General features: G+C 47.4%; 39 protein-coding genes. 16 read left to right on the top strand and 23 right to left on the bottom strand.

The genetic code is table 11. From position 1 onward, the window contains the following. Positions 1 to 349 precede the first annotated feature (349 nt). The 3 genes from ACWP87_RS02300 to metE all read right to left on the bottom strand — a co-directional run bounded on the left by ACWP87_RS02300 (position 350) and on the right by metE (position 4,598). Positions 350 to 1,174: a PfkB family carbohydrate kinase gene (locus ACWP87_RS02300; RefSeq protein WP_014569190.1), complete on the bottom strand. Its 825-nt coding sequence runs from the start codon at positions 1,172 to 1,174 to the stop codon at positions 350 to 352. 288 nt (positions 1,175 to 1,462) lie between these two features. Continuing rightward, positions 1,463 to 2,335: a methylenetetrahydrofolate reductase [NAD(P)H] gene (gene metF / locus ACWP87_RS02295; protein ID WP_014569191.1), complete on the bottom strand. Its 873-nt coding sequence runs from the start codon at positions 2,333 to 2,335 to the stop codon at positions 1,463 to 1,465. Further along, positions 2,313 to 4,598 (bottom strand): 5-methyltetrahydropteroyltriglutamate--homocysteine S-methyltransferase, encoded by a 2,286-nt coding sequence (metE, locus tag ACWP87_RS02290; RefSeq protein WP_014569192.1) that lies wholly within the window; start codon positions 4,596 to 4,598, stop codon positions 2,313 to 2,315. Before metE ends, metF begins: the two co-directional genes overlap by 23 nt. A gap of 893 nt (positions 4,599 to 5,491) precedes the next feature. Here metE and ACWP87_RS02285 point away from each other — a divergent pair. The 8 genes from ACWP87_RS02285 (at position 5,492) to ACWP87_RS02250 (ending at position 18,432) form a co-directional block, all read left to right on the top strand. Beyond that, positions 5,492 to 7,210: an ABC transporter ATP-binding protein gene (locus ACWP87_RS02285; protein WP_014569194.1), complete on the top strand. Its 1,719-nt coding sequence runs from the start codon at positions 5,492 to 5,494 to the stop codon at positions 7,208 to 7,210. A 3-nt stretch (positions 7,211 to 7,213) separates the two neighbouring features. Then, positions 7,214 to 8,995 carry an ABC transporter ATP-binding protein gene (locus ACWP87_RS02280; RefSeq protein WP_014569195.1) on the top strand — a complete coding sequence of 594 codons (1,782 nt, stop codon included), beginning with the start codon at positions 7,214 to 7,216 and terminating at the stop codon, positions 8,993 to 8,995. Positions 8,996 to 9,153: 158 nt separating this feature from the next. Continuing rightward, positions 9,154 to 10,377 (top strand): L-lactate MFS transporter, encoded by a 1,224-nt coding sequence (locus tag ACWP87_RS02275; RefSeq protein ID WP_014569196.1) that lies wholly within the window; start codon positions 9,154 to 9,156, stop codon positions 10,375 to 10,377. A 303-nt stretch (positions 10,378 to 10,680) separates the two neighbouring features. Beyond that, positions 10,681 to 11,397 carry a trehalose operon repressor gene (gene treR / locus ACWP87_RS02270; protein ID WP_014569197.1) on the top strand — a complete coding sequence of 239 codons (717 nt, stop codon included), beginning with the start codon at positions 10,681 to 10,683 and terminating at the stop codon, positions 11,395 to 11,397. A 48-nt stretch (positions 11,398 to 11,445) separates the two neighbouring features. Further along, a complete protein-coding gene (gene treC, locus ACWP87_RS02265) occupies positions 11,446 to 13,101 on the top strand; it encodes an alpha,alpha-phosphotrehalase (protein WP_014569198.1) in 1,656 nt (551 codons plus the stop codon). 3 nt (positions 13,102 to 13,104) lie between these two features. Beyond that, positions 13,105 to 15,105, top strand: coding sequence for a glucose PTS transporter subunit IIA (locus ACWP87_RS02260; RefSeq protein WP_014569199.1), 2,001 nt, complete (start codon positions 13,105 to 13,107; stop codon positions 15,103 to 15,105). A gap of 254 nt (positions 15,106 to 15,359) precedes the next feature. Beyond that, positions 15,360 to 16,646, top strand: coding sequence for a serine/threonine transporter SstT (gene sstT / locus ACWP87_RS02255; RefSeq protein WP_014569200.1), 1,287 nt, complete (start codon positions 15,360 to 15,362; stop codon positions 16,644 to 16,646). A 304-nt stretch (positions 16,647 to 16,950) separates the two neighbouring features. Continuing rightward, entirely contained in the window at positions 16,951 to 18,432 is a 1,482-nt protein-coding gene (locus ACWP87_RS02250) for an APC family permease (protein WP_005684195.1), read from the top strand. Between the two features lie 161 nt (positions 18,433 to 18,593). Here ACWP87_RS02250 and ACWP87_RS02245 read toward each other — a convergent pair whose 3' ends face one another. Beyond that, positions 18,594 to 19,532 (bottom strand): L-lactate dehydrogenase, encoded by a 939-nt coding sequence (locus ACWP87_RS02245; protein ID WP_014569201.1) that lies wholly within the window; start codon positions 19,530 to 19,532, stop codon positions 18,594 to 18,596. Positions 19,533 to 20,064: 532 nt separating this feature from the next. On the opposite strand from ACWP87_RS02245, the gene gdhA reads away from it, so the two are divergent. Together gdhA and ACWP87_RS02235 are read left to right on the top strand one after the other, a co-directional pair. Then, positions 20,065 to 21,408 (top strand): NADP-specific glutamate dehydrogenase, encoded by a 1,344-nt coding sequence (gene gdhA / locus ACWP87_RS02240; protein WP_014569209.1) that lies wholly within the window; start codon positions 20,065 to 20,067, stop codon positions 21,406 to 21,408. Positions 21,409 to 21,622: 214 nt separating this feature from the next. After that, positions 21,623 to 21,823 (top strand): cold-shock protein, encoded by a 201-nt coding sequence (locus ACWP87_RS02235; protein ID WP_003563620.1) that lies wholly within the window; start codon positions 21,623 to 21,625, stop codon positions 21,821 to 21,823. Positions 21,824 to 22,117: 294 nt separating this feature from the next. Here the strand turns inward: ACWP87_RS02235 and ACWP87_RS02230 are convergent, their stop codons facing one another. From ACWP87_RS02230 to ACWP87_RS02205, 6 genes are all read right to left on the bottom strand, one after another. Continuing rightward, positions 22,118 to 22,546: a hypothetical protein gene (locus tag ACWP87_RS02230; RefSeq protein ID WP_014569207.1), complete on the bottom strand. Its 429-nt coding sequence runs from the start codon at positions 22,544 to 22,546 to the stop codon at positions 22,118 to 22,120. Between the two features lie 202 nt (positions 22,547 to 22,748). After that, complete coding sequence (locus tag ACWP87_RS02225) at positions 22,749 to 23,189, bottom strand: OsmC family protein (RefSeq protein WP_014569206.1); 441 nt, start codon at positions 23,187 to 23,189, stop codon at positions 22,749 to 22,751. A 99-nt stretch (positions 23,190 to 23,288) separates the two neighbouring features. Further along, positions 23,289 to 24,773 carry a ribosomal protection-like ABC-F family protein gene (abc-f, locus tag ACWP87_RS02220; RefSeq protein ID WP_014569205.1) on the bottom strand — a complete coding sequence of 495 codons (1,485 nt, stop codon included), beginning with the start codon at positions 24,771 to 24,773 and terminating at the stop codon, positions 23,289 to 23,291. A gap of 572 nt (positions 24,774 to 25,345) precedes the next feature. Further along, positions 25,346 to 25,969, bottom strand: coding sequence for an SDR family oxidoreductase (locus ACWP87_RS02215; protein ID WP_014569203.1), 624 nt, complete (start codon positions 25,967 to 25,969; stop codon positions 25,346 to 25,348). 115 nt (positions 25,970 to 26,084) lie between these two features. Then, positions 26,085 to 26,930, bottom strand: a complete 846-nt coding sequence (locus ACWP87_RS02210; protein ID WP_005684180.1) for an aldo/keto reductase — start codon at positions 26,928 to 26,930, stop codon at positions 26,085 to 26,087. Between the two features lie 199 nt (positions 26,931 to 27,129). Then, positions 27,130 to 28,521 carry an amino acid permease gene (locus ACWP87_RS02205; RefSeq protein WP_014569202.1) on the bottom strand — a complete coding sequence of 464 codons (1,392 nt, stop codon included), beginning with the start codon at positions 28,519 to 28,521 and terminating at the stop codon, positions 27,130 to 27,132. A 414-nt stretch (positions 28,522 to 28,935) separates the two neighbouring features. On the opposite strand from ACWP87_RS02205, the gene ACWP87_RS02200 reads away from it, so the two are divergent. Next, positions 28,936 to 31,140, top strand: a complete 2,205-nt coding sequence (locus tag ACWP87_RS02200; protein ID WP_014569210.1) for a DUF3800 domain-containing protein — start codon at positions 28,936 to 28,938, stop codon at positions 31,138 to 31,140. Between the two features lie 118 nt (positions 31,141 to 31,258). Here the strand turns inward: ACWP87_RS02200 and ACWP87_RS02195 are convergent, their stop codons facing one another. The 9 genes from ACWP87_RS02195 to ACWP87_RS02155 form a co-directional block, all read right to left on the bottom strand. Beyond that, positions 31,259 to 33,241 carry a cation:proton antiporter gene (locus ACWP87_RS02195; RefSeq protein ID WP_014569211.1) on the bottom strand — a complete coding sequence of 661 codons (1,983 nt, stop codon included), beginning with the start codon at positions 33,239 to 33,241 and terminating at the stop codon, positions 31,259 to 31,261. A gap of 256 nt (positions 33,242 to 33,497) precedes the next feature. Next, positions 33,498 to 33,905, bottom strand: coding sequence for a DUF3021 domain-containing protein (locus tag ACWP87_RS02190; RefSeq protein ID WP_005684175.1), 408 nt, complete (start codon positions 33,903 to 33,905; stop codon positions 33,498 to 33,500). Between the two features lie 8 nt (positions 33,906 to 33,913). Next, positions 33,914 to 34,366: a LytTR family DNA-binding domain-containing protein gene (locus ACWP87_RS02185; protein ID WP_014569212.1), complete on the bottom strand. Its 453-nt coding sequence runs from the start codon at positions 34,364 to 34,366 to the stop codon at positions 33,914 to 33,916. A gap of 97 nt (positions 34,367 to 34,463) precedes the next feature. Further along, positions 34,464 to 35,330 carry an ABC transporter permease gene (locus tag ACWP87_RS02180; RefSeq protein ID WP_005715094.1) on the bottom strand — a complete coding sequence of 289 codons (867 nt, stop codon included), beginning with the start codon at positions 35,328 to 35,330 and terminating at the stop codon, positions 34,464 to 34,466. 1 nt (position 35,331) lies between these two features. Next, the gene (locus ACWP87_RS02175; protein WP_014569213.1) at positions 35,332 to 36,225 is read right to left on the bottom strand and encodes an ABC transporter ATP-binding protein; all 894 of its coding nucleotides are present in this window, start codon (positions 36,223 to 36,225) and stop codon (positions 35,332 to 35,334) included. A 308-nt stretch (positions 36,226 to 36,533) separates the two neighbouring features. Continuing rightward, positions 36,534 to 37,316, bottom strand: coding sequence for an alpha/beta fold hydrolase (locus ACWP87_RS02170; RefSeq protein ID WP_014569214.1), 783 nt, complete (start codon positions 37,314 to 37,316; stop codon positions 36,534 to 36,536). A 71-nt stretch (positions 37,317 to 37,387) separates the two neighbouring features. Further along, a complete protein-coding gene (locus ACWP87_RS02165) occupies positions 37,388 to 38,029 on the bottom strand; it encodes a carbonic anhydrase family protein (RefSeq protein WP_015764864.1) in 642 nt (213 codons plus the stop codon). A gap of 119 nt (positions 38,030 to 38,148) precedes the next feature. Then, positions 38,149 to 38,475 carry a heavy metal-binding domain-containing protein gene (locus ACWP87_RS02160; RefSeq protein WP_005704915.1) on the bottom strand — a complete coding sequence of 109 codons (327 nt, stop codon included), beginning with the start codon at positions 38,473 to 38,475 and terminating at the stop codon, positions 38,149 to 38,151. 231 nt (positions 38,476 to 38,706) lie between these two features. After that, the gene (locus tag ACWP87_RS02155) at positions 38,707 to 39,216 is read right to left on the bottom strand and encodes an NAD(+) diphosphatase (protein WP_014569216.1); all 510 of its coding nucleotides are present in this window, start codon (positions 39,214 to 39,216) and stop codon (positions 38,707 to 38,709) included. 77 nt (positions 39,217 to 39,293) lie between these two features. Between ACWP87_RS02155 and ACWP87_RS02150 the strand changes: the two genes are divergently transcribed. The 4 genes from ACWP87_RS02150 (at position 39,294) to ACWP87_RS02135 (ending at position 42,725) form a co-directional block, all read left to right on the top strand. Then, entirely contained in the window at positions 39,294 to 40,094 is an 801-nt protein-coding gene (locus tag ACWP87_RS02150; RefSeq protein WP_014569217.1) for a response regulator transcription factor, read from the top strand. Between the two features lie 8 nt (positions 40,095 to 40,102). Then, on the top strand, positions 40,103 to 41,005 hold the full coding sequence (locus ACWP87_RS02145) for a sensor histidine kinase (RefSeq protein ID WP_223804841.1): 903 nt from the start codon (positions 40,103 to 40,105) through the stop codon (positions 41,003 to 41,005). A gap of 92 nt (positions 41,006 to 41,097) precedes the next feature. Further along, positions 41,098 to 42,015 (top strand): ABC transporter ATP-binding protein, encoded by a 918-nt coding sequence (locus tag ACWP87_RS02140; protein WP_014569219.1) that lies wholly within the window; start codon positions 41,098 to 41,100, stop codon positions 42,013 to 42,015. A 23-nt stretch (positions 42,016 to 42,038) separates the two neighbouring features. Beyond that, positions 42,039 to 42,725 carry an ABC transporter permease gene (locus tag ACWP87_RS02135; RefSeq protein WP_014569220.1) on the top strand — a complete coding sequence of 229 codons (687 nt, stop codon included), beginning with the start codon at positions 42,039 to 42,041 and terminating at the stop codon, positions 42,723 to 42,725. A 317-nt stretch (positions 42,726 to 43,042) separates the two neighbouring features. Here the strand turns inward: ACWP87_RS02135 and ACWP87_RS02130 are convergent, their stop codons facing one another. The 3 genes from ACWP87_RS02130 to ACWP87_RS02120 all read right to left on the bottom strand — a co-directional run bounded on the left by ACWP87_RS02130 (position 43,043) and on the right by ACWP87_RS02120 (position 46,703). Continuing rightward, positions 43,043 to 43,954 carry a quinone oxidoreductase family protein gene (locus ACWP87_RS02130; protein WP_015764867.1) on the bottom strand — a complete coding sequence of 304 codons (912 nt, stop codon included), beginning with the start codon at positions 43,952 to 43,954 and terminating at the stop codon, positions 43,043 to 43,045. Positions 43,955 to 44,101: 147 nt separating this feature from the next. Then, on the bottom strand, positions 44,102 to 45,418 hold the full coding sequence (locus ACWP87_RS02125) for an ammonium transporter (protein ID WP_014569222.1): 1,317 nt from the start codon (positions 45,416 to 45,418) through the stop codon (positions 44,102 to 44,104). A gap of 343 nt (positions 45,419 to 45,761) precedes the next feature. Continuing rightward, entirely contained in the window at positions 45,762 to 46,703 is a 942-nt protein-coding gene (locus tag ACWP87_RS02120) for a Dyp-type peroxidase (RefSeq protein WP_005715103.1), read from the bottom strand. 290 nt (positions 46,704 to 46,993) lie between these two features. On the opposite strand from ACWP87_RS02120, the gene ACWP87_RS02115 reads away from it, so the two are divergent. Next, positions 46,994 to 47,659: an MgtC/SapB family protein gene (locus ACWP87_RS02115; RefSeq protein WP_014569223.1), complete on the top strand. Its 666-nt coding sequence runs from the start codon at positions 46,994 to 46,996 to the stop codon at positions 47,657 to 47,659. Positions 47,660 to 47,664: 5 nt separating this feature from the next. Here ACWP87_RS02115 and ACWP87_RS02110 read toward each other — a convergent pair whose 3' ends face one another. After that, a complete protein-coding gene (locus ACWP87_RS02110; protein WP_014569224.1) occupies positions 47,665 to 48,486 on the bottom strand; it encodes a DNA/RNA non-specific endonuclease in 822 nt (273 codons plus the stop codon). Positions 48,487 to 49,053 lie beyond the last annotated feature (567 nt).

Here is a 49,053-nt window from a genome sequence, read left to right as displayed (position 1 = left end):
ATAATGGCAGCAAATAAGCCGGTAAAGATAATGTTTTTCAAGGAATGTCGTGAAACTTGCATGGGAAAACCTCCAAAAAAAGTGAGCGCGAGCCGGCGCGGGAGAAACCGGAGTGTAAGTGGCCTCAGGCGTGATGGCCGGTCTTTGGCCATTGCGACCAAGGTCCTTATACGCAGATTCCTGCGCCGGGGAGTGCGTTATAGAAAGCAAAAAGTGTGCCAACGCGTTCAGGAAACGGAACATAGGAGCATAACGGCTAGGGCACTTATTAAATGCAGACTCCTGGCCTAGGCAGCGCGTTATGGTGGGATCTAGTTTATAAAAAATAATGCCACAATAGCCGAAATCTCTACGGCAGTTCTTTACTAATAGCCGAAACGACCCCAGTTAAATTCAAGCCATATTTGGGATTGGTATTCGTAGCCAAAGTGGCTTTAATGGCAATCCGCGCGGCAATCATGGCGATCGCTGCAGCTTGACGTAAAGTTTGTCCTTTTAGCAAGGCACTTGCCAAAGCAGCGGCGAAAAGATCGCCTGTGCCGAAATAATGCCCGGGTTCTTTTGGCTGAGCGAGTGCAAGTGAGCCGCCTTGTGCATCCACCCCGATAACGGCCACTTGGTTATGGTATGGCACGCCGGTGATTACGACGGCACTGTTGAATTGGGTGTAAAGACGTCTGGCCAAGGCGCTCACCGTTTTAGGATCGGTAGGTGCGGTTAAAGGTTCATCCAGCAGTAGTTGTGCTTCGGTCACATTTGGGGTTAAAACAGTGGCTCGCTGCGCTAATTGCTGCATGGTAGCAACATACTGTGAATCAAAGCCTTTATAACGTTTGCCATCATCGCCCATCACCGGATCGATGAGGACGAGGTGAGATTGAAACTTGGGCAGCCAACGTTCCCATTGATCAGCAGCGCCTTGGCCCAAGTAGCCGAGGTAGATCCCGTCAGGATTTAGTTGCAGCTGTTGCCAATGTTTGAGAATACCGGGCATTTCCGAACTAAGATCCAGATAGGTATTCGCGCCGAGTCCGCCAGTGTGGCTGGAAAGCAAGGCAGTGGGTAAGACATACGGCGTTAAACCCAAGCCGGCCACAAGTGGCAAGGCAACCCCCATCGAAACCTGACCGACACCGCAAAGATCCTGACTGATAACGATACTTTTAGTCGACAAATGAATCTCCTTTCTTTTTAACTAGTTGTTAACTTTGAGAATGGCGAAATTATGGCAATTTGTCAAATGAAATTTAATCATTCTTTCTGGTCTCACATCAGCATTCGGCTAACTGGAGAATGGCAAGGTTTGGTCAAAAATCATTTGGACTGTGCATCGATCCTGAGTCATTTTGAAATGAAGGTTGTTTAAACGTTTTCCCGCTTGCGCACAAAACCCGTTTTCTTTGCGTGGATTTAGCTGACCACGGCAAAGAAAACGGGTTGCAGAGTGTGTGCTCTTGGAAGATTAAGCATTACGGATGGTCTGAGTAGCGGTTGCAATGCGTTTAACGACGGTCGGGTTGTCCATCGTGTAAATGTGAATACCATCGACGCCATGGACCAGCAGATCAATGATTTGATCGATGGCATAGGCGATACCGGCATCCCGCATCGCTTCCTTGTTACCGGAAAAATGCTGCATCATGGCGACGAACTTCGGGGGTAAGTGAACACCCGCCATTGTTGCCATGCGCTCAATTTGGTGTTCATTAATCACCGGCATAATCCCGGCTTCAATGGGGACATTAATGCCGGCTAATGCTGCCCGCTCACGGAATTGATAGAAAACCTGATTATCGAAGAAAAGCTGACTAATCAATTGACTCGCTCCGGCATCGACTTTTTCCTTTAGATGGCGAATGTCGCTCACAACGTCTGGTGACTCGGGATGCTTTTCCGGGTAACAGGCGCCGACAACGTCAAAGTCGCCAACTTGGTGAATGTGTTCGATTAAATTGCAGGCATAAGGGAAGTCTTCACTGACGCGTCCGGACTTGGGGATGTCGCCGCGTAAAGCCAAGATGTTGTCAATGCCGGCTTCCTGAAACCCACGCAGCTCAGCATCGACTTGGGCGCGGGTGAGTTGGGCAGCAGGAAGATGGGCAACGGGTTCAAGATTGAATTCATTCTTGATCAACTTAGCCACTTCCAAGGTTCCCATGTGCGGTTTGTTGCCACTAGCACCAAATGTGACGGAAACAAAGTCCGGATCGGCGGCTTTAACCGCGTCCAGAGTGTTGAGGATGGGGCGCATGGCGATGTTCGTCGCATTTTTACGCGGGGGAAACACTTCAAATGAGATGACTTGATGATCTTTAAAGCACTGGCTGATTTTCATGAGTAAGTTCCTTACGCACTTGTTTAGCAGCGGCTACCATGTTGATGAGGCTGGCCTTGGTTTCAGGGACATCGCGAGTCTTGAGGCCGCAATCTGGATTGATCCAAACGTGGTCAGCAGGCAGCCGCTTGAGAATTTCGTGGATAATATGCACAATTTCGTCTTTAGACGGGATTCGTGGAGAGTGGATGTCGTAAACGCCAGGGCCAACATGAGTCTGGAAGTGGGTGGCTTTTAGAATATCCAAAAGGCTAAAGTCGGAGCGGGCCGCTTCAAAGGAGATTACATCGGCATCGAGATCATCGATTGCTTTAATGATGTCGCCAAATTGCGAATAGCACATATGGGTGTGAATCTGGGTTTCCGGTTTTACTTTGCTGGCAACCAGCCGGAATGCCGGAACTGCCCAGTCCAGATATTTCGGATACCAGTCTTTTTTGCGCAGCGGTAAGTTTTCGCGTAAAGCCGGTTCGTCAATCTGGATGATTTTAATGCCATGTTTTTCAAGATCAAGCACTTCATCTTCCAAGGCTAAGGCGATTTGTTCTACACTGGTTTTTTGACTTAAATCTTCACGCGGGAAGGACCAGTTGTAAATGGTGACTGGGCCCGTGAGCATGCCCTTGACGAGATGATCGGTTTGACTTTGGGCAAAGACGGTTTCGGCAACGGTAATCGGTTTGGTGCGGACGACATCGCCCCAGATAATCGGTGGTTTAACGCCCCTGGTGCCATAGCTTTGAACCCAACCATTATCGGTAAAGCGGAACCCGCCAAAGTTTTCGCCAAAATATTCCACCATGTCGTTGCGTTCGAATTCACCGTGCACGAGAACATCCAGGCCAATTTCTTCTTGGAATCTGAGCCATTCGATTTCTTCTTTGTGGTTGAAGGCGGTGTATTCGTCTTCGGTAATTTCGTGGCGGCGGAACTTGGCCCGATTGCGCCGAACTTCAGCTGTTTGGGGGAATGAGCCGATGGTGGTCGTTGGCAGCAGCGGGAGTTTGAATTCTTTTGCTTGGATAGCAAGTCGGGTTTTGCGCTCAGGCGTGCGTTTGTAATCTTCCGGCGTCAAAGCGGCAATCTTGGCATTCAAGGCTTTATTTTCCTGATAACGCGGTTTACTGAAAAGGGCAACGTTGGCTTGATAAGCAGCATGATCCGCGCCGGTGTGGAAAATGGCATCTAACTCATGCAATTCGTTGAGTTTTTCTTCGGCAAAGGCCAAATATTGCTTTTCTTCAGGTTTCAGATGGGCTTCATTGCGAAGTGTATATGGGACATGCAAGAGTGAGGTCGAGGTGCTTAATACCAGCTTGTCCGTAATAGTTGCCAATTGTTTGATCGTTGCCAAGGCATCGGCATAATGTGTCCGCCAAATATTCTTACCATTCACGATTCCGGCAAATAAGGTGGCGTGCGCTGGGAAGCCGTATTGTTTGAGCAGATCAAGATTGGCATATCCTTCGACAAAATCCAAGCCGAAGCCGTCAAATGGCAGTTTCTGAATACGGTCAAACGAATCGGTTAAATCGCCAAAGTAAGTCTGAACCAGGATTTTGGCAGCCTTTTTTTGGGCCAAAATCGGGGTATAAAGCCGCTCGAATAAGGCGAGGTCGGCATCGGTTTGATCATAAACCAGCGCCGGTTCGTCAAGTTGTACCCAGTCAGCTCCAGCTTGATGCAAGCGATCGATGATGGTCGTGTACGCAGAAATCAGGTCGGCTACAAAGTCATCAGGCACAACATCAATGAAGCGAGACAATTTCAGTAACGTATACGGTCCAATCAAAGTCGGGCGCCCGTTAATGCCTAGCGCTTTAGCTTCTTCAAATTGCGCGAAAAGCTGCCAATCCGTTACTTGGATCTTGGTATCGTGATCGAATTCAGGTACCAAGTAATGATAGTTAGTGTTGAACCACTTTTTCATCGCCAACGCTTTAACATCGCCGGCCTCTCCTTGATAGCCACGCGCTTGGGCAAAGTAGGTGTCAAGCGGTGATAAGTTCAGGTCTTGGTAGCGCTTGGGTACAATGTTTAAAAGATTTGCAACGTCCAAAGTGTTATCGAAAAATGAAAAGTCACCGGTTGGAATCTGATCAATTCCAGCAGCTTGAATGGTTTCCCAGTGAGCTTTCCGCAGTGCTTGAGCTTTTTCCTGCAAGTCTTGGGCAGAAATTTGATGCTTGAAATATTTTTGGGTTGCAAATTTCAATTCGCGATGTTCGCCAATGCGTGGGTAGCCGATAATCGTTGTTGTCATAAAAATCCTCCCAGGTAAATGAGCGTGAGCCGGTTTCTGCACCGGTGAACGCGTTAAAAGTCAGTGCTGTGGAAACGAATACTGATCAGCTGTGCAAATTAGCCAACCATGTCAGCTTTTATCAAAAACCTTGCCAAAAGATGCGGTCACTTAGGCGTACGGCACATTTGAAAACAAAAAAGCCGTCCTTAGCCCAGACATAGCTTGTCTGGGCCAAGGACGGCTTACCGTGGTACCACCTTGGTTTGAAAGCTGCTCACACAACTTTCCTCAATCAGTCCGACAGTATTCACTGTGAGACCTAACGCAATAATGGGCGTCCCCATGTGTGCTTTGCCATTGCTCGGCACACCTGCATCACCAAGACCATATTCGCTGGCATTTTTAGATGTCCTTTCACCAAAATGGACACTCTCTAAACAAAAAATGAACAGCTACTCATCTTTCCGCATTTCAATGTTGCGACTAGCATACTGACAATTGTGGTGGTTGTCAAGTTGTTTATTAGTTATGTAAGTGTCAACTTTTCTTGGTTCTACTCTAATTAAGTGATTTCCGATACTCCGAGCTGGCTCCGCGGTGGTGGAGGCTGGCGACCGCGCAGCTAGAGCGGTGGGCACGACTTTGAACCCGCAAAATGCGCGGTTTCAAAGCTCGGCCTTGGTCTAAAGCGGAGAAGATCACTCCGCTTAAGACCAATTTCACAGCTGAGCCCATCGCCGCTCCGCCAGCTCTTGCTTTCTATCGTACTATTCGAACATGGTGACCACTCACATTGCTGTTGGAAGTTCTTAATTGATACTCAAATTGATAACTATATAACCGGGCATTTACCCTGACTTGTCTTCCATTTTGCGGTAAGCTATTAGGACAAGTCATCGGAGGAAAAAGAAATGAAGGTACTATTTCCATATATCAAAAAATATCGTTGGGACGCGATCTGGTCGGTTGTCGCGATTTTTGTCGTGGCTTTTGCGACGCTTTGGCAGCCGCATTTGTTGCAGATTATCATGAATGCCATTATGAAAAATGATAAGCAAACGGTCTGGGTCAATGGCCTGTATTTGATTGGGCTAGCCATTGTCGGCATTGTTGGCGGGATTGTCAACACGATCTATTCGGCACGTGTGGCGTTAGGTGTGGCGACGGATTTACGCGCAGACGAGTATGCCAAAATTCAAAGTCTGGCTTATGCGGATGTGGAGAAGTTTTCACCGTCCAATCTGGTTGTGCGCATGACCAATGATATCAATCAGGTTCAGCAGATTATCATGGGCTTTTTCCAGCAGGTTACCCGGATTCCGATTCTCTTTATTGGGGCGGTTATTCTTGCGATTGTCACTTTGCCGCAATTGTGGTGGGTGATTGCCGTGATGATGGTGCTGTTGTTTGGCGTCAGCTTCTTTTCATTTAGTCATATGGGCAAATACTTTGGCCGTATGCAGCAATTAATTGAGCGGGTCAATACCTTGGCGCGGGAAAACTTAATGGGCATGCGGGTGGTTAAGTCATTTGTGCAAGGGGCTAACCAGACGAAAACATTTGCCGAATCAAGTGACGAAATGCGCGATGTCAGTGTTAAGATCGGTAATCTGTTTGCATTATTGATGCCAGCCTTCTTTCTGGTTGCCAATTTAGCCATGGCGTTGAGTATCTGGCTTATTGGCCAAAATATTACCAGTCAGCCGAGCAATTTAGCGGCCATTACCAGTTTTATCAACTACCTGATGCAGATTTTGTTTGCCATTATCAACGGCGGATTTATGCTGACGTTTGCATCGCGGGCGCTGGTTTCTTTGCGGCGAATTCATGAGGTTATGGATACTAAGCCAAGTATGACGTTTGTCGATGGACCGCAGCGCGATTTAGACGGATCCGTTGAGTTTGACGATGTGACTTTTACGTATCCAGGTGATGAAAAGCCGACGATTCGAGATATCGATTTTGCGGTTAAGCCAGGGGAAATGATTGGCATCGTCGGGGCGACCGGTAGCGGTAAAACGACCTTGGCACAGCTGATTCCGCGGTTGTTTGATCCGGATACCGGAATCGTTAAAGTCGGCGGGCATGATGTTCGTGCCGTCACTGAAACGGATTTGCGCAAGACGGTCGGGTATGTGTTGCAACGCTCGACGCTTTTTTCCGGCACGATTGCCGAAAATCTGCAGCAAGGCAATCCTAATGCTGACTTGGCAGCGATGAAGTGGGCGGCTCGGGTGGCGCAGTCGGCTGAATTTATCGAACGGCTGCCGCAGACATACAACGCGGAAGTTGAAGAACGGTCGTCGAATTTTTCCGGTGGCCAGAAGCAACGCCTTTCGATTACGCGCGGGGTGATCGGTCATCCGAAGATTTTGATTTTGGACGATGCAACATCGGCTCTGGACGCGCGGTCGGAGAAATTGGTTCAAGAGGCCTTGGCGCATGAATTGAAGCATACAACGACGATTATTATTGCTGAAAAAATCAGTTCCATTATTAAAGCCGATCGTATTCTGGTGCTTGATGACGGGCGTTTGGTTGGTAGTGGCACCCATCACGAACTGGTGCAGCATAATCGGGTTTATCGAGAAATTTATGCCACCCAGAAGGCATTGGAAGAGGGGGTGTAGCTCATGAAAGACTTGAAAAACGCAGGTAAATTTTACGCGCATTATTTGCGACCGTATTGGTTAGAATTTTTGATTACGACGATTTTAATCGCGATTTCTACTTGGGCGATTGTTGTCGCGCCGACATATATGGGGCGGGCGATTGAAGAACTGACCGTTTATGTGCAACAGTGGATGAATCCGGCGACTCGCGCCCAGGCATCGTTTGCGGCGTTTAACCACACGTTGGCTATTTTCGTCTTACTGTATGTGATTGATGCGACCTCTATCTTAATTTCGAGCTTACTGTTGTCAAAAATCAGCGGTTATTCCACTGGAACGATGCGGGTTGGATTGTTTCGGAAAATGCAACGGATGAAAGTGCGCTATTTTGACAGTCATAGTGATGGCGACATTCTCTCGCGGTTTACGAGTGACTTGGACAATATTTTCAATGCGATGAATCAGGCGTTGATTGAAATCTTTCTAAGTGGCGCTCAGTTTATCGGGATTATCTGGATGATGTTTACGCAGAACGCGACCCTTGCGTGGATCACGATGGCCTCAACGCCGGTCGCAATCGGGTTATCTGCCTACGTGATGCATCAGGCGAGTGTGTCGGTTGATCGCCAACAAGACGATATTGGCCGACTGAATGGCTATATCAACGAACAAATTACCGGCCAGAAAATGCTGATTACGAATGGGTTGCAGCAAGAAAGTGTGGCGGGCTTCCAACCTTATAACGCGGCGGTGCGCAAGTCGAATTTACGCGGCCAGATCTGGAGCGGCATTTTGAATCCGTTGTTGATGGGTTTGTCGTTGCTGAATACGGCGATTGTGATTTTCGCCGGATCTTGGCTGGCGCTGAATGGCTCCTTGAGTCAAGGGGCTGCGTTGGCAATGGTTGTGGTGTTTGTCAATTATGCCCAGCAATATTATCAGCCAATTGTCCAGTTGACCAGCTTATTCAATATGATCCAGTTGGCCATCACCGGCGCGCGGCGAATTACCGAAGTTCGCGAACAGCCGGATGAAGTCGATCCCAAAAATGGCCGCACCCTTGATGGTCTGAAACATGAACTGCTGATTGATAACGTGCATTTTAGTTACATTCCGGGCAAAGAAATCCTGCACGGGGTCACGATCAAAGTCGAAAAAGGCGAGATGGTGGCGTTAGTCGGTCCGACTGGCAGTGGGAAAACGACGGTTATGAATTTGTTGAATCGGTTCTACGATGTGGATTCTGGCGCGATTACTTTTGATGGCGTGGATGTACGCAATTTTAAATTGGCATCACTGCGGCAAAATGTCGGGATTGTGTTGCAGGATCCGCAGCTGTTTTCCGGGACTATTCGCGATAATATTCGCTTCGGTGATCCGACTGCTGATCAAGCCCGGGTAGAAGCAGCCGCCAAGCAAGCGAATATTCATGACTTCATTATGAGTTTGCCAGATGGTTATGATACGTTTGTGTCGGATGAGCAAAGTGTCTTTTCTGCCGGGCAAAAGCAACTTATGTCGATTGCGCGGACTATTTTGACTGATCCGCGGCTATTAATTCTTGATGAGGCTACCAGCAATGTTGACACGGTGACCGAGGCTAAGATCCAAGCGGCGATGGATAATGTGATTCAGGGTCGAACAAGTTTTGTTATTGCCCATCGACTGAAGACGATTCTAAATGCAGACAAAATCGTCGTGTTGCGGGACGGCCGAATTATTGAGGAAGGCGATCATGAACAATTGTTAGCACAAAATGGCTTTTATGCCGAGTTATATCACAATCAGATGGTCTTTGAATAGCAGCTTTAAGACTCCGAACTTTTTTGGAGTCTTTTTTATTATCATTCGTATATGAAACGGTTACGGTGGCTATCTTAAATTCAAATCTTATGATACGCTTGTTATATCAGAACAATGGTCGGCATTGAACTGATAAAAAAGCATCGTGGAGGTAACCAATGAGCAAGCGTAGATATTTAGTGGCACTTGGCGGTATTTTGTTGCATTTGATGATCGGCTCGGTATATGCGTGGAGTGTTTTCACCGGTCCAATTGCTAAACAAACGGGCTGGGCATTATCAGCAGTTACGATTGCGTTTAGCATTGCCATCTTTTTTCTAGGTATGAGCGCGGCGTTCATGGGCCGACTGGTTGAGCGCTTTGGACCACGGTTGACGGGCACTGTGGCAGCGCTCTTGTATGGCTCGGGGATTTTGCTAACCGGTTTAGCCGTTCAGATTCACTCGTTACCGTTGCTTTATATCGGTTATGGTGTGATTGGCGGTCTGGGCTTAGGTGCCGGTTATGTGACGCCGGTTTCAACGATTATTGCCTGGTTTCCGGATAAGCGCGGATTGGCAACCGGCATGGCGATTATGGGCTTTGGATTTGCGGCGATGCTGACGGGTCCAGTTGCCCAGCAGCTGATTGCAAATCTGGGTGTTGTCGCAACAATGTATGTTTTAGGCGCGGTTTATATGGTAATTATGCTGGGATCTGCACAGGTAATCCGCAAGCCGCATCCTCATGAAGTACCGGCAGCCGATCTTGCCAAAAGTGTGAGTCTGACCGGAAAAGCTATGACGGCGAACGAAGCGGTCAAAACCCGATCTTTTCGGTATCTGTGGCTGATGTTTTTTATTAACATCACCTGTGGCATTGGCTTAGTGGCGGTCGCATCACCCATGGCTCAGCAGCAAACCGGGATGTCGGCAACCACAGCGGCAGTGATGGTCGGTGTTGTCGGCTTATTTAACGGTTTCGGCCGGCTCGCATGGGCTACGTTGTCTGATTTAATCGGGCGCCCACTGACTTACACCCTGATCTTTATCGTTGATGTCGCGATGCTGGCAGGTATCTTAGTCTTGCGTTCACCACTGCTTTTTGGCATCGCACTTTGCTTGATAATGTCGTGTTATGGCGCGGGCTTCTCGGTTATTCCAGCTTATCTTGGCGATGTTTTCGGTACCAAACAACTCGGCGCCATTCATGGCTACGTACTGACTGCCTGGGCAGCGGCAGGGGTTGCCGGACCAACACTGCTGAGCTTTAGCGAGCAGTACTTCCACAATTATAGTGTCAGTTTGATGATCTTTATTGTCCTTGAACTGATTGCCTTGGGATTGTCGATTCGTATTCGGCACCAGTTTGCGGACACCCAAGTTAAGGATGTTACGGAATAAAGTTTGGTAGTCATGACGTACAGGTTAACTTAAGGCATTAAAAGATGGTTAATGGAAAAGGCCTTAAGAGCGTTTTCGATGATGATACTTACCGTATATATAAAATCATATGTATCGAAATAATAAGCAAAATTTGATCCACACACAAATGTGGATCTTTTTTTGGTTTAAAAACGTTGCCATATAAGCATTGTGAAGCTTTTCTACATTTAAATTTAAGCTTTCAAGCGTTTTTTGTTGACATACCTGTACGTACAAGTAGAATAAGCATTGTAAGTGAAAACGGTTACTGGAGGAAAAACAATGCGCAAGTACGATGCTATCTATCAGGATCTGAAGGATAAGATCGAAGCAGAAATATATGCTACCGGCTCATTGCTGCCAAGCGAAAGTGCGCTGCAAGACATGTATCAGGCATCACGTGACACGGTACGTAAAGCGTTGCGGCTGCTTAAGGATGATGGCTTTATTCAATCGCAAAAAGGCAAAGGGTCAACGGTTATCAACCGGCAGGAATACGTGTTTCCGGTTTCCGGCGTGGTCAGTTATGCCGAATTAGCCGCGCAATTTCACTTACAGACGCGAACGGTGGTTTTAACCAATCACTTTGCAACATTGCCAGCCAAGTCGTTCAAAGATGTGGATCCAACGGTAGAAGTCAAACAGATGCGCCTACTGAAGCGGGTGCGGTATTTGGAAAATGAGCCAGACATCATTGATATTGATTACCTCGATCCTAAAGTCGTGCCGCCGATTCCGGAGTCGGTGGCTAAAGACTCACTATATGCTTATCTTGAAGGACCGGTGGGGTTGACCATTGCCTATGCAACCAAGGAGATTACGGTTGAAACGGCAACGGAAGAAGATCAACGGTATCTGAAAATACCACCATCTGCAGTCGTGGTCGTGGTACGCAGTTGCAGCAGTTTGACGGACACCACGAAGTTTCAATATACGGAATCACGTCACCGGGCAGATCGTTTTAAGTTTCATGATTTTGCTCGCCGGATCCGACCGTAAACGCTGGCAGTTCTTACTTTTGTTAAAAGCAAGGACAAGGAGGTTATGATGGCGTTTCATAAGAAAGTTATTTATCAGTTATATCCCAAGTCGTTTTACGATAGCGATGGTGATGGTGTCGGCGACTTACGCGGCATCATTGAAAAGATCGATTATCTCAAGGCACTGCACATCGATATGATCTGGTTCAACCCATTCTTTGTGTCGCCGCAATATGACAACGGCTATGATGTGGCTGATTATCGGCAAATCGATCCGCGGTTTGGAACGATGGCTGATTTTGAAGAGTTGGCGCAAAAACTTAAAGCTGCCGGGATCGACATCATGTTGGACATGGTGCTCAATCATACCAGCACGCAACATGTCTGGTTCCAAAAAGCCTTAGCTGGCGACAAGCACTATCAGGATTATTACTACATTCGACCACCAAAGCCAGATGGCAGCTTGCCGACTAACTGGGAAAGCAAGTTTGGCGGTCCGGCTTGGGCCCCATTTGGCGACACTGGCAATTATTATTTACATTTATACGAACGTCGCCAAGCTGATCTCGATTGGCATAATCCAGCCGTCCGTCAAGAAGCAGCCGCTATTATTAATTTTTGGCGCGCCAAAGGGGTTCACGGTTTCCGCTTTGATGTGCTCAACGTCATTGGCAAGGCAAATCAGCTGGTTGATGCGCCACCGGAAGTCGAAAGCAAAACATTATATACGGATACACCGATTGTTCAGGATTATATCAAGGAGCTAGCCGCCAACAGTTTTGGCCAGGATCCAAATAGCGTCACGGTAGGCGAAATGAGTTCGACCACCATTAAGAACTCAATCGCCTATACCAAGCCGGAAAATCACGAGTTATCAATGGTTTTCCAATTTCACCATCTGAAAACGGATTATAAGAACGGTGAAAAGTGGAGCAAAATGCCGTACGACTTCAAGGCACTGCGCAACATTTTGCACACTTGGGGTCAACAGTTAGATCAAGGCGGCGGCTGGCAAGCGCTTTTCTGGAATAATCACGATCAGCCGCGTGCGCTTAATCGGTTTGGTGATGTTGGCCAATATCGCGTTAAAAGTGCCGAAATGCTAGCTGCCGCGATTCACCTAAGTCGCGGGACACCATACATCTACATGGGCGAGGAAATCGGCATGACCGATCCGCATTATCATTCGATGGCCGATTATGTCGATGTTGAAGCCAAAAATGCTTATCAGGCATTACTGAAAGCGGGTAAGTCCGAACAAGAAGCGTTTGCCATTATTGTGGCCAAGGCGCGGGACAATAGCCGGACGCCAATGCAGTGGGATGACACGGCCAACGCCGGATTTACCACAGGAACACCGTGGTTGCGGCCAACCAATCAGCGCGAAATTAATGTCAAAGCTGAGCTGGCGCATGGTGAAATTTTCCGATTCTATCAAAAATTGATCGCGTTACGCAAGCAGTATCAAGTGATCAGCGATGGCAGTTATGTGCCTTTTGGGACTGAAATTGATCGCTTGTACGCTTACGAACGAGTTGCTGGCGATGTCCACTTGCTGGTACTGAATAATTTCAGTGATAAAGCCATTACGGTACCGCTACCGCCACGTTTCCAGCATGCACGCGTTTTGATAACCAATGAAGCAGATTTAACACCAACTGCAACCATGACGTTGCCACCATACGCAACGATTGCATTGTTGCAGTCAGATAAGGGGGAATAAGCAATGACAAAGAAATTGCACTTAATGGCGCCGGTTTCCGGATTGGCGATGGCCATTACCGATGTTTCCGATCCAGTCTTTTCACAAAAAATGATGGGTGACGGTTTTGGCATTGAGCCAACCGATGGCCAAATTGCGGCACCGGTCGATGGACGGATCATGATGATTGCCGATACCAAGCACGCAATCGGGATCAAAGCCGATGATGGCGCCGAGTTATTAATTCATTTAGGGATTGATACGGTCGAACTCAAAGGCGCGCCGTTTGAAATTGATACGGCGATGGATGCACGGGTTAAAGCCGGTGATGTGATTGGGTCTATGGACTTGGATGCAATCAAAAAAGCTGGCAAGAAGACCACGGTCATTGTCGCGATTACCAACACGAAGGAAGTCGTTGATCAGCTGGACGTGACGCCCGGCGAAGTCAAGCGCGGCGAAGAAGTTGCGGTGATGACACCTAAAGCGGCCGCGGTTGAACAAGCACCGGCAGCACCGAAGAACGAAAGCAAATATGCGGCCACAGCGCGGCAAATCATTGCGGATGTCGGTGGCGCCCAAAACGTCAACAGTTTGATTCACTGTATCACGCGCTTGCGGTTCTATTTAAAAGATGAACAAAAACCGGATGATGACACCGTGCGTAACATTCCGGGCGTTATCGATGTTGCGCGGGCGAATGGTCAGTATCAGGTTGTCATTGGCCAAGCCGTGACGGATGTTTACGATGAAGTGATTAAACAACTCGGCCCCGGTTATTCGAATGCAGAAGGAACTGCCAAGGCCATTCAAGAAACCCAAGCGGAGGCAAAAGATACCAGTGCGCTTGGTACGATCAAACGCTGGGCGCAAGCGTTGATCGGGACGATTACCGGTTCTATGATTCCAGTTATCGGACTCTTAGCCGCAAGCGGGATGTTAAAAGGGATTTTGAACATTTTAACAACATGGGGCGGTCTGAAAACCACAAATCCAACTTATGAAATTATTAATGCGATGGGCGATGCAGCCTTTTACTTCTTACCTGTCATTGTCGGCTTCACCGCTGCCCAGAAACTCGGATCGGATCCGGTTATTGTCGGAATTATCGGAGCGTTCCTGATTTATCCGTCAATTGCTAAAATCGCCACTGCTGGCAAAGTGACCGGCACAGTGTTAGGCATGGGCATCAACGCGAACTTCTTCGGCTTGCCGGTGCACATTGCCAATTACACGTATTCCATTTTCCCGATGATTTTTGCAGCGTGGATGGCGGCAAAAATCGAGCCGTGGATTAAGAGTTGGATGCCGCTGGTACTGCGCATGATTTTCACACCATTAGTCGAAATCTTCTTGGTTGGTATGACAGTTGTCTTGGCGGTTGGGCCACTGATCACGGTTCTGTCTAATGGCATCACAGCTGGTATTCAGGCATTACTCAGCTTAACGCCGATGGTTTCCGATGCCATTATCGCCGGCTTCTATCAAGTTCTGGTTATCTTCGGATTGCACTGGGCCGTCATTCCGGTCATCACCGCGCAATTGTCATCGGCACATCCCGAGTCCGTGCTGAATGGGATCGTATCCATTTCCATGATTGCCCAAGGTGCCGGTGCATTGGCAGTCTGGGTTAAGACCAAGCACAATCCGGCCTTAAAAGGTCTGTCAATTTCCGCCTTTATCAGTGCTTGCTGCGGGATTACCGAACCAGCTATGTACGGGGTTAACTTGAAATATGGCCGTGTCTTCATCTTTTCAAGCATCGGCGCCGCAATTGGTGGCTTGGTCAACGGCTTATTAAATGTCAACATGTACGGTTTTACCGGCAGTTTCCTAGGTGCACCTTCATTCGTAGCACCAGGCTGGGCTCACAATCCGAACAACATCTGGTTTTTCTGGATTGCATCACTTGTCACTTTGGTTGCAGCATTCACACTGGTTTACCTTTTTGGCTACAAAGATGCGGATGCGAATGCCGCAAAAGCAGCACCTAAGAAGAAGCGTTTAGGTAAAACAGTTGAATAATATTTGATAAGGTTAAGCATGTGTTCACTTGAGTAATCATTCGTTTGATGACGAAAACATGGTTTAACTTTGGTCTTAAGTAAAAACACCGATGCCATTTTGACGTCGGTGTTTTTGTTTGGATTGATGAAAGTCGGACTAACAAAAGATTTGCAGTGTTATCGATAAAAATAACTTGCAGTTGGTCAAAGATTCAGGCACACTAAGAAGTGTTCTCATTAAATATTAATTTTTATATGGAGGAGGGGCCAGAAATGTATAAACGGTACAAAGATGTGTCGCTGATTCTGAAAATTGTGATCGGAATCGTGGTTGGGGCAGTGTTAGGGGTATTGGTGCCCTCCTGGTCCTTTATCGATGTTTTAGGCAAGCTGTTTGTTGGCGCGTTGAAGGCAATCGCGCCGTTGCTTGTTTTCTTACTGATTATGTCCGCTATTTCCAAATATCGCTCGGGATCGAAAAACCATTTTGGCACTGTCATTGTCCTTTACTTAAGTGCCACATCACTTTCTTCGGTGGCAGCTGTTGTCGTTTCGTATCTTTTCCCCATCAAGCTGGTGTTACCGGGGGCGATGAAGATTGCCGAAAGTGCGCCTAAGGATTTAGGAACGGTTGTGACCGGGTTATTGACCAATGCTGTGGCGAATCCGATTTCAGCGTTGGTTGAAGGTAATTATCTCGCTATTTTGTTCTGGTCGTTGTTGATCGGCTCCGGTTTACGTTTGACGAGTGCCACGACCAAAAAAGTGGTGACCGAGCTGGCAGAGACCGTCAGCTCAGTAGCGCAAAATGTCATCCAGTTTGCACCGTTTGGGATTGTTGGCTTATTGCATGAATCATTGAGTAAGACCGGCGTTAGAGGGGTCATGGCTTATGGACAACTGCTGATCTTGCTGGTGGCGACTATGGTGTTTGTCTATCTGGTCGTTTATCCGTTCATGGTTTGGTTGCTGACGCGGCAAAATCCTTATCCGCTGACGTTTTGGACGTTAAAAGTCAGTGGGATTCCGGCCTTTTTCACGCGTAGTGGCGCCGTCAACATTCCGATTAACCTCAAAGCTTCGGAAGATTTGGGCTTGAATAAAGATAGTTATGCTATTTCTATTCCACTGGGCGGCTCAGCTAACTCTGGCGGGGCGGCCATTACCGTGTCGATTATGACCTTGGCCACCGCTAATACAATGGGCGTTCATGTCAGCATTTTCCTCGCCTTGTTGCTTTGTTTCCTGTCAGCCATTTCGGCAACCGGCGTATCGGGCATTGCCGGTGGGTCATTGCTCCTGATTCCAATGGCGGCTTCGCTTTTTGGCATTTCAAATGATATTGCCATGCAGGTCGTTGGGATTGGTTTTATCATCGGTGTCGTACAAGACTCAGTTGAAACGGCGGTTAACTCTGCGTCAGATTTACTGTTCACGGCCACGGCGGAATACGCGGATGATCGGCGTGAAGGTCACCCGGTTAACATGCGTGCTGCTGTGAAGGCGGCAGGCAAACAGAAGCTTAAGTCCGTTGCGCCTGTGGCAGAAGATGATAAATGATCAGCAGCTACAAATGTTCATGAATGCTTACCCTGTTGATAGGTGCCATGCATCGTTAATAGGCAAATGGAAACTGGCTAAGTGAGTTCAGACCACGCTTAGGCAGTTTTTGTTTGCTTAAAAAAGCTTAAGATTTGGCGGCTCATCATTCCGGAAACTTGGCTGGCGAGCATTCAATGTTGTGATAACAAATGTCATTAAAAACACAGCGCTTTCCAGTCTTACTGAAATGTGCTAACCTATTTTTCATGGGTTTTTTACCAAAATACGTAAAAAGAGCATAAACAAGTCAACGGAGGTTCCAATGGGGAAAGTATGGCAACGATTATTTCGCAAAGAAGATCCAAGTGTGTATGAAGACAAAGACTCGCATTTGCCGCGGGTCTTGCGCGTGCGTGATTTTCTGGCGCTAGGCGTTGGTACCATTGTCTCCGCATCGATCTTTACATTACCTGGGGTCGTTGCGGCTAAACATGCCGGGCCAGCAGTGTCAATTTCTTTTCTGATTGCGGCGCTGGTTGCCGGACTGGTGGCATTTGCCTACGCTGAAATGTCAGCTGCCATGCCATTTGCCGGGTCGGCTTATTCATGGATTAATGTTGTTTTCGGTGAATTCTTCGGGTGGATTGCCGGCTGGGCGTTGTTAGCTGAGTACTTTATTGCCGTGGCCTTTGTTGCGTCTGGCTTATCGGCTAATTTTCGCGGCTTATTGGCGACGATCGGGGTGAATTTTCCCGCGGCCTTGGCGCATCCTTTTGGTACTAACGGAGGCATTGTTGATTTGGTTGCCGTGGTGGTGATGCTGCTGGTCGGGATTTTGTTGTCGCGCGGCGTGTCCAGTGCTGCGCGAGTCGAAAATATTCTCGTTGTCATGAAAGTGCTGGCGATCCTGCTATTTCTTGTGGTGGGGTTAACCGCGATTCACCCAGAAAACTTCCATCCGTTCTTCCCGGCGTATCATCTTAACGCGGATGGCACACCATTTGGAGGCTGGCAGGGTATTTATGCCGGCGTCTCCATGATTTTCTTGGCTTATATCGGTTTTGATTCGATTGCGGCTAATTCGGCTGAAGCGATTGATCCGGAGAAAACGATGCCGCGGGGAATTTTAGGGTCACTCTTGATTGCCGTTTTCTTATTCGTTTCGGTGGGACTGGTTTTGTTGGGGATGTTTCCATATCAAGATTACGCCAACAATGCAGAACCGGTCGGCTGGGCGTTGCGCCACTCAGGTCATGCAGTGGTCGCAACCGTTGTCGAAAGCATTGCGGTTTTAGGTATGTTCACGGCGCTCATCGGCATGGCGATGGCGGGCTCACGGCTGCTTTACAGTTTTGGGCGTGACGGGATGTTGCCGCATGGTTTAGGAAAATTGAATAGCCGCAAGTTGCCGAATCGGGCTTTGGCGGTGCTCATCACTATTGGCGTTATTATCGGTGCGTTCTTTCCATTTGCGTTTCTTGCCCAGTTAATTTCTGCGGGTACCTTGATCGCATTCATGTTTGTCACGCTTGGCATTTACCGTTTGCGTCCGCGTGAGGGGCAGGACATTGCCAAGCCACGTTTTCGGATGCCATTTTACCCAGTGTTGCCAGCGGTTGCTTTTCTCGGATCGCTGGTCGTCTTTCTCGGATTGGACATTCAGGCAAAGCTGTATTCAGGCGTCTGGTTCCTAATCGGTTGTGCGATCTACTTCCTTTATGGCATGCGACACTCGGCATTAACCAAAGGCTCCGAAGTTGAAAAGGAGACGGAAGCACTGGAGCAAGCAAAGTCGGACGAGTGAAGTTGCATGTGAAGCTACGGCAGGCAACATGAGTGAGCGCGTACAGGAAAGTTCATACGCAAAGTAAAAATCGGCTTGACAGAGACAATTAGCATTCTCTGTCAAGCCGATTTTGATTGTCATGCGTACCTGCTGAAAAAATACTGACGATGGGTTGTGTTCTAGGCTTCCTGTGCCTTCTTTAAATTATCTTTCAAAATGGCAGCAGAGTCAGCCAGGCGTTTGTGGTCTTCCGCGTTTAAATCAAGTTCGATGATACGTTCTAAGCCGTTTGCGCCGAGGATAACCGGTACCCCAATGGAGACACCTGACAAACCATACTCACCGTCAAGATGGACCGACATCGCGAATGCTGCCCGGTCGTCATTCAAAAAGGCACTGGTCAGGCGGGTGAGCGAAGCGGCGATTCCGTAGAAAGTAGCACCTTTCTTTTCAATGATGCCATATGCGGCAGTTTTAACGCGGTGGCTGATTTCAGCTAAATCACTTGCTTGGCGATTTTTGGGAATCCAATCGAGAATCGGTTTGCCGCCAATATTGGTGTAATCCCAAACCGGAAATTCGGAGTCGCCATGTTCGCCCATGATGTAGCCGTGGACAATGCGCGCATCCACATTGTAACGCAAGCCGATTTCCGAACGCAGACGGGCTGAATCCAGCGCTGTACCTGAGCCTAGTACTTGGTTACGCGGCAGCCCCGATTCTTCCAGCACTAATTCCGCGAGCACGTCGACCGGGTTTGAGGCAACGAGAATAAAACCATTAAAACCACTGGCCATGATATTGTGCGTGATTTCTTTTATGATTTTGGCATTGATCGACAACAGTTCCAGTCGGGTCTGACCGGGCTTTTGCGCGATGCCAGCCGTGATCACAATGATATCGGCGTATTTGCAGTCTTCATAACTCGCTGCATAGATATTCTTTTGGGACGTATACGGCAGCGCGTCCGAAAGATCCTCCACATCGCCTTGTACTCGTTTCTCATTGACGTCAATAATGCCCAGGCTTTGACCAACGCCGGTCGTTAAACAGTTAAAAGCAAAGCTCGAACCGATAGCGCCGTCACCAATTAAAATAATATTTCCGCTATGTTGCATCCTAAACCCCTCCTTGACAGGTAGCCGCTTCACGCAACGATTGGACGATAGCAGTGTCCAAACAATCAAATAGGTAACATGTATCCGATTTCATTGTAACAGAGGTGTAGGCTTTCAGCTTGATAAACACTTAATCTGTTATGGTCAACTTTTTCTCGGTTCTACTCTAATTAAGTGATTTCCGATACTCCGAGCTGGCTCCGCGGTGGTGATGGCTGGCGACCGCGCAGCTAGAGTGGTGGGCACGACTTCGAACCCGCAAAGACCGCGGTTTCGAAGCTCGGCCTTGGTCTAAAGCGGAGAAGCCCACTCCGCTTAAGACCAATTTCACCACTGAGCCCGCCACCGCTCCGCCAGCTCTTGCTTTCTATTACTTATAGTTTTATCATCCTTTCCTATCGCTTAACCGAGAGAAATTTTACAATAACAGTTAATCTGGCTGAGGGCACATGAAGAAAATTCTTATCAAACTGCCATTTTTCTGTTAACCTTAAAACAACACTTGTTACCGTTTTTAGAAAGGTGGGTATTTATGACTTCAGCAACAGCTTATGTCGAATCGGTTCTCGCAACGCTCAAACAACGCGATCCGCACCAGCCGGAGTTTTTGGAAGCAGCGACAACCATTTTAAAAACCGTTGTCCCCGTTTTTGAAAAATATCCTGAATATATGAAAGCAAACATTCTTGGACGCTTGGTTGAACCGGAACGGGCCATCCAATTTGCCGTGCCGTGGCAGGATGACCAAGGCCAAATCCAAGTGAACCGCGGCTTTCGGGTGCAATTCAATTCAGCCATCGGTCCATACAAAGGCGGCTTACGGTTACATCCGTCAGTCAATTTAAGTATCGTGAAATTTTTGGGCTTTGAACAGATCTTCAAGAATAGCCTGACGACCTTGCCAATCGGTGGGGCAAAAGGCGGGGCTGATTTTAATCCCAAAGGTAAGTCGGATGCGGAAATCATGCGTTTTTGTCAAAGCTTCATGACCGAGCTGAGCAAATACATCGGGCCGGACCTGGATGTGCCAGCTGGGGATATTGGCGTTGGCGCACGGGAAATCGGTTACCTATATGGTCAATACAAGCGACTTAAAGGGGCACAACGCGGCGTTTTAACCGGCAAAGGTCTCAGTTATGGCGGCTCATTGGCGCGCACGGAGGCTACCGGTTATGGCTTGATCTATTATACGGATGAATTACTCAAGGCTAATGGCGAAACGCTTGCCGGTAAGCGGGCGGTCATTTCCGGTGCTGGTAATGTTGCCATTTATGCTGCTCAAAAAGCTGAAGCACTGGGGGTTAAAGTGCTCACGGTTTCCGACTCAAATGGTTACGTGGTGGATGAAAATGGGATCGATCTTGCCACTGTCAAGCAAATTAAAGAAGTAGAACGTGGCAGAATCAAAACTTATGCCGAGCGGGTTGACGGCGCCAAATATTATGAAGGTTCGGTTTGGGACGCAGCGCTTAAGTTTGATCTGGCCTTGCCGTGTGCCACCCAAAATGAAATTAATGGAGCGCAGGCCAAGCGCTTTAAGGCTGCAGGCGTGATCGCCGTGGCAGAAGGCGCCAACATGCCCAGTGATCCGGATGCCATTGCGGCTTATCAGCATGACGACATTTTATACGGTCCGGCCAAAGCGGCCAATGCTGGCGGCGTGGCAGTTTCCGCACTCGAAATGAGCCAAAATTCGCGGCGTTTAAGCGATGGCTTCGACACGGTTGACGGTCAGCTGCACGAGATTATGCAGCATATTTTCAAAGCCAGTGCCGATGCTGCCGCCGAATATGGGGTTCCAGGTGATTACGAGGCAGGTTCCAACATCGCCGGCTTCTTGAAAGTGGCTGATGCCATGTATGCACAAGGCATGTAGTTGGCCGGATCCGATTTGGTCTACACCACTCGTGGCAATTAACCGATCGCAAATAAATTTGCCAGAAATTCGAAAATAAATTAGGTGTTTCTTGCTGAACGTGTTATACTCTGTTCATGGTAATACTTGAACGGGAAACATCATGTAACATGAATTTCCTTTTTAGGATTACGGTTGTCTGTTGTTGTTAGTTTTGAAAAGGAGATTCACTTTCATGCAAAAAGGTACAGTTAAATGGTTCAACGCTGATAAGGGTTACGGCTTCATCACTGGTGAAGACGGCCAAGACGTTTTCGTACACTTCAGCGCCATCAACGGCGAAGGCTACAAGAGTCTTGACGAAGGTCAGGCTGTTTCCTACGATGTAGAACAATCTGATCGTGGCCCTCAGGCTGCTAACGTTACCAAGCTTTAATTCTTGGTTCGTTGAAAAAGATCCACTCGGGAAACTGAGTGGGTCTTTTTTTGTGTGAGCGCGAGCCGGCGCGGTTGGAAGTCGGAGTGTAAGCGGCCTTAGGCGTGATGGCCCGGTCTTGGCCATTGCGCCCAAGGTCCTTACACGCAGATTGCTGCGCTGGAGAGCGCGTTATAGAACGCAAAGTCAAACCAAACAATCGCCTACAAAAGAAACCAATCTCCGCGCGTTATCGCTTATTCTCAAACCTTTCACAGGCAGCTGAAGATCCCCGCAAAACCAAAAAATAAATCCTCACCCCAACGTCCACTGCCAAACGCTAACCAAAACCCAACAAGCAAACGGCATTGCCACAAGAAACAGACCAATAAACACAACCCCCGGCGCGTCACCTGTATCCGCCCAAAAATACGAAAGTGGCAACGAGATGGCCGCAATGATGATCGTAATGAGCCCGAGAAGCCACTGAAGTCGGTGAACGTTACGGCTAACGAGCTTAGGATTGCGCACTAGTTGCCATAACAACACCGCGCCTGTGATGATACAGCCGATTACGAACCAACCACCTAATAAAACCAGTATGAGAACTGTCGTGATTTTAGATGTGAATAGTAACAAGATGGTTGCCCAAATACCGATTGCCAAGAAAGCTAAACTACCAAGTCCTAAGCAAAGTGGCAAACCAAACCGATAAATACTTGACTGGTTAAATGATTTATTCATCTTAAACGCCCTCCGTTTACCTTTCACTGTAAACTTCTAAACGGGCGAGTTTCGCTAAGTCGTGAATTCTTGTAGGAAAAGTAAAAAAACGCGAACCAGAAATCAACAATTGCTGATTTCTGGTTCACGCTAAACTGGGATGGCGCGATTCAATTCATGACACCCGATGAAGGAATGAACCACCTTACTGAGGGCGTTGCGCTTATTCACCTAAAGTTGGCTCATCAGTGAATTCATCGACAATGCGGAAGGTGACATTTTCATTTTCTTTCAACAGTTTGGCAACCGGACACTCGTCTAAAGCCTGGGTGACAATCTTTTGGGCTTCTTCGCGAGTGTGGCTTGGCATGAGAATCTGGGCATCCACAATGAATTTGTAGCCGATTTTGTCACGGACGATATCGACACGGGTGCGTAATTGGGAATCCTCTGCGGTGCCTTCGCGATGCTGAACGATACGAATGGTGGCATTGAAACAAGTAGACAGTGCAAAGGCGATAAACTGCTCCGGATTGGTACCCGGCGCATCAATGAGCGAGCTGGAAACGCCCAGTGCTAATCCTTGGTTGCCTTCAACATAACTTTCACCAACCAGACCATTTTCGTTACGGACATAGGTATGATATAAAGAACGCTCTGCCATGCTATCCATCCTTTCTTTGAGCTTTCATCGTGAGTATACCATGGAACCGCTTAACATGGTGTTATTGTGGCTCGCGCGCGCATAGCTTTGGATTTTCGTTTATAGCAACGGGTGTAGGCGAATCATCTTTGTGGCAACCTGATCGATAAAATGTTCATCGTGTTCGACAAAGAGCATCGTTGGTTGATATTGGCGGACGGCCGCAATAATCTGATCTTGATTGTAGGTATCCAGATAATTAAGTGGCTCGTCCCAGATGTAAAGCGCTGCAGGCGTTGCCAGGGAGCGGGCCACTTCCACTTTCTTTTGCTGGCCCATACTCAAATGTTCAATCGGCGTGGCAAAATCAGCGCGCGGCATACCAAGCTTGCGTAAGTTATTGAGCAATGCTTCGCGACTAAGCTGGTGGGTTTCGGCAAAGTCTGGAAGGGTACCGCGGTTATCGGCATACTGCTGACGTACCAGACTCAGAGATACGGGTGCCAGCTTCAACAGACCACGGCTGATTCCGTTAAACTGACCCAGCAATGCGCGGATCAAGGTTGATTTACCACTGCCGTTTTCCCCAACAATGGCAATGCGATCGCCACGGTGTAAGGTGAACGAAATCGGCTCGAATAACGGTTGCTCAAAGCCGAGTTGCACCTTTTCCGCCACAATCAATTGGTGCTGGTGGGTCGGCTGCGGATTCATCGTTAAAGGATCGACTTTTTCCAGATTTTTGAGCAGCTGTTCTTTTTCTTCGATTTCTTTGTTCATCCGGTGTTCCAGGTTTTTACTTTTTTTCATGGTTCTTGCTGCGCGGGCGCTGATAAAGCCGCGACCCCTATGACCGCTATTTTTAACGTGCCGATCGCCGTAAATACTGCGCTCTTTATTTTCGGCCCAGAGTTTCTTGTCATAAGCCGTTTGTTTGAGCCGACTGATTTCGGTTTTTAAATGGGTATTTTGGGCAATTTCGGTTTGATCCTGGCGCGCTTTTTCAGTTGCAAACGTCGTGTAGTTGCCTTGATATAGCGTGATTTTCTGGCGTTCAATGGCCAAGGTGTGATCGGTGATAGCATCTAAAAAATCGCGATCATGACTCACAACGATAAAGCCGGGTTTTTGCTGCAAATAGGCTGCTACCTGCCGGCGACTGCGCAGATCAAGGTGATTGGTTGGTTCGTCGATGAGTGCAAAGCCATCGGTCTGGATGAAAAGCAACGCCAAGCGCACTTTGGTTTGTTCACCACCGGATAAATCAGCAAACGGTCGCCAAAGAATCGCAGGATCGGCATGCAATAAGTTGAGTTCGCGCTCAAGTTGCCACTGGGCGACATGGTTAAACGCCTGAGCAGCATCCAATGTCACCTGAGATTCATCGAGTCCTTGGGGAAAATATTGCAGCGGCAGTGGTACGGTGATCGTACCGCGATAATCAAGTTGTTTTTGCAATAGGCGTAACAAAGTTGTTTTGCCGCGACCATTACGGCCAACTAAGCCGAGATGCCAGTTTGTATCAAGATCGAAACCGGCATCAGTAAAGATCGGTGCTTGGCCATCGTAAGCAAAGTGTAGATGTTTGATTTGGATGGTAGACATACAGCCACGTCCTTTCCGGGATGTGCCTGTGGTATCAAGACGGGTGGTGCTGCGGTGCTTTTTGAAATCGGGTTGTGATGAGCGTGAAAATGCTGGCTGATAACGCGCCGGTTCACGCTCACCATAACGCGTTCACCGGCGCAGAAGTCTGCGTGTAAGGACCTTAAGCGCAATGGCCAAGACCGGGCCATCACGCTTAAGGCCGCTTACACTCCGACTTCTAAGCGCGCCGGTTCACGCTCAGCTTCATAACGCGTTCACCGGCGCAGGAATCTGCGTGTAAGGACCTTGGTCGCAATGGCAAAGTGCGGCCATCACGCCCAAGGCCGCTTACACTCCGATTCCTAAGCGCGCCGGTTCACGCTCAGATAAAAAAGGTCAGCCCCCAAAATTAAGGCTGACCAAAATAGACGGAGTGTCCGCCATTGATCGCGCCCGATTGTCAAAAAGTCCACACGAATCCCGTTGATGATGACAGGACTTGGACATTTCAACAATTGGCGTTCTTCAATGGACGAGACCTCACTTTCGATTTAAAGTTAAACTAAAATTACCACGTGTTTTGTGCTGCGTCAACTTTTTACGGCTTCTTCAATTGGTGTTGGGCCAGTGGCAATTTTAATTGTTTCGCGGTGACGATCACTATCTAATGCGGCAACCAAGACATCGGCAACATCGGCACGCGGAATGGTTGATGGGCGTTGCGGCTGCAGCGTAATGGTTCCTTGCGCCGGTTCATTCGTGAGTGAGGTTGGCTGGACAATGACATAATCCAGATCCGTATTGTGGATTAACCACTCATCTGCATAATACTTAGCAATGTAGTAATCGTGCAATTGTGCAGGCCAGTGTGCCGGATCCTCAGCATCAAGTGCACTAAGCATGATGAAGCGGCCGACATCCTTGGCTTCGGCGGCTTTCATGGTTTTGATGGCCCCATCTAAGTCAACCCCGAGTAAATCTTTTCCCCGCGATCCTGCAGCGAACACAACTGCATCATGACCGGCGAAAAGGTCTGCTAATCGATTGACCGGCCATGACAGATCAAGCTCAACTGCGCGAAAGTTTTTCTCCGGATCGGGTGTCTGGGTGAGCGGGTCACGATAGCCTCCTGTGACCGTATCGCCTCGATCCAGTAATTTATGCACCAATAGCTGGCCGATTTGACCGTGGGGGCCGACAACAAAAATTTTCACAACAATGATCCTTTCTTGGAAAATGATTGTTATTAGTATAACGTTTTTTGTGCTGACGTGAAAGCGCTCGCCGCTGACTGAACACAGCAGTAATTGGGATGAGGCGTTGTTTTGACTAAATGATTTCCAGGGGAACGTGATGACGAGGCATCGGGAAGGCTTGATCAAATAGATCTAATTCGTCCGGTGAAAATGTGACGTCTGCTGCGGCAATGTTTTCTGCCATGTGGCTAGCTTCACCAGTGCGGGGGATGGATAGCACGTCACCATTGCGCAATACCCAGGCAAGCAGGAGCTGGTGAGTCGAAATGCCCTTGCTTTTTGCCAAGTCGGTGAGTTCCGGAGTTAGCTTGATGGATTTGCCGCTGCCGGAACCATAAGGCGAGTAACCAATCGTGGTGATCCCTGCCTGCTTCTGGCGTGGAAGTAGGTCAAAGTCAATACCGCGTGATTGTAGGTTATACAAGACTTCATTGGCAACGACTTGCTCGCCACCCGGTTCCAAAGTGAGCTGATCCATATCGTCAACATCGAAGTTTGAGACCCCGTATTGGCGAATCAGTCCCTCTTTTTTCAGCTCTTGTAAGCCTTCAAGGGTTTCCGCCAGTGGGGTAGCCCCGCGCCAGTGAAGTAGGTAAAGATCGAGATAATCGGTTTTAAGTCGCGACAAGCTATTTGTCAGCGCCGTTCGCATTTGCTTTTTGTCGGCATGTGACGGATAGAATTTAGAGATCAGATAGATATTGGCCCGTGGGTAATCGCCTAAAAAGCTGCCGATCAAGGTTTCCGCCGCGCCGTTGCCATACATTTCGGCTGTATCAATCACCCGCAAGCCGTGATCTAACCCGTACTTTAAAGCTTGGGTTTCGCGTGCGCTTTGTTCAGCGTTGCCTTCACCTAAATACCAGGTGCCCATTCCGACAATTGGAACCGTTACATCGCCAATATTGATCGTTTTCATAAAAGCAAACCCCTTTCCTTTGCATGTGTTTGCCACTTGTTCCGGATGAGCAAACACAGGCTGCTTCATACAGTTTCATTATACAAATTAGCCGTGAAATAAAAACACTCATAGAAAAATGTCAGAAAAGATGCAAGGTGAGAGGGTCTGGCAAGTGAAAGTTTGAAAAATTTGCAGTCAGCGCAATCAGGACATAGCTTTAAAGGTCATTGTCTTGATCCATTACCGGCTTTGTTTTGCTGTTTCCATGGCGATAATAGATGAAATAATGCAAGCTCACCAAACTTAAAAAGATAATCCCGACTACTAATGAAATACTTGTTTCCGGATTCAGCAACATGAAAAATAAAGTGAACACAAGGAAAATAAGTGTGAGATAATTACTGTATGGTGCGAATGGCATTTTGAAAGGATGGTCCGTCATTTTATCGGCGTGAACTTTTCGAAACTTGATTTCACTAATAAGAATCACAAACCAGGGAACCATTCCTGGCAAGACGCTGGAACTATAGACGAGAACGAAAACATTTTTCGCTGCTGGCGCCACGTAAGGCAGGATGGCGTTTAAAAGCACACCGAGTAAAATGCCGCCGCCGACCGAAACAACGGGATAAAAAGGGACTCCATGGCGATTTAGTTTTGTGAAGATTCGCGGTAACTGTTTGGCATCTGCCAATGTGTAAAGCATACGACTAGCAGAATAAATGCCGGAATTTGAACCTGATAATGCGGCGGTGATCACCACAAAGTTGATGAGTGATGCCGCAAAGGTAATGCCGATTTTGGCAAAGGTTTGAACAAAAGGAGACCCTAAAGCGCTAAGTTGATTCCAAGGATAAACGGCTACAATCACGAAAATCGCACCAACGTAAAAGATAAGAATTCGCCCGATGGTGTCTTTGACCGCTTTAACAATTGTTGGTTGCGGGTTTTCCGCTTCCCCAGCTGTGATGCCGAGTAACTCAACGCCTTGGTAAGAACCAAGTACAATGGACAAGGCAAAGCAAAAGCCCGTAAAGCCACCCGTGAAAAATCCGCCGTGGGTCCACAAGTTACTAATCCCCACTGGCCGACCGCCATTTCCTAGTCCAAATAAAATGACGCCGAGACCAGCGATGATCATCAACACAATGGTTACGACTTTGATCAAAGCGAACCAGAATTCCAATTCGCCAAACATTCGCACCGAAATCAGATTCGCCAAAACAAGGAAGGTGATCGCAACCAGGCCAGGCAGCCATGCCGGCAGCCCGGGCCACCAAAATTTGAAGTATTCACCAATGGCAATCATCTCTGACATGCCTACCACAACAAATTGGAAGATATTACTCCACGCGGTTAAATAGCCAAAAAGCGGGTGCATGTATTCACTGGCAAATTTGGCAAATGAACCAGTTGCCGGATCAACGTACAGCATTTCGCCCAACGCCCGCATGATGAGATAAAGAAAAAGTCCGGCAATGATATAGGCAATTAAGACAGAAGGACCGGTCCATTTGATGGTGGCACTAGCGCCCATGAAAAGGCCAACGCCGATGGTTCCGCCAAGCGCAATCATCTGCATATGGCGGCCACTGAGTTTTCGTTGCATGTTAAGTTCGCTTCTTTCATTGTTGTGACATACAAGAGAAGACTATACAAGAAAAGTCTATTTTTCGCAAACAGATGAATTTGAAACGTAGACATGATTAACGCGTTAATGTAGGCTATTAATCAGGTCATAACCTAGGAAAGTACGCTGATTTTGTCGTTTAATTGTTCGAATATCAGGATAGAAAGCAAGAGCTGGTGGAGCGGTGGCGGGCTCAGTGGCGCCCACCACTCTAGCTGCGCGGTCGCCAGCCTGCCACCGCGGAGCCAGCTCGGAGTAACGGAGATCACTTATTAGAGTAGAACCGAGAAAAGATTGACACTTACCGTTTGATTAAGGCAATGTTCGCGTATGACTTTTTGCGTTAAACTAGTACCGGAACACTTAAATTTAAGTAGGATATGAGGAAATATTTTGGATAATAAGCTAAAAACATCATTAAATGCTTATATGGCAAAGCATGGATTGAATACCAACGCCGCTTCAATCGCGATTGGTGTATCCGTACCGACCCTGCGAAAGGCGCTGCGTGGTCATAACGTCAGTCGTAAAACGACCGCAAAGATTGAAAGCATCATCGCATCGGGAAAAGTCCCGGAAGCAGCAAAGACCACGGTAAAACGGACCCCAAAGAAGACAGCTGCGGCGAAATCAGTCGCTAAGACTCCAGCCGCTAAGACGCGCACACGGCAGACGACTGCCAAAGCGCCAGCAACGAAACCAAGCACAACGAAGCAAGCCGCAACAAAGACGCCAACTCGACAGGCAAAAACGCAAACGCAGCCAACAAGTATTGCTGCCACCGATCAGAATCAGGCGGCCGTACATTCTCAGGAAAATTCAGCCAGTCCGCAATCACCGCGCCGGACAACCAAACGAGTTGCCCGCACAACAACGACTGGCCGACAAGTGAATCGCAATACCCGGCAATCACCGTCAACCAATGGTGCTAACACTGCGAGTGAGTCACAGTCGACCACCAAACGGCCGACAACGCGCAATCATCGTTTCACCATTCGCCAGCAGCCTGATGTCGCAACCCAGCAAGCACAAAGCGAGGCCAACAAACGTCAGGCGCAGGCAGCAAACAGTCAGTCTACCGCTAATTCAATGAGCACGTCTGAAAGCACCGACCGCCGCGAAAACGGTGTGCGCCATACCAAGCAACACACACCAACCGGAAAAACAGATGCAACGCGGCACAACAGTACAAGCGAGCACGAACCGGTTCGGCGTGATCGGCGCAATGTGCGGCTCGATCGCAACAAACAAAACGGTACGCGGCGACCGGGACGGCCAAGACAGAATCGCTTCGCTGCCAATGCTGATCCGCAAAATTGGCAACCCATGACGCAATCAGCTTCTACAAGCAATTCACAATCGCTTAGCAATCAAGATGCCAGTCAACACCGGACTCCTGCTGTTGTTAATAAAGTGACAACCCACACGCCAAGCGTCATCCGATCCACGTCAGCTGATCGTGCTAGCACAAACGGTAGCGCTGCAAACAGTACTAGCAATGCCGCCAATACACAGTCAGCGGAGAATCGGTCGGCGCGCGCCAATTACGGAACGCATGATGAGGTGCCACTGGTAACCGGGAAGCAATTACGTCTTTTCATTGATGAAAGTTTTGAAGAGCATCGACCGGATCCGCGGATGATGCATATGGGAATTGCCGCCATTTTACCGGAAGGCGACGATGAAAGCTTAGCCGGTTTCCGGAACGCGCTTTATCCCTATGGCTGGGAGCCAGGGGATGAAGTTAAAGCCCGCGGCAAACAGGTTGATGCATTGACGCAACTGATTAAAGCTGCCAAGCATGAAAACATGGGCATGTATACGGTCTTTTCACGTAAAACAACTTACCCGGATTTTGCACCATCAATGGAATATCTTTATCCATATATCGGAGCAACCATCCATGTCTTGCGTGATGTCCATACCACATTTGATGATATTGTGATCATGATCGATCATCGAAATGAGTTGGAAGGCAATCAGCTTGTGATGGGCGCCGATATCGTTAGTCGTTACTTGACCCTGTCACTGGAACGGCCAATTAAGGTTCGGTTTGAATTTGCGGACTCGCGTGAACATCTTGGGTTGCAACTATCCGACTTTATTGCTAATGCTGCGTTGCGGTTAAGCAAAGATGAGCTCAGTCTGATCGGGATCACGCCGATGCCTGAATTAGGCATTTCGCAGCACGATCAGCTTGTTCGCCTTACTTTATTGGGCCTGCAACAGGTTGTCATGGGGGTTCGCGCGGAACGGGCCGCAATGCCTTCCAAGCATTCCCAGCCGGATCGGTTCATGCAGCTGATCTTTGATGCAACCTACGCCGATTCGGATCTGGTACGCGGGGCTTTACCGGTTGTCAAAAATGCGGTGGAACAACTCATTGATGTGTTACCAAATGCTCGTGTCGGTCAAATCTCCGGCATGCCAAACCAAAGCTGGTACGACATGACTGCACGCATGGCCGGCTTGTTACGCTACATCAATAAGGATCCAAAGCCATATGGTAAGGTTCTAGCCAAGATTGAAAGTGTTACAAAGACGGCTGCCGATGAGCTTGAAATGGCTTTAGACTCAGGTTCAAAGACAAAACGGTAAAAGAGACCGTTCGTTGAGTTAATTGCAAAATAAAAACCGGTTGTAGAGAATTTTCTCTGCAGCCGATTTTTTTATTTTGCAAGGGGCATATTCTGAAATGAAAGAAAGGCAAAATAGTCTAGTCGATAAAACTGTCCTGATTTTTCAAATAGGTGATTTCGTCAAAGGTGATTCGGGTTTGGAGGCGCTGCATGAGGTCGCGACTTAGCTTTCCATCCGTAAAAGCCTGTTGAATGAACTCGTATTCGGCATGAAAGGCTTTAAGAAACATCGCGTACAAAGCATCCCCGTCAAATGACTCGGAATGGACCCGGCGATGACGATCACGGTAGAACCGCCGAATGGTATTAACCGCACTGCGATTTTGAATTGTTTCAATCCGTTGCAAATATCGCATGACCGCCGTATATCCAGCCTGTTCAATGGGCAAGAGATCTTCGCCGTGAGCCGCAAATTGGCGTTTCCAATAGATCGGCTCTAGGTTGAGCGGGGTGGTTAAAAAGGCGTTTTGGGCTTCATTAAACGCTTTATACATCCGGCCCATGTTGAACGAAAAGCGAAACCGGAGCCAAAGATTTTTCCAGAGTCGTTGATCCGCCGTGAAATCATTGAGATCAATGAAGCGGTTATAATAATGGGCTTCATCGCGAGTAATCGTGCCGTTCATCCGTAAGGTTTCAATGGCACTTTTTTCCGCAGTGATGGTGCCTTCAAAAATCGTTCGTTGCAGCCGCCGCGAAGGATTGTCATTTAAGATCATTTCCTGAGCTAAGGCATCGGCGACAATTTGTGCTTCACTGTGATGTTCGGTCTCATCGCGCATCGCATCAATGCCCGCCGCCAGCATGCGCCGTAACCAGATAAATTGGCGATTGCGTTTTGGCGGTTTAGGGACGCAAAACGGCAATATGATGACCGGAACGATGAGACTGAGGAGAATCTCAACAGCCGCAATGAGAATGAGTCCTTGGCGCAGGGCAAAATGGTGACCGGCAACGGTTTGCGGGATCGAAAAAGCCAGCGATAAAGTGATGGTTCCATTTGCACCACCGAGCATCATGATCAACGCATTGCGCCATCGATGTTTCTTGCCCATTTTCAATAACGTCCGACTCCAGATGAAGCGAACAAAGGATTTGGCCACGTAGATGAAAGCACCGATGCCAATGAGCAAGCCGAATAACCCTGCCTGCCCGCGTAATGCCTCAATCACGACATTTGGCAGCGAAACGCCTAGCAAAACAAAAACCAGCCCGGAAAGAACGGCAGCAATCATTTCCCACACATTGGCGCTAATAATTTGCATGCGGGCACTGGTCAACCGCAAGCGATCACGCTCAACGCCTTGGGCAATCCCTGCAGCCACAACTGCTAAAATACCGGAAAGTGCCAGTTCTTCAGCCAGAAAATAAACCAGTAACGGCGTCAGCAGCTGAATTCCGACCATAATTAACGGCTCATCATCACCGATACGGATTAACCAGGCTCTGAGATTGACAATAAAAATACCTGCCAGTGCGCCGAATAAAATACCGCCAAAGAAAACAAACAGGAAGTCGAGCAAAGCGTCAGTGGCCGAGAATTGTCCGGAAATATAGGCCGACAGTGCGAGATCAAACGCCACAATCCCCGCCGCATCGTTAAACAAACTTTCATTATTTAACAGCTGCATTTGACTGGTGCTTAACGGATTGGCCTGTGCAACGGCACTAACAGCGGAAGCATCAGTTGGGGTCACAATGGCAATCAAAGCAAATGCCAGACTCAATGGGATGACCGGGAAAAGTGCATGGACGCCGAAGCCTAAGATCACGACCGACACGAGCACCAAGCCGACTGCAAGTGACACAATATTCGTCAGTGACCGGCCGATTTGTCCTCGTGAGGCATTTTGACCTTCATTGAAAAGCAGCGGCGCGATGATAGCAAAGGAGAACGCCGATGGATCAATCGTAAAACTACGCAGGGATGGCATAATTGCCAACGCTGCACCAAGGCCAATTAAGAAGAATGGCAAGGGAATCTGCGGGACATGGCGAGCAAGCAAATTGCCAACGATAACCGTGGCCAACATGATGCCAAAAATAACGACTTGATTCACAGCGACTCACTTCCTAGCTTGACCGATTCGATCATTTTATTTTAGCACCAAACTGGGGAAAACACTGGTTGCAGGCTTGGAGAGCGTGAACCAGCCCGGTTTCTGGACAGGTGAACGCGTTTGGATCGCCTAGACGGTGCGCAAACGGACATACTGATTAAAAATCGGATTGGTTTATTTTTCAGCCTGATGTGTCGATAGTAGCAGTGGGAGCAAAAAAAGTGTCGGGAATATTTCGACACTTAGTAGGATAAGACTATTTTCCTTGACGTTTTTTTAACACGTGGTTCATCTTTCTAGCTGTGACCTGCCAGGAAAGATAAAGCGCCAGCCAGATGAGGACGTAAATGATCAAAAAGGCGATTAGAAAATTTGGGAGTGCCGATCCGACGAGAAATTGCCAGCCCATGAGATAGTTGGTGCCGATGACAATGGCGAAGGTGCCGATAAAATGAAGGCTATAGGCTACAGGCAGGCTGAGGGATTCATTGTCAAAAATAAGGGCGAGCATCCCGATTAAAGCGCTCATCACAAACAAGCCAGCGATGGTGCGTGGCGTTGGTGGGGTCAGTTGGACGTGTAGCATGAGCGCACCTAGATAAACAGTCGCACCGATCATCATACCGATAACGCTATCCGTGATAAGATCTTTGATGATTTTCATCGGGCACCTCACAATCCTAACAAGCGTTTTAACGCAGGAAGATATTTACGACTGACAGTTAACTTCATTTTATTCGCCATGAAGGCTGTCATGTTCCCGGAAAAAGACGCTTCTAGTGACGTTAAATAATTAATATTCAAAAGACTGCTTTTCGTTACTTGGATAAATGCTTGCGGGTCAAGTTTGGCCAAGACCGTTTTGAGTTGACCGCGGCTTTGATAAATATCTTGATGGGTATGGACAGAAAGCTGATCGCCGTATACTTCAACAGCCACGATCTCGTTGGTTGGCAAAACAACAACGCGTTCGCCAACGAGTAGCGGTAAGGTCGCGTGGCTGTCGGCGAGTTGCTGAATTTGTTGCAGTAACTGCAAAACAGCTGGTGACAATCGTGCAGCCTTGACGTGAACTTGCACGTCGTCTGGCTGCATCGTTGCGTCTTGCTCAAACGAAACTTTCATTGACACCCCTCCCGTAAAAAGTGCATGCATGATAGTGAAACGAATCATGGCGGTGTTGCGATAATATTGGAAAAAGCAACCATGATAATCAAATTAATTATACGCGGACAAGCGCTGTTTTTCGACTGACTTTGGCTATCAGAATGATGACCAGTCCGACAAGCAGCGTGAAGCTAGTTAGAATCAGGTAAGTTTGGCTTGATGAAAGCAGGCCATGCAGATCAATTCGGATGCCGAGCATTTTTTCAAAGGTCTGACGCGCCGTTGTCTGGTGAACGGAAAAAGTGGACTCTAGGGGTTGCTGTAGGAGTAACTGCCGGTATATTGCGGCATTGTAGGGAAAAGGCGTCAATTTCATCAAATTTTGCGCGGCAGTTGGAACAGAACCAATGGGAAGATAGACGCCAGCAAAGAAACCAGCTGCGGTTCCAATGATCGTCGAAATGCCGCTCATTGTGGTGACCCGGGACACGAAACTAAGAATCAAAAGGTTGAAAGCCGTCCAGACTAAGCTGCTAAACACGGCAAGGACGATAATCTGGCCGGTCAATTGCCAGGGAATGGCGATGTGGTCTAACCATAAAAAAGCACCAGACATAGCAAAGAACATAAGTAACTGCATGATGGTGCCAATGATCACGGCGCTAATCAGATAGCCCAACTCGATACGTAAATACGAAGCTTGAGTTAATAAATAATCGCTAAGTCGGCCAGTTTCGCGATCAACAATCATCCGCGCGAGACCATTTTGTGTGGTCGTGACAGCGGTGATGGTTAAGGTGCCGCCAATTAACCACGGATCCAGCAATTTTTCGGGATGTGCCAGTGGCCAAAGCGTGCTCATACTTTTCTTGAGAAAGACTAAATACAGTAAAAAGGCAATTAAAGCGCCCAGTACCGAGAAGAAGACCCCGGCGCGGTTGCGAAAGAATAGTAACAAATTGCGTTTGACAAATGCCCACATGTTAACGAATCTCCTTTCCGGTTAAAGCAACAAAAATGGTATTCATATCAGCCGCACGAAACTCAAAGTCAATGAGCTGCGGTTGTATAGTTGTCAGTAATGTGATGGCTGCTTGGGGATGGCTAACCTGCACCCGCACTGTGTCACCATCGATCTGGGCGGGGAGATTCGCTTGGGTTGCGGCTATTTGTACTTGTTGAGGTGCATGCGTGCGAACAATAAGCTGATGTCCGGCATACTGTTGTTTTAGTTGGCCAACAGTGTTCGCGGCGATAATCGTGCCCTGATCAATGACATAGACAAAATCTGCTTGTTCGGTTTCTTCTAAGTAATGTGTCGTCAAAATCACGGTTAACTGTGATTGCGCACGTAAGGAAGCGATGGCGGTCCAAATGGTTTGGCGGGTTTGAATGTCGAGGCCTGTTGTTGGTTCATCTAAAAAAAGGAGATGAGGATGATTGAGCAAGGCGCGCGCAATATCAACACGCCGGCGCTGACCACCAGACAATGTGCCGTAAGCTTGGCTAAGAATTGGCGTCAAATCAAATTGGTCGACCAAGTAATCAAACCAGGCCGGATCAGTTTTGGTATACATTTGGGAACGGATTTTCAAGTTCTCTTTTACAGTCAGCTGCCGATCTAAACGACTGTCTTGGAAGACAACACCGATTTGTTGCCGATAAGCCGCTTGATTCGGCGTGGCTGTGCCCATTGTGATCTTGCCGCTGCTGGGTTGAATTAATCCCGTCAGCATGCCGATGGTTGTCGACTTGCCTGCACCATTAGGCCCTAAAAAGGCAACTAATTGACCGGCTGGAATTGTTAGGTTGATATCATTGACGGCGGTTTTGGTACCGTATGTTTTTGTCAGATTCGTTGTTTCGAGAAGGATCATATCTATCACCACTTTTGTTTGATGATTCAAGCATAGCCAGTGCGAGCGAATCCGTCCCGCTGATGCCGATAAGTGGTCAAAATTGCAAGGTGAGTGGTCAGATGCCGAGGGCGAATGACAGCGGATATTTAACTTTGTGGACAAAAGGAAAGTGAACGTAACTGCAATTCGTCATGACAAGAATTTGAAATAAGTTCAATTAATGGGCACCAAAAAAAACGATGCCAGTCCGAAAACACTAGCATCGTTTTAAACATTGTCCAGTTGTTTGAAGTAAAAACAGCACAGCGGCTAACTCGAAATTCGCGTCAGGTAAACAGAAATGCCAAAATTCTTGCATCAACGTAAGGATTCTGGTGCAGACTGCTGTGATAGGCACCAAGCGGCGTTCCGTGATAGATGTAAAGCGTACTTGGAATATTTGCCGCGCGCAAGGCCTTTTCAAAGCGCTTGACGCCAGCGATGCTCACGGCCCAGTCGCCACTTGCACCAAAGATTTGACCGCCGATGACGAGGGTTTGGACTGATTTAGGGAATTGCTGTAATTGAGGTGTGGGGTCACGGTAAAACTCGCTTGCCAATGAAACGTACTTCACTACATGCGGCTGCGCATCAGTGTGGTGGGTCGTGAGGTATCTAAAACTGAGGTTGCTGCCCATAGAATGACCGACAAGATTGATCTTGGTGACGTTGTGTTTGGCACGTAGCCAATGTAACAAGGCAGTCAGTTGTCGGGTTTCCTTTTCCGGGGCTTTGGCGTCTTCAAAAACCACATTAACTAACGGATTCTTGCCGGTATACCGGTTAGCGCCAGTTATCGTGCGGCTGCCGGTCGCGCTGATGGTAATGGTCGTCACTTGATTGGAGGCGCGGTCTTGCTTGAAGCGGGTCACCATCGGGCCAAAAGTCAGGCCATTACTGGCATAGCCGGGGACAAATACGGTAACGATGGATGTTTGCCGGTAAGTCTGGGCATGAATGCGGCGACTGCCTAGCTGCCACCAAACCCAATAACTCCCTGCCAACAGTAGAAAGAGTATCAAAAGTAAGCGCCATCCCCAGCGGTGCTGACGTGATTGTTTGCGTGTCATGTTGCGACTTACCCCTTTTAACAACGGTATTTAGTCAACCACCGGTGATAGCAGGCACGGCCAGTACCGATTTAGTTGGCAGTTTTGGTAAATACGCTGCGCAAAACCGGACGCTGATAACGCGCTTGAATATGGCGATGATTATCTGCAAAAAGCTGCTGATAACGGTGTAATTGCTGCGTGCCAATGGTAACCGCCGTTTGATCGATGACATACCAAGCAACACCTTCTGTCAGCGGCGGCGTGGTTAAGGAGCCAAGATAGCGATATACCGTCCCTTGTTGCGGAATGAGCTGATCTAGGCTGAAGGCAACGGATCGGGTTGAATGGGCGGCAAAATGATCCAGTATTTGCTCAAGCACAACATTGTCAGGACCCAACGGCAAGAGAACCGCAACGACGCATAAGGCACCGATTGCTGACTGATGGACGAAATGCAGTTCGGCAGCGTGTTGATTGGTGATTTGGTGTTCGGCAGGTACATGAATATGGGCCTGCATCAATTGCCACTGATCCTGATCAATTCGGGTGCGACCGGTTCCGGTAAGCCGGATCGTAACCTGGTCATCGATTTCTTGTGTCACTCGCCACGACGTTTCAATTTTCAACGTTGACGGGTCAGCTGGAGTTGCCGGTAAAAGATTGATGGGTGATTGAAGTTGGCCAAAACCATTCGGCCATTTTTCCTGATGGTGATAATCTAAAACTGCCATGTTCATTGATTCCTCTCATCACTAGGGAATAACGTTCTTGTTGATTTTAAAAGCCAGATTCAACCGCGGCTGAATCTGGCTTTTGTGTAAGCGCGAGCCGACGCGTTATGGTGAACCAGCTAGTCGAGTAGTTTAACTGCCGTGCCGTATGCGACAACGCTTTGCATATCGCCGCCGATTGATCCGGAGTCAAATCGCATCATCACCACCGCGTCGCCACCTGCTTTGCGAGCTTCAGTACGCAAGCGGTCAATTGCCTTTTCGCGCGATTCATGCAGCATATCGCTATAGGCCTTGATTTCACCGCCAACAAGGTTCTTCAAGCCAGCACCGATGTTACTAATCACATTTTTGGACTGAGTGGTTAAGCCAAAAACTTCGCCAATGATTTCGTAATGTTTCCCGGGAATGTTCTCGGTGGTGGTAATCAAAATTTCCTGAGCCATCATGGGCCTCCTTATGAGTTGCTTGATCGTTACTTATGTACAGCGGACCATGTATCACAGTCTCACCGTGTTTTAGCCTACCACCGGTGTTTGCCGACAACAAGCGAAACGACTTTAACAACGGACGGCTGCGGTTGGTTATTGACCAAGCTGATTGGCGCGAACAAGCAGGCCCCATTAACATGGCTGCTTGCTATTGGTCAGGCTGACTTGATGAAACAAGTTGGTGGTTTATTGACGTTGTTTTGTTTGCAGGTAGGTACGATAGACGGCTAAAGCGGCATTATCCGGTGAATCAGGAAACATTTTTTCGGGCGCAAGCGATGCTGGCACCCATTTGGCTTCGGAAATTTCAGGTGAAGTGACTAAAGACTGCTTGGAAGTATGACTGATAAAGCCATGCATGAGACTGCCAGTTTTCCTGTACCAATATGTGCCAGCGTAGTCGAGTTGATCCAGATGGATGCCGAGTTCTTCTATAACTTCGCGCTTGGCACTCTCCTCAGCGCTTTCACCCGGCTGCATATAACCTGAGATGATAGAGACATATTTTTCAGACAAATAAGGCATTTTCACCAATGCAATCTCATCAAATTCATTGACGACCAGTACGAGGACGCAATCGGCAAATAATGGAAACCAAAAGCGTTGGCAAGTTTCACAGTAAGGCACATTCCCATCATCGCCTGCCAATTTTGGGGTGAGCGCGTGGCCACAGATAGGACAGAATTTAAAAGTCATGAGGGGCTCCTTGGGGTTGAGATTCTGTAATTGAACTCGCTTTCATAACGAAATTAATGATATTATAAATCTTAATAATGCCTAGTTGCTGCAAGCATGGTTTTAAACTGAAACATGAAGCAGGAGGCATACGGTTCAAAATTAACGTCATACAGGAGGAGGAGTTCAAAATATCCAATGCAAAGATATTACTAGTTGAAGACAATCGAGAATTTAGTGAATTGCTGAAACTGTATTTACAAGGCGAAGGATACATTTTAACTAGAGTGTTTGATGGCAAAATTGCTATGGATACGATTAAGAATAACACTTTTGATGTTGTCTTGTTAGATATAATGCTTCCTGAAAAAAATGGTTTTAATGTGTTGAAGGAATTGCGCCAGACCAAGATGACACCGGTGATTATCATAACTGCCAGAGATATGGACCAGGATGAGGTTTTGGGATTGAGCCTGGGAGCCGATGACTATCTGAAAAAGCCATTTTCACTGGTGGCATTAAACGCCCGTATAAAGGCTCAAATACGACGAACGACTCAATACGCGGTATACGGTTATGAAAAAATGCATACCCAGTCACAAGTTACATTTGCTGATTTACGATTAGATAATCTCAATCAAACAGTATATAAAAATGATCGGCGGCTCAATTTAACTGTCAAGGAATATAGACTTCTAAAGCTTTTAATGATTCACCCTGGTCATGTTTTTTCAAAGCAAGCAATTTATGAGAAAGTGTGGGGGGAATCCTATATTGGCGATGAAAACACAGTTAATGTCTGCATTAAGAGATTACGCGACAAAATTCAAGACGTTAACCAGCGCTACATTAGAACAGTTTGGGGAATCGGCTATGTCCTAGAGGCGGGGGTAGAATAATGTTGCTTATGTTGACTATCGTGCTAGCTGCCTTTCTTGTTATTTCTTTAGCCTATATCATTTCGTTAAAAACGAACTTGAAACGAGCAGGTCAAGAAATTTGGCGCTTATCGGAACAAGAGTTTTCGATGCCACTATTACAACAAACTAATGTCAAAGAATTACAACAACTCTATGCGAGTATCAATCATCTATTAAAGCTTAATCGAGATAATCGCCTCGCATATGAAAGCGCTTATCAAAAGATGACACAGACAATAGCTAACATAACTCATGATTTGAAAACGCCCTTAGCCACAGCCTTAGGATATTTAGAAATAATGGTGGCAAATGGATGTCAGTCTGATAGCGTGGTAAAGGTCAGAGCAAAGAGTTTGGAGGTCCAGCACCTTATAAACCAGTTTTCACAGTTGATACGAATAGAAGCTGGAGATCGGCGTAAACAAGTGCGGTTAGTCAATATTAATGAGCTCTGTCGAGAAGCGTTGTTTTCAATCCTAGCTCAACTAAAGGATAATAAGTTCGAAGTTGTTGCCAACATACCTGAATACCCCATCTGGATTAATAGTGACGATGATGCTATTCGTCGGAGTTTAAATAATTTGTTACAAAATGTTTGTGTTCACGGTGAAGATGGTCATTATTTAGAATTAATCTTGGCCGAAAGACTTGGGGAAATCCTTATAAAAGTTCGTGACCATGGTAAAGGTATTCAAAAGCACGATCTTGATGCAATTTTTGAGAGAACCTTTATGGCTGATGAGACTCGTTATAAGAGTGGTAAAGGTGGGGGGCTGGGTTTGGCTATCACAAAAGCTTTAATAGCTCAAATTCAAGGTTGTATTTACGTTGAAAGCCAACCACATATTTGCACCACGTTTACCATCGTGCTACCTAAGAATGCAAAGTAAGGAGTTTGTAAGATTTTCGACAGGGAAGTGTTAGAAATACCCATTAGACTATAACTTGTCAACAGACCAATTTCTAAAAAGGATGGGAAGCTATGGACTACTGCATTCAAACTCAGGGATTAAGTAAGCATTTTAAAGGGGTAACAGCTTTAAAGTCTGTAAATATGAATGTTAAACTCGGCGAGATATATGGGTTTCTTGGGCCAAACGGGGCTGGTAAAAGTACGGTTTTTAAGCTGTTGATGGCTTTGCTGAAGCCAGACGCTGGGAAAATTATGCGTCAAGCCGAAACTCTGTCTCAGGGGTTAAATGGCTTTTTTAGACAAACGGGTTCAATTATAGAGAATCCTTATTTCTATGAAGACTTAAGCGGGTATGAGAATCTTAAGATCCATGCTCGCTACATGGGTTATTATGTGGAGAATGATGCGCAGACAAAGATAAAAGACATTTTAAGACTAGTTCACCTGTCTGATACCGAAAAGAAGCCAGTTAGAGCTTATTCCTTAGGTATGAAGCAACGCTTAGCGATGGCTAGAGCATTGTTATGCGATCCAAAACTTTTAATTCTGGACGAGCCCTTCAACGGTTTGGATCCAGAGGGATTAGCAAAGATGAGGCAACTTCTTCTGGATTTGAATCAAAGGCAACGTACAACTATCATCATTTCTAGTCACTTATTAAGTGAAATATCCGCAATTGCTGATACGATTGGTGTTTTGAAACAGGGCGTTTTAATTCAGGAAATAGCTATGGAAAAAGTCAGGCAGAAGGAACGTCAGTGCATTGAAATTAAAGTAAGTAATCCTAATAGGGCCTCCTGCGTGCTGGAAGAAAAACTGAATATTCATGAATTCGATTTGGTCTCAAACCACAAAATTCTAATTTATGATACCGAAATTGATCGTGCTTTATTAATCAAGACTTTGGTAATGAATGATGTCGGAATTAAAAGTGCATTTCTTAAAGAGGGCTCGTTGGAAGATTACTTTTTAAAGTTGACGCGATAGTTATTATTAAAGTGAGGGCTACCATGGAAATGATTAAGCTAGAATTTGTGAAGTTTCGCTTACAACGACAAATAATTGGTGTTGCATTAACGATTATAGGCTTGCTTCTCTTTTTGACAATTTCCTTTGTAGATAATAAAGTGCATACAAATCAGGTTTTAGACACTAGCCAAAGTGTTCAACGAATGATTGCTTTTTTGGCTGCTAGTATGTTTATGGTGTATGCAGCAGGTTTGATATCTAAACTAATTATCGGTGAATATAACCATCGAACGATTCTCATGCTATTCTCTTATCCAATCAATCGAAAAAAGATTATTGGAGTCAAAATGGGTCTAATTACTGTATTTACATTGATCAGTACGTTTACTACATGTCTATTAGCGCACTTTTACGTTTATTGTATTGATCATCAATTCATGGTTACCGCAAATACTTTTACGCTTACTTCTGACGTTTTGATGGGGTATTTTTACTGTAGCCTTTTAGCAGCAATGATTGCTCTTTGCCCATTCATTCTTGGCATGATAAAGAAATCAATAATTGCAACCATGGCGACAGCTGTTCTTGGTATAATTGCTATTCAGACTATGGTGCCAAAAGTGCTTGTTTGGAACCGCGATTTTCTTAGGCTCGCTATACTAGGACTTGCATTAGCATCTTTGTCTTACATCATCGTTCAAACGAAGATTCTGGATTTTGATAAGTAGTTTTTGGATTGACGGAAGCACAGGGAAGCTGTTACATAATTCGGGAGCTTAAACAAAAGTATCCAAATATTAAGACGGCAGACCATAATTTCAAACCATGGGGAACCATGATTTGTCAGATTCTGAACGATAAAAAGAATGGACGGAAATTCCGTGCTGTGTCAAGATCCGCAATTTTCAGATTTAACTTTCCTTTGATTGCTCTGCCTTGGCGCAAGCTATTTCAATTTTGATGTTTTCGCTTACACCTTCGAATTATGAACCAACCTTACCTAAGTAGTCGTGCAGTGTACTTGAGTGGATAGTAAAGTTTGATGTTAATTAGTTACTCGAATGACAATCCGACCCTCGTGGTGACTGTCATCCAGCAACTGGTGCCCTTTGACAAAACCTTCGCGGGTAAATGGCAACACGTAGCCGACCTGAACGTTGAGCTTGTTTTGTGCCATCAGATCTATGAGCAGTTGCAAAGCTTTGCCTACCTCGGATCCGCCAAGTGGCCGGGTATGAATAAAACGAATGTCCCGGCTGAGTAAAGGTTCTGTGTGGCTAACGGAAACGATCAGTCCGTTGTCTTTGGTCATAGCGACATCATCATCACCACCAAGCCCGTTCATAGCAGCGTTAATCACGACATCGGCAGTCTGGCGCAGTTGGGTGACGGGATTACCCTGATCGTAAGCGACAAAGTGTTCAACGCCAAGCCGCTCAACCGCGACTTCATGACGGCTGCTGGCAATGCCGATGACCGAGGCCCCGTGCGCAACGGCGAGTTGAATTGCTGCCGAGCCCACCCCGCCAGAGGCACCTTTAACAATAACAGTATCACCAGCTTTAACATTGCCCAGTTCCACCATGCGGTAACCGGTGACACCAGGGGTAATGACCGCTACGCCTTTTTCCGGAGTAATCGAAGCTGGTAACAAGACGCTCATGTCAGCTGCGGCAGTGACGATTTCTGCATAGGCACTGGTTGTTCGCGCCACCACGCGATCGCCCACTTTAAACTGAGAAACATTGCTCCCGAGCGCAGTGACGTTACCGGCAACATCGTATCCCGGTACTGTCAAGCCACTGCCGCCTAGTTGCCGCGCCATGCGATCACGGTTATTGAGACCGATTGCGCTAGTCTTAATTTGAATTTCATGAGGTCCCGGTTGTGGTGTCGGCAAGTCAATTGCATCAATCACTTCCGGTCCGCCTGCATGACTAAACCCGTATCCGATCATCATGATTCCTCCCATCATGCCATGTTAAACTAGCGGCATTGTAACCATGATGCGAGGAAAAAAACAATTAAAGTGACTTGGTGTGCTAAATATCACCCGTTACCTTCAAATCAAATCGCCATCAGTGGCTGATACGTTATTCAGCGGTCACTGATCATTTTGATGTGGTCGGGGATCGAAGCCGTGTAGCTGGCCTTTGAACTCATCCGGAAACGAGCTGACCGGCGTATGCTGTTCCCAGCTGGCTGCAACTTCTTCGTCAACCGGTTCGGCATGCTCACTGTAGTCCAGCCCCATTTTTTCAGCGGCTGGTGATACGCGGATGGCAACAAACTGGGTAAGGATACTCGTAATAATCGTGACCATGGCAGCGACCAAAGCAATCACGATGATGGTACCGGCTAGCTGAATCAGCAGCAGATGCCAGCCGCCGCCATATGCGAGTCCGGCGTGGGCAATGCTTGGGGCCACTGTTTTGCTGGCAAAGACCCCGGTCAGGACACTACCGACAATCCCGGAAACACCATGACAGCCAAAAGCGTCTAACGTGTCATCAATACCGAGTCGTGGCTTGATTTTGCTGATGAACCAGTAACTGGCTAACGTTGATGCCACACCGATGCAAACCGCACCAAAACTGGTCACGTAGCCGGTTGCCGGCGTGATTCCGACCAGTCCGCATAAAGCGCCGGTACAAGTGCCTATTAAGGTTGGATGGCCTGTTTGCCAAATATCAAGGATCATCCAGGTGACTAAGGCTGCTGCGGCGCCAACCGATGTGGTCAAAGCCGCCGTCATTGCCGCCTGATTGACCCCCAGCGCCGACCCGGCATTAAAGCCATACCAACCGATCCAAAGAATGGCTGTTCCTAGCAACACCCACGGCCGATTGTAAGGCACCGTATGCTCATCCGCGCGCCGGCCAAGAAAGGCAGACAAGGTCAGTGCCGTAATCCCGGCGTTAATATGAATGACGGTCCCACCGGCAAAATCAAGCACGCCAAGCCCAGCCAACAAGCCATCCGGACTCCAAATTAAATGTACAAGCGGGTAATAAACCAATAGGGACCACAGGACAATAAACCAAGTCAAGAACTTAAAATGCATGCGGCCAACCACCGCACCGACAAACAGAGCCGGCGTGATGATAGCAAACATCATTTGAAAGAGAATGTAAACGCCGGTTGGAATCCTAGCCGCCGTTGCCGTACCAAGCGAGACGCCGCTAAGAAAGAGATGCTGTACCTGGCCAATCACCCCGAAAAGATTACCATTGAAGCTCAATTCATAACCCACGGCCACCCACAGTAAAATCGCAATCCCGGTAATGTAGAAGACTGACAGCATGGTATTAATGACGTTGCGCTTAGAGACGAGGCCTCCATAGAAAAAAGCAAGTCCCGGGGTCATAAACCAAACCAGAACGCTTGCAATGATCACAAATCCTGTATCGGCTAAATTCATCTGTGCCACCTCATTCATCTTGAATGGCGGTATTGTAGCACGGGTTTTGCCGGCTACGACGTGAGTGCCGGTTTCATTGATCTAGACCAAACGTGTTATCGTGGTGACAAGACTTGATTTAAAAGGATTTATGGCACGGCAAAAAAATATTTTGAACGTCAGCTTATATAACATGAATGCTTGACGATGATTTGGAATTTGATGTTTTTTACTGATTGGTCCACATGAAAAACAGCTAGTCATGTCAACATTAAAAAAGCCTCAACAACAAATTTGTCGTTAAGGCAGAGGCTGAGCACCCAATCGTCATCAGCGTTTAACCTGATGGCGGTATCGTGCTAAATTATAGTTCCCCGTCAGCAATTTTCCCCAATACGGATTTAGACGGGATGAAGAAGAGTTCGCCTGTTAACGGGGTTGAAAAGTCCAATAGCCGGTCGGATTTTTCGAACATTCCTTGCAACATCCGTTTTGTGACGGTCCAATGGCGGGCATAGCCGATAAAGTAGGTGCCGTTGATTTTTTCAGCCGGGTTGCTGAAGGGCACGTTCATGCGGACAATTTTATGTTCCACGCCGCCGTCATTATCCTGCGAAACCACGTTATGTGAGTTCGCCAGTTTGGCTTCGTCGTCTAGTTCAAGATCGTTAAATTTCTTCCGGCCAATCGCTTTTTCCTGATCTTCGGTTGACAGGTCGTTCCATGCGTCGAGATTATGCTGATACTTCTGGGCAAACGCATAGGAGCCATTTTCAAATGCCGGGTCTTCATCGCCAATGACGGCATATTCCGGCGTGTCTAAGGCGCTTGGATTCTCGGTGCCATCGACGAAACCGATAATGGCCCGTCCTTCAAAGTAGCGGAAGCCGTGGGTCTCATCGAGGGTTACCGTATTGGCTTCAATAATGGCCATAATCTCGCTCATGAGTTCGAACGGTACGGCCGAGTTTTGCGAGCGGATGTGGAAGAATAAATCAGCCGGTGTTGCAACGGCTGTGTATTTCGGCCCAACGATGGATTGAAAACTTTCTAATTCCTTTGGTCGTGCGGCTTCGGGAAAAAGATAGTCCCATGCCTTGCGCGACAACCCGAAAGCGACTGCTAATTTTGCCTCGGGGTAACGAATATTCATGCTGTTGATAAAAGCTGGCAGATGCTCCGCCAAGTCGGCAATCATTGCCTTGTCACTAGCGGGGTCTTGTCGTTTTAGATCAAACGTGGCAAAGATAATGTCTGAGCCTGCATCCTTGTAAACATCTTGAACGTCCCGTAAATCAATGGTCATATTTCTGCCTCCAAACTAGAATCATTCTAACCTAGAAACAGTTTAGCATAGCCGTGCCGGAATGCAATCCTTTTCATCGCCGGTTCTGCTAATATATTAGATGAAAAAACGCGATCGTTGCATGCGACTGTTGATGGCTCACGTGAGGTGTTAGAAGGTGTTGTTATCAGTGTGGCTGGAAGGCGTCATGAGCCGTATGTGTTTTAATTGTAAGCTGTCCTTTTACGTAATTTTCATCAAATCGACATAGCTAGGTGGTAAAGTAATCATAAAGGTTGTGATTTTTAACGATGACAATACTGAATCAGGTTGAATTAGTCGTCCGGTTGTTGGTCGCGGCGTTTTGCGGTTTTGCCATTGGTTATGAACGCAAAAACCGTTTCAAAAACGCCGGCATTCGGACACATATGATTGTGGCGCTAGGTTCTGCGTTGATTATGATCGTATCTAAATACGGTTTCTTTGATATCTTAAATTTGAAAAATATGGCACTGGATCCATCCCGGGTGGCAGCGCAAATTGTCAGTGGGGTCAGTTTTCTGGGTGCCGGTGCGATTTTAGTGCGGCACAATAATGTCAATGGCTTAACCACGGCTGCTGGTGTCTGGACGACGGCTGCAGTGGGGATGGCAATCGGCGCCAAGCTTTATATTATCGGCTTGTCCGCAACTGTTTTGGTTCTGTGTATTCAGGTGTTGCTGCATCATCATTATCGGTGGTTACCAGGTGGCGATAATGGCATTTTGACCATTCGCATTCGTAATGAAGGGTTCGATATGGAACACATGCGACAAACACTGGGTAAGTATCACATTAAGGTCCTAAACGTTTCGATTAAACATGAAGGTGATGAAGTGAAGATGACGTTGCATGTTGAAAGTAAAGCCAATGAGGATATGCGACGTTTGTTGATGTTTTATGCAGATAATCCCAACATTATTTCAATTGAGTTTTAAGCTGTTTAATTGATCTGACTGGTTCCATCGCTGTAATTGAGGGTGACGCCAGGCTGGACATTGAAGATATACACATTAAAGCGAATCGTGTTATCGCCAATACTTTGCGCCCGCATGGCCACACCGCGGGCTAGGCGTTCATCGCCGCGAAAAACCGGGGTGACTTCATAGCGGACAAAGTGTTGAGGGGATTGTTTGAGATAATGCGCAATGTCATCTTCATGTGCCTGCATTAAAGGTGAGTTGAGTTGACGTGTGCCTGTCATCAGATTTTTGGGATTATTATTCTCGCCGGATAACTGAAAACCGATCAAATGACTGCGGTTATAGAGCCATTCACCATGAACTTTCTTGTTATGCCAGCCAGTCGGATTCCAAGTCAAAGGCTCGCGTTTTACTTTGGGCATGATGCTTTGGTTTAAAAGGGCATTCGCGGTACCGACGCGGTTTAAAGAATCCAAGTCGCTAAAACGCGTCCATGGTCCGTTGCTGGTAGTCAGCTCGGATTGCGTAAAACCGGGATCATTATTGTTGATTGTGATTTCTGGCTGACCGTTTTCGGTAAGTTGTGCTAATTGCTTAACCGGTTGCTGTGACGTGCCGGTTTTGGCGGTTGATGTGCTACTACTGCTACTACTAGTTAAAGCTGGCAGCCAATTGGTTTGCGGGTGTTGTTGCGTATAAGTGTAACCGCCACTCGCAATGCCAACTAGCAAAAGAGTGATTGCAAGTTTACGGTTGGCGCGGCGTTGGCGTTTAGTGCCATTGCGTAATAACAGCAGCGTTATGCCAGCAAGGATCAGCATCAATGTGACTAAGTTGTTCATAGGTTCCTCCAGATGGCGATTGTCGTGGAAAAGATATGGTTTGAGGTTAACACAAGTCTGACTTTGCGGGGCAGGGTGTTTTTCGGTGGATTTGGTAATTTGTTCATTCGATTATTAGATTACGCAAAAGAAAAGGTAAAAAGCGGGTGACACCGTGTCACCGCTTGAATTCTTAGGTTGTAGATGTTCTGGTTCACACTTTAAAGGTGTTTATAATTGCAGGTACCTGCGTGTAAGGACCTTAAGTGCGATGGCCAAAGCTCTGGTCGTCACGTCTGAGGCCACTTATGTTCTAGTTTATGCTCATAACGCGCTCACCGGCGCAGGGATCTGCGTGTAAGGACCTTGGTCGCAATGGCCAAAAACCGGCCATCACGTCCAAGGCCGCTTATGTTCTGGTTTATGCCCATAACGCGCTCACCGGCGCAGGGACCTGCATGTAAGGACCTTGGTCGCAATGGCCAAAAACCGGCCATCACGCCCAAGGCCGCTTACACTCCGGTCCCTAAGCGCGCCGGTTCGCGCTCACGCTACATTTGTGAATTCCCTCAATATCTGCTAATATAT

Source organism: Lacticaseibacillus sp. 22 (genome assembly GCF_055413445.1).
The sequence above is the reverse complement of the archived record's forward strand: the minus strand, read 5'-3'. Positions and strand labels throughout refer to the sequence as shown.

Bases quoted from the DNA above. Each gene is read 5' to 3' on its own strand.
- sstT (WP_014569200.1), top strand. From the start codon at position 15,360: ATGTATAAACGGTACAAAGATGTGTCGCTGATTCTGAAAATTGTGATC.
- ACWP87_RS02250 (WP_005684195.1), top strand. From the start codon at position 16,951: ATGGGGAAAGTATGGCAACGATTATTTCGCAAAGAAGATCCAAGTGTG.
- ACWP87_RS02140 (WP_014569219.1), top strand. From the start codon at position 41,098: ATGGACTACTGCATTCAAACTCAGGGATTAAGTAAGCATTTTAAAGGG.
- gdhA (WP_014569209.1), top strand. From the start codon at position 20,065: ATGACTTCAGCAACAGCTTATGTCGAATCGGTTCTCGCAACGCTCAAA.
- ACWP87_RS02125 (WP_014569222.1), bottom strand. From the start codon at position 45,418: ATGAATTTAGCCGATACAGGATTTGTGATCATTGCAAGCGTTCTGGTT.
- ACWP87_RS02185 (WP_014569212.1), bottom strand. From the start codon at position 34,366: ATGAAAGTTTCGTTTGAGCAAGACGCAACGATGCAGCCAGACGACGTG.
- ACWP87_RS02285 (WP_014569194.1), top strand. From the start codon at position 5,492: ATGAAGGTACTATTTCCATATATCAAAAAATATCGTTGGGACGCGATC.
- ACWP87_RS02205 (WP_014569202.1), bottom strand. From the start codon at position 28,521: ATGCAACGAAAACTCAGTGGCCGCCATATGCAGATGATTGCGCTTGGC.
- ACWP87_RS02245 (WP_014569201.1), bottom strand. From the start codon at position 19,532: ATGCAACATAGCGGAAATATTATTTTAATTGGTGACGGCGCTATCGGT.
- ACWP87_RS02175 (WP_014569213.1), bottom strand. From the start codon at position 36,225: ATGATCCTTCTCGAAACAACGAATCTGACAAAAACATACGGTACCAAA.
- ACWP87_RS02145 (WP_223804841.1), top strand. From the start codon at position 40,103: ATGTTGACTATCGTGCTAGCTGCCTTTCTTGTTATTTCTTTAGCCTAT.
- ACWP87_RS02115 (WP_014569223.1), top strand. From the start codon at position 46,994: ATGACAATACTGAATCAGGTTGAATTAGTCGTCCGGTTGTTGGTCGCG.
- ACWP87_RS02190 (WP_005684175.1), bottom strand. From the start codon at position 33,905: ATGAAAATCATCAAAGATCTTATCACGGATAGCGTTATCGGTATGATG.
- metF (WP_014569191.1), bottom strand. From the start codon at position 2,335: ATGAAAATCAGCCAGTGCTTTAAAGATCATCAAGTCATCTCATTTGAA.
- ACWP87_RS02155 (WP_014569216.1), bottom strand. From the start codon at position 39,216: ATGACTTTTAAATTCTGTCCTATCTGTGGCCACGCGCTCACCCCAAAA.
- ACWP87_RS02225 (WP_014569206.1), bottom strand. From the start codon at position 23,189: ATGGCAGAGCGTTCTTTATATCATACCTATGTCCGTAACGAAAATGGT.
- ACWP87_RS02280 (WP_014569195.1), top strand. From the start codon at position 7,214: ATGAAAGACTTGAAAAACGCAGGTAAATTTTACGCGCATTATTTGCGA.
- ACWP87_RS02110 (WP_014569224.1), bottom strand. From the start codon at position 48,486: ATGAACAACTTAGTCACATTGATGCTGATCCTTGCTGGCATAACGCTG.
- treR (WP_014569197.1), top strand. From the start codon at position 10,681: ATGCGCAAGTACGATGCTATCTATCAGGATCTGAAGGATAAGATCGAA.
- ACWP87_RS02180 (WP_005715094.1), bottom strand. From the start codon at position 35,330: ATGTGGGCATTTGTCAAACGCAATTTGTTACTATTCTTTCGCAACCGC.
- ACWP87_RS02120 (WP_005715103.1), bottom strand. From the start codon at position 46,703: ATGACCATTGATTTACGGGACGTTCAAGATGTTTACAAGGATGCAGGC.
- ACWP87_RS02135 (WP_014569220.1), top strand. From the start codon at position 42,039: ATGGAAATGATTAAGCTAGAATTTGTGAAGTTTCGCTTACAACGACAA.
- ACWP87_RS02160 (WP_005704915.1), bottom strand. From the start codon at position 38,475: ATGGCTCAGGAAATTTTGATTACCACCACCGAGAACATTCCCGGGAAA.
- ACWP87_RS02170 (WP_014569214.1), bottom strand. From the start codon at position 37,316: ATGACACGCAAACAATCACGTCAGCACCGCTGGGGATGGCGCTTACTT.
- ACWP87_RS02235 (WP_003563620.1), top strand. From the start codon at position 21,623: ATGCAAAAAGGTACAGTTAAATGGTTCAACGCTGATAAGGGTTACGGC.
- ACWP87_RS02165 (WP_015764864.1), bottom strand. From the start codon at position 38,029: ATGGCAGTTTTAGATTATCACCATCAGGAAAAATGGCCGAATGGTTTT.
- ACWP87_RS02150 (WP_014569217.1), top strand. From the start codon at position 39,294: ATGCCTAGTTGCTGCAAGCATGGTTTTAAACTGAAACATGAAGCAGGA.
- ACWP87_RS02260 (WP_014569199.1), top strand. From the start codon at position 13,105: ATGACAAAGAAATTGCACTTAATGGCGCCGGTTTCCGGATTGGCGATG.
- ACWP87_RS02210 (WP_005684180.1), bottom strand. From the start codon at position 26,930: ATGAAAACGATCAATATTGGCGATGTAACGGTTCCAATTGTCGGAATG.
- abc-f (WP_014569205.1), bottom strand. From the start codon at position 24,773: ATGTCTACCATCCAAATCAAACATCTACACTTTGCTTACGATGGCCAA.
- metE (WP_014569192.1), bottom strand. From the start codon at position 4,598: ATGACAACAACGATTATCGGCTACCCACGCATTGGCGAACATCGCGAA.
- ACWP87_RS02230 (WP_014569207.1), bottom strand. From the start codon at position 22,546: ATGAATAAATCATTTAACCAGTCAAGTATTTATCGGTTTGGTTTGCCA.
- treC (WP_014569198.1), top strand. From the start codon at position 11,446: ATGGCGTTTCATAAGAAAGTTATTTATCAGTTATATCCCAAGTCGTTT.
- ACWP87_RS02275 (WP_014569196.1), top strand. From the start codon at position 9,154: ATGAGCAAGCGTAGATATTTAGTGGCACTTGGCGGTATTTTGTTGCAT.
- ACWP87_RS02130 (WP_015764867.1), bottom strand. From the start codon at position 43,954: ATGATCGGATACGGGTTTAGTCATGCAGGCGGACCGGAAGTGATTGAT.